General features: G+C 62.1%; 52 protein-coding genes and 1 pseudogene (2 of these 53 only partly in view). 18 read left to right on the forward strand and 35 right to left on the reverse strand.

Features of this window, described 5'->3' with window-relative positions:
• From HYE77_RS19455 to HYE77_RS19510, 12 genes and pseudogenes are all read right to left on the reverse strand, one after another.
• Positions 1–1871 carry the 5' portion of a hybrid sensor histidine kinase/response regulator gene (locus tag HYE77_RS19455; protein ID WP_177028629.1) on the reverse strand. Its footprint begins 904 nt before the window's first position, so the window shows 1871 of its 2775 coding nt (coding positions 1–1871); its start codon is at positions 1869–1871; its stop codon lies off the left edge, out of view.
• A gap of 102 nt (positions 1872–1973) precedes the next feature.
• A complete protein-coding gene (purD, locus tag HYE77_RS19460; protein ID WP_003217326.1) occupies positions 1974–3266 on the reverse strand; it encodes a phosphoribosylamine--glycine ligase in 1293 nt (430 codons plus the stop codon).
• 138 nt (positions 3267–3404) lie between these two features.
• Positions 3405–5012 (reverse strand): bifunctional phosphoribosylaminoimidazolecarboxamide formyltransferase/IMP cyclohydrolase, encoded by a 1608-nt coding sequence (gene purH, locus HYE77_RS19465; RefSeq protein ID WP_003217323.1) that lies wholly within the window; start codon positions 5010–5012, stop codon positions 3405–3407.
• A gap of 81 nt (positions 5013–5093) precedes the next feature.
• Positions 5094–5414, reverse strand: coding sequence for a DNA-binding transcriptional regulator Fis (fis, locus tag HYE77_RS19470; RefSeq protein ID WP_003186237.1), 321 nt, complete (start codon positions 5412–5414; stop codon positions 5094–5096).
• Complete coding sequence (gene dusB, locus HYE77_RS19475; RefSeq protein ID WP_003217321.1) at positions 5411–6424, reverse strand: tRNA dihydrouridine synthase DusB; 1014 nt, start codon at positions 6422–6424, stop codon at positions 5411–5413. The genes fis and dusB overlap by 4 nt, the downstream gene beginning before the upstream one ends.
• A gap of 185 nt (positions 6425–6609) precedes the next feature.
• The gene (locus tag HYE77_RS19480; protein ID WP_102368012.1) at positions 6610–7872 is read right to left on the reverse strand and encodes a DUF3426 domain-containing protein; all 1263 of its coding nucleotides are present in this window, start codon (positions 7870–7872) and stop codon (positions 6610–6612) included.
• A gap of 30 nt (positions 7873–7902) precedes the next feature.
• Positions 7903–8781: a 50S ribosomal protein L11 methyltransferase gene (gene prmA, locus HYE77_RS19485; protein WP_177069145.1), complete on the reverse strand. Its 879-nt coding sequence runs from the start codon at positions 8779–8781 to the stop codon at positions 7903–7905.
• A gap of 288 nt (positions 8782–9069) precedes the next feature.
• Positions 9070–10431, reverse strand: coding sequence for an acetyl-CoA carboxylase biotin carboxylase subunit (gene accC / locus HYE77_RS19490; RefSeq protein ID WP_003217312.1), 1362 nt, complete (start codon positions 10429–10431; stop codon positions 9070–9072).
• Between the two features lie 17 nt (positions 10432–10448).
• A complete protein-coding gene (gene accB / locus HYE77_RS19495; RefSeq protein WP_003217309.1) occupies positions 10449–10910 on the reverse strand; it encodes an acetyl-CoA carboxylase biotin carboxyl carrier protein in 462 nt (153 codons plus the stop codon).
• A gap of 25 nt (positions 10911–10935) precedes the next feature.
• Positions 10936–11391, reverse strand: a complete 456-nt coding sequence (aroQ, locus tag HYE77_RS19500) for a type II 3-dehydroquinate dehydratase (RefSeq protein WP_003217307.1) — start codon at positions 11389–11391, stop codon at positions 10936–10938.
• A 264-nt stretch (positions 11392–11655) separates the two neighbouring features.
• A pseudogene (locus HYE77_RS32985) lies at positions 11656–12150 on the reverse strand (methyl-accepting chemotaxis protein); the annotation flags it as partial.
• 1519 nt (positions 12151–13669) lie between these two features.
• On the reverse strand, positions 13670–15340 hold the full coding sequence (locus tag HYE77_RS19510) for a PleD family two-component system response regulator (protein WP_008439016.1): 1671 nt from the start codon (positions 15338–15340) through the stop codon (positions 13670–13672).
• A 274-nt stretch (positions 15341–15614) separates the two neighbouring features.
• On the opposite strand from HYE77_RS19510, the gene HYE77_RS19515 reads away from it, so the two are divergent.
• The 5 genes from HYE77_RS19515 to HYE77_RS19535 all read left to right on the forward strand — a co-directional run bounded on the left by HYE77_RS19515 (position 15615) and on the right by HYE77_RS19535 (position 21060).
• Positions 15615–16682 (forward strand): DUF2333 family protein, encoded by a 1068-nt coding sequence (locus HYE77_RS19515; RefSeq protein ID WP_003217301.1) that lies wholly within the window; start codon positions 15615–15617, stop codon positions 16680–16682.
• A 2-nt stretch (positions 16683–16684) separates the two neighbouring features.
• Complete coding sequence (locus HYE77_RS19520) at positions 16685–17221, forward strand: NUDIX hydrolase (protein WP_008439015.1); 537 nt, start codon at positions 16685–16687, stop codon at positions 17219–17221.
• Between the two features lie 297 nt (positions 17222–17518).
• Positions 17519–17890: a translation initiation factor Sui1 gene (locus HYE77_RS19525; RefSeq protein ID WP_003217297.1), complete on the forward strand. Its 372-nt coding sequence runs from the start codon at positions 17519–17521 to the stop codon at positions 17888–17890.
• 212 nt (positions 17891–18102) lie between these two features.
• Entirely contained in the window at positions 18103–20016 is a 1914-nt protein-coding gene (speA, locus tag HYE77_RS19530; protein ID WP_003217295.1) for an arginine decarboxylase, read from the forward strand.
• 180 nt (positions 20017–20196) lie between these two features.
• Positions 20197–21060, forward strand: coding sequence for an alpha/beta hydrolase (locus HYE77_RS19535; RefSeq protein ID WP_134325668.1), 864 nt, complete (start codon positions 20197–20199; stop codon positions 21058–21060).
• Here the strand turns inward: HYE77_RS19535 and HYE77_RS19540 are convergent.
• The 3 genes from HYE77_RS19540 to HYE77_RS19550 all read right to left on the reverse strand — a co-directional run bounded on the left by HYE77_RS19540 (position 21044) and on the right by HYE77_RS19550 (position 23442).
• The gene (locus HYE77_RS19540) at positions 21044–22390 is read right to left on the reverse strand and encodes an MATE family efflux transporter (protein WP_003217292.1); all 1347 of its coding nucleotides are present in this window, start codon (positions 22388–22390) and stop codon (positions 21044–21046) included. The two genes, HYE77_RS19535 and HYE77_RS19540, sit on opposite strands and share 17 nt — an antisense overlap.
• A gap of 164 nt (positions 22391–22554) precedes the next feature.
• Positions 22555–22857 carry a DUF6124 family protein gene (locus HYE77_RS19545; RefSeq protein WP_023659366.1) on the reverse strand — a complete coding sequence of 101 codons (303 nt, stop codon included), beginning with the start codon at positions 22855–22857 and terminating at the stop codon, positions 22555–22557.
• A gap of 294 nt (positions 22858–23151) precedes the next feature.
• Positions 23152–23442: a hypothetical protein gene (locus HYE77_RS19550; RefSeq protein WP_003212934.1), complete on the reverse strand. Its 291-nt coding sequence runs from the start codon at positions 23440–23442 to the stop codon at positions 23152–23154.
• 162 nt (positions 23443–23604) lie between these two features.
• Between HYE77_RS19550 and HYE77_RS19555 the strand changes: the two genes are divergently transcribed.
• From HYE77_RS19555 to HYE77_RS19575, 5 genes are all read left to right on the forward strand, one after another.
• Positions 23605–23910 (forward strand): MazG-like family protein, encoded by a 306-nt coding sequence (locus tag HYE77_RS19555; protein WP_017478435.1) that lies wholly within the window; start codon positions 23605–23607, stop codon positions 23908–23910.
• Positions 23907–24656, forward strand: coding sequence for a methyltransferase domain-containing protein (locus HYE77_RS19560; RefSeq protein ID WP_076017967.1), 750 nt, complete (start codon positions 23907–23909; stop codon positions 24654–24656). The genes HYE77_RS19555 and HYE77_RS19560 overlap by 4 nt, the downstream gene beginning before the upstream one ends.
• A 24-nt stretch (positions 24657–24680) precedes the next feature.
• Entirely contained in the window at positions 24681–25286 is a 606-nt protein-coding gene (locus HYE77_RS19565; protein WP_008439011.1) for a DUF4136 domain-containing protein, read from the forward strand.
• Between the two features lie 45 nt (positions 25287–25331).
• Positions 25332–25889, forward strand: a complete 558-nt coding sequence (locus tag HYE77_RS19570; RefSeq protein WP_003212927.1) for a DUF4136 domain-containing protein — start codon at positions 25332–25334, stop codon at positions 25887–25889.
• 129 nt (positions 25890–26018) lie between these two features.
• Positions 26019–28028 (forward strand): pilus assembly protein TadG-related protein, encoded by a 2010-nt coding sequence (locus HYE77_RS19575; protein ID WP_256347371.1) that lies wholly within the window; start codon positions 26019–26021, stop codon positions 28026–28028.
• Here HYE77_RS19575 and HYE77_RS19580 read toward each other — a convergent pair.
• Positions 28025–30775 carry a PAS domain-containing sensor histidine kinase gene (locus tag HYE77_RS19580; protein WP_177069147.1) on the reverse strand — a complete coding sequence of 917 codons (2751 nt, stop codon included), beginning with the start codon at positions 30773–30775 and terminating at the stop codon, positions 28025–28027. The two genes, HYE77_RS19575 and HYE77_RS19580, sit on opposite strands and share 4 nt — an antisense overlap.
• A complete protein-coding gene (locus HYE77_RS19585) occupies positions 30772–31212 on the reverse strand; it encodes a TadE/TadG family type IV pilus assembly protein (protein ID WP_003212919.1) in 441 nt (146 codons plus the stop codon). Before HYE77_RS19585 ends, HYE77_RS19580 begins: the two co-directional genes overlap by 4 nt.
• A gap of 71 nt (positions 31213–31283) precedes the next feature.
• Here HYE77_RS19585 and HYE77_RS19590 point away from each other — a divergent pair, with 71 nt between their 5' ends.
• Both HYE77_RS19590 and HYE77_RS19595 read left to right on the forward strand, forming a co-directional pair.
• Positions 31284–31769, forward strand: coding sequence for a prepilin peptidase (locus HYE77_RS19590; protein ID WP_177069148.1), 486 nt, complete (start codon positions 31284–31286; stop codon positions 31767–31769).
• 114 nt (positions 31770–31883) lie between these two features.
• Complete coding sequence (locus tag HYE77_RS19595; RefSeq protein ID WP_003212915.1) at positions 31884–32672, forward strand: response regulator transcription factor; 789 nt, start codon at positions 31884–31886, stop codon at positions 32670–32672.
• Here the strand turns inward: HYE77_RS19595 and HYE77_RS19600 are convergent.
• Genes HYE77_RS19600 through cpaB form a run of 8 tightly spaced genes read right to left on the reverse strand, consistent with a single transcriptional unit; the run spans position 32669 to position 40114 of the window.
• Positions 32669–32941: a DUF3613 domain-containing protein gene (locus tag HYE77_RS19600; RefSeq protein ID WP_008439006.1), complete on the reverse strand. Its 273-nt coding sequence runs from the start codon at positions 32939–32941 to the stop codon at positions 32669–32671. The genes HYE77_RS19595 and HYE77_RS19600 overlap by 4 nt on opposite strands.
• 22 nt (positions 32942–32963) lie before the next feature.
• Positions 32964–33686: a tetratricopeptide repeat protein gene (locus tag HYE77_RS19605; RefSeq protein ID WP_177069149.1), complete on the reverse strand. Its 723-nt coding sequence runs from the start codon at positions 33684–33686 to the stop codon at positions 32964–32966.
• An 11-nt stretch (positions 33687–33697) separates the two neighbouring features.
• Positions 33698–34582, reverse strand: a complete 885-nt coding sequence (locus HYE77_RS19610; protein WP_003212910.1) for a type II secretion system F family protein — start codon at positions 34580–34582, stop codon at positions 33698–33700.
• A gap of 1 nt (position 34583) precedes the next feature.
• Complete coding sequence (locus HYE77_RS19615; protein ID WP_003212908.1) at positions 34584–35468, reverse strand: type II secretion system F family protein; 885 nt, start codon at positions 35466–35468, stop codon at positions 34584–34586.
• Positions 35469–35479: 11 nt separating this feature from the next.
• Positions 35480–36751 (reverse strand): CpaF family protein, encoded by a 1272-nt coding sequence (locus tag HYE77_RS19620; RefSeq protein ID WP_008438997.1) that lies wholly within the window; start codon positions 36749–36751, stop codon positions 35480–35482.
• Positions 36748–37938, reverse strand: coding sequence for a pilus assembly protein (locus HYE77_RS19625; RefSeq protein ID WP_177008345.1), 1191 nt, complete (start codon positions 37936–37938; stop codon positions 36748–36750). Before HYE77_RS19625 ends, HYE77_RS19620 begins: the two co-directional genes overlap by 4 nt.
• Complete coding sequence (locus HYE77_RS19630) at positions 37935–39158, reverse strand: type II and III secretion system protein family protein (RefSeq protein WP_008438995.1); 1224 nt, start codon at positions 39156–39158, stop codon at positions 37935–37937. Before HYE77_RS19630 ends, HYE77_RS19625 begins: the two co-directional genes overlap by 4 nt.
• A 20-nt stretch (positions 39159–39178) precedes the next feature.
• On the reverse strand, positions 39179–40114 hold the full coding sequence (cpaB, locus tag HYE77_RS19635) for a Flp pilus assembly protein CpaB (protein ID WP_087693096.1): 936 nt from the start codon (positions 40112–40114) through the stop codon (positions 39179–39181).
• Positions 40115–40429: 315 nt separating this feature from the next.
• Between cpaB and HYE77_RS19640 the strand changes: the two genes are divergently transcribed.
• Both HYE77_RS19640 and HYE77_RS19645 read left to right on the forward strand, forming a co-directional pair.
• Complete coding sequence (locus HYE77_RS19640) at positions 40430–40621, forward strand: Flp family type IVb pilin (protein WP_008438993.1); 192 nt, start codon at positions 40430–40432, stop codon at positions 40619–40621.
• 64 nt (positions 40622–40685) lie between these two features.
• Entirely contained in the window at positions 40686–41093 is a 408-nt protein-coding gene (locus tag HYE77_RS19645; RefSeq protein WP_003212897.1) for a response regulator, read from the forward strand.
• 115 nt (positions 41094–41208) lie between these two features.
• Here the strand turns inward: HYE77_RS19645 and HYE77_RS19650 are convergent, their stop codons facing one another.
• The 4 genes from HYE77_RS19650 to HYE77_RS19670 all read right to left on the reverse strand — a co-directional run bounded on the left by HYE77_RS19650 (position 41209) and on the right by HYE77_RS19670 (position 47278).
• Positions 41209–42894, reverse strand: coding sequence for a ShlB/FhaC/HecB family hemolysin secretion/activation protein (locus HYE77_RS19650; protein WP_177069150.1), 1686 nt, complete (start codon positions 42892–42894; stop codon positions 41209–41211).
• Positions 42895–43069: 175 nt separating this feature from the next.
• Positions 43070–44782: a collagen-like triple helix repeat-containing protein gene (locus tag HYE77_RS19655; protein WP_256347372.1), complete on the reverse strand. Its 1713-nt coding sequence runs from the start codon at positions 44780–44782 to the stop codon at positions 43070–43072.
• A 292-nt stretch (positions 44783–45074) separates the two neighbouring features.
• Positions 45075–45923: a MaoC/PaaZ C-terminal domain-containing protein gene (locus tag HYE77_RS19665; protein ID WP_177069152.1), complete on the reverse strand. Its 849-nt coding sequence runs from the start codon at positions 45921–45923 to the stop codon at positions 45075–45077.
• Between the two features lie 2 nt (positions 45924–45925).
• Positions 45926–47278, reverse strand: a complete 1353-nt coding sequence (locus HYE77_RS19670) for a 3-oxoacyl-ACP reductase (RefSeq protein WP_177069153.1) — start codon at positions 47276–47278, stop codon at positions 45926–45928.
• Between the two features lie 114 nt (positions 47279–47392).
• On the opposite strand from HYE77_RS19670, the gene HYE77_RS19675 reads away from it, so the two are divergent.
• The gene (locus HYE77_RS19675) at positions 47393–48670 is read left to right on the forward strand and encodes an acetyl-CoA C-acetyltransferase (protein ID WP_087693751.1); all 1278 of its coding nucleotides are present in this window, start codon (positions 47393–47395) and stop codon (positions 48668–48670) included.
• A 151-nt stretch (positions 48671–48821) separates the two neighbouring features.
• Positions 48822–49721 (forward strand): PA4780 family RIO1-like protein kinase, encoded by a 900-nt coding sequence (locus HYE77_RS19680; protein ID WP_008438985.1) that lies wholly within the window; start codon positions 48822–48824, stop codon positions 49719–49721.
• Between the two features lie 145 nt (positions 49722–49866).
• Here HYE77_RS19680 and cueR read toward each other — a convergent pair whose 3' ends face one another.
• The 3 genes from cueR to HYE77_RS19695 form a co-directional block, all read right to left on the reverse strand.
• On the reverse strand, positions 49867–50268 hold the full coding sequence (cueR, locus tag HYE77_RS19685) for a Cu(I)-responsive transcriptional regulator (RefSeq protein WP_177036399.1): 402 nt from the start codon (positions 50266–50268) through the stop codon (positions 49867–49869).
• Positions 50265–52466 (reverse strand): cation-translocating P-type ATPase, encoded by a 2202-nt coding sequence (locus tag HYE77_RS19690; protein ID WP_102368020.1) that lies wholly within the window; start codon positions 52464–52466, stop codon positions 50265–50267. Before HYE77_RS19690 ends, cueR begins: the two co-directional genes overlap by 4 nt.
• 76 nt (positions 52467–52542) lie before the next feature.
• Positions 52543–52923 carry a hypothetical protein gene (locus tag HYE77_RS19695; RefSeq protein ID WP_177049188.1) on the reverse strand — a complete coding sequence of 127 codons (381 nt, stop codon included), beginning with the start codon at positions 52921–52923 and terminating at the stop codon, positions 52543–52545.
• A gap of 147 nt (positions 52924–53070) precedes the next feature.
• Here HYE77_RS19695 and HYE77_RS19700 point away from each other — a divergent pair, with 147 nt between their 5' ends.
• Entirely contained in the window at positions 53071–53271 is a 201-nt protein-coding gene (locus tag HYE77_RS19700; protein WP_003211150.1) for a heavy-metal-associated domain-containing protein, read from the forward strand.
• Between the two features lie 87 nt (positions 53272–53358).
• Positions 53359–54552, forward strand: coding sequence for a multidrug effflux MFS transporter (locus HYE77_RS19705; RefSeq protein ID WP_003211152.1), 1194 nt, complete (start codon positions 53359–53361; stop codon positions 54550–54552).
• 6 nt (positions 54553–54558) lie between these two features.
• Here the strand turns inward: HYE77_RS19705 and HYE77_RS19710 are convergent, their stop codons facing one another.
• The 3 genes from HYE77_RS19710 to HYE77_RS19720 all read right to left on the reverse strand — a co-directional run.
• Positions 54559–54738 carry a hypothetical protein gene (locus tag HYE77_RS19710; RefSeq protein WP_003211153.1) on the reverse strand — a complete coding sequence of 60 codons (180 nt, stop codon included), beginning with the start codon at positions 54736–54738 and terminating at the stop codon, positions 54559–54561.
• 145 nt (positions 54739–54883) lie between these two features.
• A complete protein-coding gene (locus HYE77_RS19715; RefSeq protein WP_003211156.1) occupies positions 54884–55897 on the reverse strand; it encodes a zinc-binding alcohol dehydrogenase family protein in 1014 nt (337 codons plus the stop codon).
• Between the two features lie 27 nt (positions 55898–55924).
• Positions 55925–56014, reverse strand: the end of a protein-coding gene (locus HYE77_RS19720; protein WP_003211158.1) for a putative quinol monooxygenase. The gene runs 204 nt beyond the window's last position; only the last 90 of its 294 coding nucleotides appear in the window; its start codon lies beyond the right edge, outside the window; the stop codon is at positions 55925–55927.

Raw genomic sequence — 56014 nt, forward strand, 5'->3', positions numbered from 1 at the left:
TCCAGCGGCAAGGTCAGCCACAGGGTGCTGCCTTGCTGGCTGCCACTCTTGATGCCGAATTCGCCGTTCATCAACAGGATCAGCTGGCGGGCAATGACCAGGCCCAGATGGCCGCTCAGGCGGGTGGCAGAGAGGAAGTTCTTGCTGTGCAACTCGCTGTGCAGCAGGGCGTCGCGCTCGGCGGGTTCCATCGGCAGGCCGCTGTCTTGCACGGCAATGCGCAGGCGCGGTTTGCTGCTGCGCTCGTCCAGTGCGACGACGATCAGTACTTCGCCTTCATCGGTTTTTTGCAGGGCATTTTCCAGCAGGCTCAACAGTGCCTGGCGCAGCCGCGTCGGGTCGCCGCTGATCACCCGGGGTACCTGGGGCTGGATAAAGCTGATCAGCTCGACGTTCTGCTGCTCGGCCTTGGCGCGGAAAATACTCAGGCAGTCTTCGATCAGCGCGTTGAGGTCGAACTGCACATCGTCCAATTCGATCTGCCCGGATTCCAGCTTGGAGATGTCGAGAATCTCGTTGATCAGGGTGAGCAGTTCGTTGCCGGCGCTGTGGATGGTTTGCACGTAGTCGCGTTGCTTGACTGAAAGCGGGGTGCCCAGCAGCAGTTCGGTCATGCCCAGCACGCCGTTCATGGGGGTGCGAATTTCGTGGCTGATCTTCGCCAGGAATTCGGCCTTGGCGGCGATTTCGGCGTTGCTGGCCGCCAGGTCGCGGCTGAGGCTGAAGTTGTCTTCGGTGATGGCGCGCTGGCGTTCGCCCAGGGCCAGGCTCATCAACAGGCCACTGAGGCAGATAAAGCCGAGCAGGGTGATGATCAAGCCTTGTGGCGGCACCAGCGTCAGGCCCAGCAAGGCCGGGAGAATAATCAGCGTGCCGATGTTGAAGATCACCATCGCCAGCATGAACAGGCGCGCCGGGCGGTAGCCCTTTTGCCAGTGATAGGCCGAGACGAACAACATGCTCAGGCCGGCCAGCGCCACCAGGGCGTAGGTGATGATGTTCAGGGGCAAGGTGTTGACGAACAGCAGCAACAGGCCGGTCAGGACGATCAGCAGGATGTCGGCCATCAACAGCTTGTTCAGCGGATGCGGGCCCAGTGGCGCAAAGAAGCGGTAGGCAAACATCAGCCCGCACGGCGCGGTCAGCAGCAGGGCGAGGTAGGCACCGGGGGTTTGTACCGCGTGCCAGTTCGGCAACCACGGGCCCAGCACGTTGAGCAGCAGCGCAAGGCTGAGCAGCAACAGCAATTCGCAGGCGGCGAGCCACAGGCTGCTGCGGGAGCGATGGTAGGCGTAGCGGGTGAGGTTGTGCAGGATCAGCATCACCAGGCAACCGAACAGCAGCCCGTAGATCAGCGTCTGGTTCTGGTTGGCCGCAGCCAGCACGGCCGGCTCAAGGGTGATGTAGGGGCGCAGCTCGTGTTCCGAGACCATGCGCAGATACACGTCCAGCGGCTTCTGGCTTTGCGGCATCGGCAGCATGAAGTCGCTGCTGGGCAGCGGGCGCTCGGCCTGGGGCTGGCGGGTGCCGGTAGCTTCCTGCTCCACCAGGGTGTCGCCGTCGAGTACATACAGGTTCAGGTGTGACAGGTCAGGGGCGAATACCCGCAGCACTTGCTCGTGTTTGCCGGGTTGCAGCCTGAAGCGTACCCACAACGCACCGTCCGGTTGCGCGGCGGTAATCCGGTCCAGTTCGATGGGGCTGAATTGATTGATGTAGCGGGGCGAGCGGATATCGCTCAGTTGCAGATCGGCCTGTTCATCAAGCAATACTGCCCAGCCACTGCCTTGTGCGGCGGCCTGGGCCGGGAGCAAGCAGAGCAAGGTCAGCAGACTGACAGTGAAACCTATGGCGATCCTGAGCCAGCGCACGGCGAAATCCCTTCGTAGGTTGATGCATGGGTATAACTATGCGCGGGGCCACAAGCGTAGGGCAAGGGCCAGAGGCCCCTGCCTAACCGAACGGATAGCTGTTTACTGACTTTCGCCACGCTCACGGGCAATGGCGCGGTAGCCAATGTCGGTGCGGTAGAAGCAGCCTTTCCAGTCGATCTTCGCCGCCAGCTTGTAAGCCTGTTGCTGGGCGGCATCTACGCTGCTGCCCATGGCGGTTGCGCACAGTACGCGACCACCGGCGGTGACGACCTTGCCATCCTTGAGCGCGGTGCCCGCGTGGAACACCTTGCCTTCCAGCGTAGCAGCCGCGTCCAGACCTTCAATCACATCGCCCTTGGCGTAGTCGGCCGGGTAGCCGCCGGCGGCCAGCACGATGCCGACGCTCGGGCGCGGGTCCCACTGGGCTTCGACCTTGTCCAGGGCCTGGGCCAGCGCAGCTTCAACCAACAGCACCAGGCTCGATTGCAGGCGCAGCATCACCGGTTGGGTTTCCGGGTCGCCGAAGCGGCAGTTGAACTCGATGACTTTCGGGTTACCGGCCTTGTCGATCATCAAGCCGGCGTACAGGAAACCGGTGTACACATTGCCTTCGTCGGCCATGCCGCGCACGGTTGGCCAGATCACCAGGTCCATCACGCGCTTGTGCACTTCGGCGGTTACCACTGGCGCCGGGGAGTAGGCACCCATGCCGCCGGTGTTCGGGCCGCTGTCGCCGTCGCCCACACGTTTGTGGTCCTGGCTGGTGGCCATCGGCAAGACGTTCTTGCCGTCGACCATCACGATGAAGCTGGCTTCTTCGCCGTCGAGGAACTCTTCGATCACTACGCGCGAACCGGCTTCACCGAAAGCGTTGCCGGCGAGCATGTCGCGCACGGCGTCTTCGGCTTCAGCCAGGGTCATTGCGACGATCACGCCTTTACCGGCGGCCAGGCCGTCGGCCTTGATCACGATCGGTGCACCGACTTCACGCAGGTAGGCCAGGGCCGGCTCGATCTCGGTGAAGTTCTGGTAGTCGGCGGTCGGGATCTTGTGGCGCGCCAGAAAATCCTTGGTGAAGGCTTTCGAGCCTTCCAGCTGGGCAGCGCCGGCGGTTGGGCCGAAGCAGTCCAGGCCACGGCTGCGGAACAGGTCCACAACGCCGGCTACCAAGGGCACTTCCGGGCCGACGATGGTCAGGGAAACGTTTTTCTCGGCAAAGTCCGCCAGTTGCTCAAGGGCCAATACGTCGATGGCGACGTTTTCGCACTTGGCTTCAATGGCGGTACCGGCGTTGCCGGGGGCGACGAAAACTTTCTGGACACGTGGGTCCTGGGCAACTTTCCAGGCCAGGGCGTGTTCACGGCCACCGCTGCCAATGATCAAAACATTCATTTCAAAAACCTCGGATGACGCTGAATTCTGACCGTTCCCACGCTCTGCGTGGGAATGCCTCTTGTGACGCTCTGCGTCACGCTTTGGGACGCGGAGCGTCCCGGGCTGCATTCCCACGCAGAGCGTGGGAACGAGCAATCAGTGACGGAAGTGGCGCATGCCGGTGAAGACCATGGCAATGCCGGCTTCATCAGCCGCTGCAATCACTTCTGCGTCACGCATCGAGCCGCCCGGTTGGATCACGGCGGTAACACCGGCTTTCGCGGCGTTGTCCAGGCCATCACGGAACGGGAAGAATGCGTCGGACGCCATCACCGAACCCTGCACCTGCAAGCCGGCATGTTCTGCCTTGATCGCAGCGATGCGTGCCGAATTCACGCGGCTCATCTGGCCCGCGCCGACACCGATGGTCTGGCGGTTCTTGGCGTAGACGATGGCGTTGGATTTAACGTACTTGGCGACTTTCCAGGCGAAGATCAGGTCGTTGATTTCCTGTTCGGTCGGGGCGCGCTTGGTCACCACTTTCAAATCGGCGCTGCCGATCATGCCGATGTCGCGGCTCTGTACCAGCAAGCCGCCGTTGACGCGCTTGTAGTCCCAGGCAGCGGCACGCTCGGCCGACCACTCGCCGCACGCCAGCAGGCGCACATTGGCCTTGGCGGCAACGATGGCGCGAGCCTCTTCACTGACGGATGGCGCGATGATCACTTCAACGAACTGACGCTCGACGATCGCCTTGGCGGTCTCGGCGTCCAGCTCACGGTTGAAGGCGATGATGCCGCCGAAGGCCGACTCGGTGTCGGTGGCGTAGGCCAGTTCGTAGGCCTGGCGGATACCGCCTTCAGCGTCCGGGCTCACGGCCACGCCGCACGGGTTGGCGTGCTTGACGATCACGCAGGCTGGCTTGACGAAGCTCTTCACACATTCCAGCGCGGCGTCGGTGTCGGCCACGTTGTTGTACGACAGCTCTTTGCCTTGCAGTTGGGTCGCGGTGGCGATGCCGACTTCAGCAGGCTTGGCCTCGACGTAGAACGCCGCGCTCTGGTGCGGGTTCTCGCCGTAGCGCATTTCCTGGGCCTTGATGAACTGGCTGTTGAAGGTGCGCGGGAACTGGCTGCGACCTTCTGTGCTGAGGGTTTCAGCGGCCTGGTTTACGGTGCCCATGTAGTTGGCGATCATGCCGTCGTAGGCAGCGGTGTGTTCGAAGGCCTTGAGCATCAGGTCGAAGCGCTGGGCGTAGGTCAGGCCGCCGGCTTTCAGGCTTTCCAGTACGTTGGCGTAGTCGCTGGCGTTCACCACGATGGCCACGTCCTTGTGGTTCTTGGCTGCCGAGCGAACCATGGTCGGGCCGCCGATATCGATGTTTTCGATGGCGGTCGGCAGGTCGCAGCCTGGCTTGTTGATGGTGGCTTCGAACGGGTACAGGTTAACGGCCACCAGGTCGATCGGCTTGATGCCGTGCTCGCTCATGATGGCGTCGTCGATACCGCGACGACCGAGGATCCCGCCGTGGATTTTCGGGTGCAGGGTCTTGACCCGACCGTCCATCATTTCTGCGAAACCGGTGTAGTCCGCCACTTCCACTGCGGCCACGCCGTTGTCCTGCAGCAGTTTGAAGGTCCCGCCGGTGGAGAGAATCTCCACGCCCAGGGCTTCCAGCTCCCGGGCAAATTCGAGGATCCCGGTCTTGTCGGAGACACTGATCAAGGCACGGCGGATCGGCAGGCGGGTAGTCTGGTCGGTCATTTCAATTTCCATCAAAAGCAAAGGAGTCAGCAAAAAAGGCGTCCGTTTTTACGCGGGCGCCTTTCTGGTTTGATTGAATGCTTACAGCAAATCGTACTGCTTGAGTTTCTTGCGCAGCGTGCCACGGTTCAGACCGAGCAGCTCACTGGCCTTGGTCTGGTTGCCCTTGACGTAGTTCATCACGCTTTCGAGCAACGGCGCTTCGACTTCGGAGAGCACCAGGTTGTACACGTCCGTGACGGCAGCGCCCTCAAGGTGGGCGAAATAATTGTGCAGCGCCTTCTCGACACTCCCGCGAAGGGTCTGGCCTTCTTCGCTCGGCGTGTTGAGGTGCTGTTTCAAATTGACGTTGTCGCTCACGGGTGTTGTTCCACTCACTAAAGTCTCGGTCATCATCGTCATGCGGCCACCCCTTCTCCGTCCCCTGTCACCAGGCTCTTGTAACGCTCGGAGAAGAACTCGCGAACGTTGGCGCACTGTGCTTCCGTATCATCCAAACGATTGAAGTGGGCGCGAAACTCCCTGGCGCCCGGCAAGGTTGCGAGATACCAGCCCACATGCTTGCGAGCAATGCGTACTCCCATCACGTCTCCGTAGAAGGCGTGCAGGGCGGCCAGATGCTCTAGCAGAATACGTTCCACCTCGATCAGCTCCGGTGCCGGCAAGGTTTCGCCGGTACGCAGAAAATGCTCGATCTCACGAAAAATCCACGGCCGCCCCTGGGCAGCCCGGCCAATCAACAGGCCATCGGCGCCGGTCGCGTGCAGCACGCGCCGGGCTTTCTCGGCTGAGTCGATGTCGCCGTTGGCAAAGACGGGAATCGACACCGCCTGCTTGATCGCGGCAATGGTGTCGTACTCGGCTTCACCGGTGTAAAGGTCGGCGCGGGTGCGGCCATGCACCGCCAGCGCTGTAATGCCCGCCTGCTCGGCGATCTTCGCCACCGTCAGGCCATTCTTGTTGTCCCGGTCCCAACCGGTGCGGATCTTCAGGGTGACCGGCACATCCACTGCAGCGACAACGGCATGCAGGATCTCGCTCACCAACTGCTCATCCTTCAACAGGGCAGAACCTGCGGCCTTGTTGCAGACCTTCTTGGCCGGGCAACCCATGTTGATATCAATAATCTGCGCCCCCAACTCCACGTTGGCCCGGGCCGCATCCGCCAGCATCTGCGCATCACCGCCGGCGATCTGTACCGAGCGGGGCTCGGGATCACCTTCGTGGATCATGCGCATCCGCGATTTGCGGGTGTTCCACAGGCTCATGTCGCTGGTGACCATTTCCGAGACTACAAGCCCTGCGCCCAAACGCTTGCAAAGCTGACGAAAGGGCTGGTCGGTGACGCCCGCCATCGGGGCGAGGATCAAGCCGTTGTGCAATGTGTATGGGCCGATGCGTACCGCCGACATAGGACTTCCCTGTTGTGGGGCCGGATCATTAGAGTTCGAAAAAGGGTTGGCATGATACCCGCTCTCGATGACTGGATAAAGGCTGAATTGGATAAAATCTGAGCAGTTATTTTCTTATCGCCGCAGGTTTGGTCAAAGGCGATGCAGTCAATAATCTGCCGTCAAGCACCGGCCAGGCAGCCGTTTCACTCGGGGGAGTGGAAGCTCAGGCTGTAATTCACCGCTTTGTTGCCCGGGTCGAGGATGTCCAGGGCAATGTGGATCGGCGTCTGGGAGGGCATCTCGGTCACGCCTGCCAACTCGCCGCTGAGGTATTCGGCGGGTTTGAAGCGACGGCTGGCGATCATATTCCCGTTCATGTCGGCAAAGCGTAGCTCCAGCAGCGGGAACGGTTGGGAGAATGTCGCGCGGTTATAGATGATCGCGTCTACCACCAGGGCACCGGCAAACTCCGGGTGGCTGCGCACCACCAGGTTGCTGCTCTTGATGTGGGCGATATCGACCCGGGATGGCACGGTGCAGCCCAATTTCGGGCACAGTTCCTGGAACCATGGGCGGTAGGCGTCCTGGCGTGCCAGGTCGTCGAATTGGTAGGCGACGTATTGTCCCGCCAGGCCGGCGGCGGCCAGCAGCACCAGCAAGCCCCAGAACAAACGGCGGCCCCAGCCGGAGGAGCGCTTCCGGGAATACAGGTGCAGCGGGTCGTCTTCCAGGTCCGAAAGCAGGTCGTCGTGGGCGCCAGCCTCGGGGCGAGGGCGCTTGCGTTTGGGCTGCGGGCGTTCCGGTTGTTCGGGTTCCGGCTCGTCTGCTACGGCGGTTACCGGTGGGTCGAGTTCGTCATCGGTGGTGCTTGTGTGCAGCGGTGGTTCGTCGTCCGGCTCGACCGCTTCAAACGACATCGACGGTTCGGTGCGCTTGGGTTTGCCTGGGCTTGCCTTGGCCGGTTGCGGTTCCTCGTCGACCGTTTGCGGGGCTTGGGCCCGTTCATCCCGGGGTTCGCTGAACAGGCTGGAGGCCCATTGCTCTTCCTCGGCCTTGGCCGTATCACGGCTGGCGCTGAGGGCATCTTCCTTTTGCCGACGATCGGCGCCGGGCTGGCGACGGTCGGCACCCACGGGTTGGGTGTGCTGGATCTCGCGGCGTTCCAGCTTGGCCAGTTCTACGTCGAGGTCCAGGTTATCCAGGTCCAGCTCTTCGGCGGTCCATTGCTTCTGGCTGATGGCTCGCGGCGCTTGGGGTGGCGGTTCTACGGCTGCCGGCGGCTCTGCCGCAGGTGGTGCCTGGGGCGCGGGCGCATTGGCGCGCTGCTCCAGCAGTTGGCGAGCGGCATTGAACACTTGCAGGCACGACCCACAGCGCACCACGCCACGGGCCACGCTCAATTGAGCGTGGTTGACGCGAAAGCGTGCTTGGCAGTGTGGGCACTGGGTGACGAAACTGTCGGTCATGCGGCCATCCGATTCATGCAGGCGCTCATTCTAGCGCCGACGACCACTGATGCGTACCCAGCCATCGCGGTTGGCGATCGGATCCAGCTCAAAATCCTGGGCGTAGGCGGCGGCAACATCTTCGCCCTGTTCGGCGAGGATGCCCGACAGCGCCAGGCGGCCGCCCGGCTTGACCAGGCTCGACAGCTGCGGCGCCAGGGAAACCAGTGGCCCGGCGAGGATATTGGCCACCAGCACGTCGGCCTGCACCTGGGGCAATTGCTCCGGCAGGTACAGCGGGAATTTCTCTTCAGCGATGTTATTGCGCCCGGCGTTATCGCGGGAGGCTTCCAGGGCTTGCACGTCGATATCGGTGCCGACCGCTTCCTTGGCGCCCAGCAGCAGGGCGGCGATCGCCAGGATCCCCGAACCGCAGCCGAAGTCCAGCACGTTGCAGTCTTTCAGGTCCTGGCCATCGAGCCATTCCAGGCACAGCGCGGTGGTGGGGTGGGTGCCGGTGCCGAACGCCAGGCCCGGGTCCAGCAGCAGGTTCACGGCGTCAGGCTCGGGGGCGGCATGCCAGCTCGGCACGATCCACAGGCGCTGGCCAAAACGCATTGGCTGGAAGTTGTCCATCCAGCTGCGTTCCCAGTCCTGGTCTTCGATGATTTCGCTGTGGTGTTCCGGCAGCGGGCCGCCGGTGAGTAGTTCCATGTGGGCCAGGACGCTGGCGGAATCGGTGCCGTCTTCGAACAGGGCCAGCAGATGGGTGTGGGACCACAGCGGGGTGGTGTTGAGCTCGGGTTCGAAGATCGGCTGGTCTTCGGCGTCCATGAAGGTCACCGACACGGCGCCCACTTCGAGGAACGCGTCTTCGTAGGTTTCGGCTTGTTCTGGGCTGATGGCGAGACGGACTTGCAGCCAAGGCATGGCGGGCACCTTTGAAAAAATGAGTGTGCAGCGGGGTAGGGCTGCGAAAGACGCGCAAGTTTACGCGAGCGAACAGCAGAAGACGACTGTACTGCTGGTGTACACAGAACAAAATGTGGGAGCGGGCTTGCTCGCGAATGCGGTGTGTCAGTAATGGATGTGTTGACTGGCACACCGCATTCGCGAGCAAGCCCGCTCCCACAAGGGGAATGTATCCATCCAGAAAAATCGGGTGGGCAGAAACAACAAAACCGCCCGAAGGCGGCTTTGTTGGGTGGAGCACTTCGCTTACTGATTAGCCAGCTTGTGTTCCAGGTAGTGAATGTTCACACCACCTTCGCAGAAGCCTTCATCGCGGACCAGGTCCCGATGCAGCGGGATGTTGGTCTTGATGCCGTCTACCACGATTTCGTCCAGGGCGTTGCGCATACGGGCCATGGCCTCGTCGCGGGTGGCGCCCCAGGTGATCAGCTTGCCGATCAGCGAGTCGTAGTTGGACGGAACCTTGTAGCCGCTGTACAGGTGCGAATCCACACGTACGCCGTTGCCGCCGGGCGCGTGGAAATGCTTGACCAGGCCAGGGCTTGGGATAAAGGTTTTCGGGTCTTCGGCGTTGATCCGGCACTCCAGGGAGTGGCCGTGGATCTTCACATCATCCTGGGTAAACGACAGCTTGTTGCCAGCGGCGATGCTCAGCATCTCCTTGACGATGTCGATACCGGTGACCATCTCCGAAACCGGATGCTCTACCTGCACACGAGTGTTCATCTCGATGAAGTAGAAACGGCCGTTCTCGTACAGGAACTCGAAAGTGCCCGCGCCACGGTAGTTGATGTCGATGCACGCCTTGACGCAGCGAGCCAGTACTTCCTGGCGAGCTGTTTCGTCCAGGCCCGGTGCCGGCGCCTCTTCCAGTACCTTCTGGTGACGGCGTTGCAGCGAGCAATCGCGGTCGCCCAGGTGGATGGCGTGGCCCTGGCCGTCGGACAGTACCTGCACTTCCACGTGACGTGGGTTGGTCAGGTACTTTTCCAGGTAGACCATCGGGTTGCCGAACCAGGCGGCAGCTTCCGAGCGAGTCTGCTTGGCGGCTTCGATCAGTTCTTCTTCCTTGTGCACCACGCGCATGCCGCGACCACCACCGCCACCGGCGGCCTTGATGATCACCGGGTAACCGACTTCGCGACCAATGCGCAGGGCGGTTGCCTCGTCTTCAGGCAGCGGGCCGTCGGAACCTGGAACGGTAGGTACGCCGGCCGCGATCATGGCGTCCTTGGCCGATACCTTGTCGCCCATCAGGCGAATGGTTTCGGCTTTCGGGCCGATGAAGGCAAACCCGGATTTCTCCACCTGTTCGGCGAAATCGGCGTTTTCCGCGAGGAAGCCGTAGCCGGGGTGGATGCCATCAGCGCCGGTCACTTCAGCGGCGGCGATGATGTTCGAGACTTTCAGGTACGAGTTCGTGGCCAGTGGCGGGCCGATGCAGATGCTTTCGTCCGCCAGTTTCACGTGCATCAATTCGGTATCGGCCGTCGAGTAAACAGCGACGGTCTTGATGCCCTCTTCCTTACAGGCGCGCAGGATACGCAGCGCGATCTCGCCGCGGTTGGCGATCAGGACTTTTTGCAGTTTCTTCGCAGGTTTCAACATCGAAGGCGCTCCGCGGTTCAAACGATGGTGAACAGCGGCTGGTCGTACTCAACCGGCTGACCGTTTTCTACCAGGATGGATTCGATGACGCCGGCTTTTTCCGCCGTGATGTGGTTCATCATCTTCATCGCTTCAACGATGCAGATGGTGTCGCCCACTTTCACGGTTGCGCCGACTTCAACGAAGGCTGGCGAGGTCGGTGCCGGGGTGCGGTAGAAGGTACCGACCATTGGCGACTTGACCACGAAACCGTTCAGTTTTGGAGCCGCCGGGGCTTCGGCAGCAGCCGCGACCGGAGCAGCCGCCACGGGTGCAGCGGCCGGAGCCGGCGCTTGCATCTGTGGTGCGTAGAACTGTTGGGCCGGGGTCTTGCTGTGACGGCTGATCCGTACGGACTCCTCGCCTTCCTTGATCTCCAGCTCGTCGATACCGGATTCTTCCAGCAGTTCGATCAGTTTCTTAACTTTACGGATATCCATGAATCATCAACTCCCAAAGGGTCGGTCAGGGGCGCTTGGCCGTGTCTTCAAGCTGTTCCAGGGCGGCCTCCAGGGCCAGTCGGTAACCGCTGGCGCCAAGGCCGCAGATCACTCCTACCGCAACGTCGGAGAAGTAAGAGTGATGGCGGAAAGGTTCGCGTTTGTGCACGTTCGATAAATGCACTTCGATGAATGGGATGCTCACCGCCAGCAGCGCGTCACGTAATGCAACGCTTGTGTGCGTAAAAGCGGCGGGATTGATCAGGATAAAGTCCACGCCTTCGCTGCGCGCGGCATGGATGCGATCAATCAGTTCGTACTCGGCATTGCTTTGCAGGTAGAGCAAATGGTGGCCCGCATCACGTGCCCGTCGTTCCAGATCGAGGTTGATCTGTTCGAGGGTCACTGCCCCGTAGACGCCCGGTTCGCGGGTGCCGAGCAGGTTCAGGTTGGGTCCGTGAAGAACCAGTAAGGTCGCCATCGGCTGTTCCTTGTTATTGATGTGGGCACGGTAGAACCCGGCGACTATGCCGCAAAGGCTTTGTGACTGTCCAGTTCTATGCAGTAGGCAGCACGATTAGCGAGGATTGCGCAAAATATGTGACCGCAAGGCTGAATCCGGTCAGTGTGGGAGCTGGCTTGCCTGCGATGGCGGTGGTTCAGCCGCCACATGCGTTGACGGGTGCGCCGCCTTCGCGAGCAAGCCCGCTCCCACATTTTGATCTTCATAAGACGGGAGAGCCGGTCAGACGCGGAATGCCTGCACGGCGGTGTTGAGTTGCCCGCCTAGTACCAATAAGTGCTCGCCCTGGCGGCGTCCCTGGCCAATTCGCAGCAAGTTGTCCTCGCCCAGCTGGTGAATCCGCTCGCTGTTATCGCGGATTTCACTCACGGCGCCACTTTGCTGGGCCGTCACATCGGCGATCCGCACGGCGGTGTCGGAAATGGTCTGGATCGCCCCGACGATTTCATCCAGCGCGCCGTCAGCCGCCTGGGCTTGTTCGGCAGTGGCCTCGGCGTGTTCGACCTGGGCACGCATGCCTTCCACCGATTGCCGGGCGGCGGTTTGCAGGCCGACGATCAGGTGCTGGATTTCGGCGGTGGCGCCAGCGGTGCGCTGGGCCAGGGTGCGCACCTCATCGGCCACCACGGCGAACCCGCGCCCGGCTTCACCGGCCCGGGCGGCTTCGATGGCGGCGTTCAGCGCCAGCAGGTTGGTCTGGTCGGCAATCGAGCGAATCACCGTGAGTACGCCGCCGATGGTTGCGGATTCCTCGGCGAGTTTCTCGATCATCTGCGCATTGATCTGCACTTCGCCGACCAAGGCGTGCAATCCGGTCAGGCTCAGGCCGATCACCCGTTGGCCCTGTTCCACGGCTTGGCCTGCACTGCGGCTGGCCTGGGCGGCCTGGCTGGCGTCGCCGGCAACCTGCTGGATCGTGGCTTCCAGTTCGCCCAGGGAATCGCGAATCTGCGCGGTGTCACCGGCCTGGCGCTCGGCCCCGTCGTGCATGCCGCTGCTCAATTCCGCCAGGGCGCTGCTGCTGCCGGCCACTTGCTCGGCGTTGCCGCGGATGGTGCCCACCAGGTCCACCAGATAAGCACGCAGGCGATTCAGGGACTCCTCGATATCGTGCAGTTCGCGGTTGGTCTTGCCCAAGGCAATGTGCTGGCTGAAGTCGCCTTCGGCCCAGGTGGACAAGGCGGGCGCCAGGTTGGTCAGCACCCGCGCCAGGCGCCGTTGCAAGGTGTCGATCAACAGCGCGATCAACAAAATCAGGCCGATCATGACGCCTTGCATCAGCCGCACTTCGCCCTGGATCTGCGCGTGCTGGGCGCGCACCACAGGCTCCAGCCCGGCGATGGCTTGCTGCACGGCGTTGATTTTCAGGTGGGTGGCGGTGGCCAGTTCGGTGCGTTGCTGGATTTGCTCGCGGGTGCGTTTCAGCTCGGCGGGGTAGCGGGTCAGCAGGCTGTTGAGTTCGCGCTTGAGGTCGACGCCGGTGTCCTGGGCCACGGTTTTTTCAGTGTTTTCCAGGCCCATCATGGCCGAGAAATCGTCGGTACTGGACTCGCTGCTGGCGGTCACCCCCAGTAATGGCAGCTGCCCCAGCACGTCAGCCTGGCTGCGGATATTACTGACTTCGCGCTCCACATCGTCAGCCAGTTCGCTGCGCCCGCTGCTCACCAGCTTTTCCCGGGCCAGGGAGAGTTTCGCCAGGTGCTGGGACGCAGCGAGCAACGGCGGCAGATAGCGCGCCGCCTCGGGCGTACTGACGCCGCTGGCGTACTGGTTCAGTTGCTCCAGGTTGGCACCGAGTTCGCGTTCGGCTTGCAGCAACAGGGCTTGCGGGTCGCCGGCCAGCTTACCGGCGGCCAGCAGGTCGGTCTTGCCGAAGGTGTCCAGGTCGGCAAGGCTGGGACGCAGGTTTTGCGCCAGCTCTGCGGGTAACTCATCCAGCTGCTGCAACAGGTTTTCCAGGCTCTGGCTGGCGCCGCTCAGGCGCAGGGCGTCGCCGCTGGCGAGGTAATCGTCGATATTGCGCGCGGCCTGGTTCTGGAACGTCTGCGACAGGCCAAGGTAGCGCTCCATCAGCAGGTAAGGCCGTTCCAGGGCACGTTGCGACCACCAGAGCGTAGCGCCCAGGGCCAGGCAAACGGCGACCAGAAGGAGGGTGTTCAGATTCGTCAGCAGCTTCAGGCGCATGCGTGGTTTCAACCGACAGCAGAAGTAAGTGCCTGAAGTTATTGCGTTTCCATTACAGAGTTATGACGGATTCGGTGGATTCCGGTGAAAAGGTGGCACTTTGCTTTGATGCACGCGCCGACATCACCCGGTTACGCCCGGCATCCTTGGCGCGGTACAGCGCCTCGTCGGCCTGGGCCGCCATCATCAGGCTGTCGGAGCCATCACACAGCTCCACCACGCCGGCACTGAACGTGCACCACAAATCCTGGGGCTGGGCGGGATAGTGAATCTCGGCGAAGCGCCCGCGAATCTCGTCAAGTACTTGGCAAGCCCTGTCGAGGTCGGTGTCGGGCATCACGATGGCAAATTCTTCGCCGCCGTAACGGCCTATATAGTCGGTCTTGCGCAGGCGCTGCTTGAGAAACAGCGCGAGGCTCTTGATCACCCGGTCGCCCATGGGGTGGCCGTGGCTGTCGTTGACCCGCTTGAAGTGGTCGATGTCGAGCATCGCAAAACTCAGTGGCTTGCTCTCGCGGCGCGCGCGGAAGCTGCAGTCTTCGAGCAGTTGCAGGATGTGGGTGTGGTTGTACAGCCCGGTGAGGCTGTCGCGCACCATCCGCGCCTTGAGGTTGCGTGCCCGCGCGGCGCGGTTGCGTACGGTGGTGATCAGGTGCCGCGGCTTGATCGGCTTGGTGAGGAAGTCGTCGCCGCCTTCGCTCATGGCGTCCAGTTGCTTGTCCAGGTCGTCTTCGGCCGAGAGGTAGATGATCGGCACGCTGACGTAGCGGTCATTGTGACGGATCACCTTGGCCAGCTCGGTACCGGTGCAGGCCGGCATATACATGTCGAGGATGATCAGGTCGGGCTGGAAGTCCGCCAGCTCGGCCATGGCCTGGATCGGTTCGATCAGGGTGCGGGTGACGATGCCGGCGCTGTTGAGCAGGCGCTCGGTGTGCATCGCCTGGGCCCGCGAGTCGTCGATGATCAGCACTTTATAAGGTTCGTACTGGGCGACGCAGGTCAGTACTTCGATTTTTTCCAGCAGGCTCGACGCCTCCAGGGTTCCAGTGAGGAACTCCTGGCCGCCGGCGCGCACGGCGGCCAGGCGGGTGGGGGTGTCGGTTTCGTGCAGGCTGAAAAACAGCAGTGGCAGCTTCTGCTCCAGGCCTTCCTGGGCTTCGGCGGCGAGCTTCAGGCCGAGGCCGGCGCCGCAGAAATCCACATCCATCACAATGGCCGCCGGCAAGCGCTCGGCCATGGATGAGCGAAACGCCGCCACGCTGTCGAGGGACTGGGCGCTCAAGCCGAAAAATTCCAGCTGCTTGGCCAGGCGGTCGGCGCGGTCGTGATCGGCCAACATCACGTAGATCGGCTTGCGCATCGGCGGCAGCAGGGTTTGTTCCAGCTGGTCGCCCTGGCGCAGCCCGGTGCGCGACAGGCGCTGCATCAAACGGTTGAGTTCGGTGATCAGGTGGCTGCTCAGGCGGCCGCGGTTGTCGTCCACCGCCTTGAGTGAAGCGCCGATCTGGTGCGCCAGCTGGCCGTGTTCCGGCTGCTCGAAGCGCTCGGCAAAACGCAGCAGGCGCAGGTTGGCCTCACTGAGCTCGGACAAGTCAGTGGTCGACCATTCGCTGCGTTGCAGGCGCTGCCAGATCTCAAGAATTTGACGTGCCTGATGAATTACCCGCTGGGCAAAATGGTGCTTGAGACGCTCACGGCTGGGGTCTTCTGGCTCGGTCATATCCTGACTACTAGTTAGGCTGCATGCTGAGGTCGAACTGATGGCTCTATGCTAGCACCTCTTTTCCGTTGCACGAGTGTCATACGTCAATTAACTGCAAGGTCGCAGAGATTCATTTATCGACCATGCAGTCGCGCGGGCGTAAACAGCGTGCATCCTTTATAGTCGAACCGCGTACTCGCGCCACCCTGGCTAAAAGCGCCGCACTGCTCGGCACGATGGGGCAGGGTTGTGGTCGTAGCTATTGAACTCAAGTGATTGAAAGGATATCGCCATGCTGGACTGGAAAAACCGCGCAGGCAGTGCAAAGGGCCCGGCCCCTGAAACCAAGTCGGCCCCCCGCAGCTATTTCCGTAACCTGCTGATGAGCCGCGCGTTGCTCTCGCTGGTTGCGTTGTACCTGTTGGTCACCGGTGCCCTGGGTTGGTACTGGAGCGAAGAGCCTGCGTTGTTCCCGGTCCAGCAGAATGCGCAAATTGCCGCCGAGAAGGATGGCAAGCAGATGGTGGTGGGCTTTACCACCGTCGAAACCCTCAAGACGGTGGTGGGCACCCTGCTGAACAAGCCGGGTGGCTACATTTCCAACGACCGTTTCCCGCCGGGCCTGTGGATGGACAACATGCCGAGCTGGGAGTACGGCGTACTGGTGCAGGTGCGTGACCTGACCCGTGCCCTGCGCAAGGACTTCGCCCGCTCCCAGTCGCAGTCGGCGGAAGACGCAGACCTGGCCAAGGCCGAACCGCGCTTCAACTTCGACAACAAGAGCTGGGTGCTGCCGTCCAGCGAGTCGGAATACCAGGAAGGCATCAATTCCCTGAGCCGCTACGAAGCGCGCTTGTCCGACCCGAATCAAAAAGGCGCGCTGTTCTATGCACGTGCCGACAACCTCAACAACTGGCTGGGTGATGTGGCGACTCGCCTGGGTTCGCTGTCGCAACGGCTGTCGGCCAGTGTGGGCCGGGTCAAGCTCAACACCGCGCTGAAAACCGAAGCGCTGGCGCCGGGTGAAGTGCCGCAGGTCGACGAAGAAGTGGTGGAAACCCCGTGGATGCAGATCGACAACGTGTTCTACGAAGCCCGCGGCCAGGCCTGGGCCCTGTCGCACCTGCTGCGCGCCATTGAAGTCGACTTCGCCGATGTGCTGGCCAAGAAGAACGCCACCGTCAGCGTGCGCCAGATCATTCGTGAGCTGGAAGCTTCGCAAGAGCCGGTATGGAGCCCGATGATTCTCAACGGCAGTGGCTTTGGCATCCTGGCCAACCATTCGCTGGTCATGGCCAACTATATTTCCCGGGCCAACGCTGCAGTGATCGACCTGCGTCAGCTCCTGAACCAGGGTTGATGATGGACGCTTCCACCAGGGAGGCAGCGCACCGCGCCGCCTCCGACGCCGAACTGATTGCCTGGGTCGACGAGCAGGACAACCTGCTCGGCAGCCTCGTACGTTCCGATCTGCGCCGGCGCGGGCTGATCGGGCGCTGCACCTTTATTTTCCTGTTCAACTCGGCCGGTGAGCTGTGTGTGCACCGGCGCACCCTGAGCAAAGCCATGTACCCGGGTTTCTGGGACACGGCGGCGGGCGGAATGGTGGCGGCCCACGAGTCCTATGCCGAGTCGGCGGCCCGTGAGCTGGAAGAGGAGCTGGGTGTCAGCGGCGTCGAACTGACCGCCCACGATCACTTCTACTTCGAAGACGGCGACAGCCGGCTCTGGTGCACCTCGTTCTCGGCCGTGTGGGACGGGCCGCTGCGAATCCAGCCGGAAGAAGTCATGGAGGCGCGCTTTCTGCCCCTGGCGACGGTGCTTCAGGAGGCCGAGCAAAAGCCCTATTGCCCGGATGCCCAGGAAGGGTTGCGTCGTTATTTGGCCCTGCGTCGCTAAAGTTGCATAAATTGGCGCGATTTGGCTCTTAGCAAGGGGCGTTTTTGCCGTTACACTGCGCGACTTTTCAGGCTGAACCGCTGTTGTTCCACCCTGTAGGAGCGAGCTTGCTCGCGAAAAACGTAAGCACGACGCGTGCTGTCTGAAGGCCCGCGTTATCGTTGACGACCTTCGCGAGCAAGCTCGCTCCTACAGTGGTTTGAACATCGGCGGCTCAGTAGCGCTGCCCCTGCCTGAGTGGGGCTTCGCGGTCGATGACCCCATCGATCAGTCTTTGTCCTCCCAAGAGGATTGCCGGTGGCCAAAAAAGCCGCATCCTTCGCCGCCCTTGGTGGCCTGGTATTTTCCACCGACGCAGGTCGACACTGCCCGGACTGTCGCCAGCCCGTGGACGCTTGTACCTGCAAAACAACCCTGATTCCCGAAGGCGATGGTATTGCCCGCGTTCGTCGCGAGAGCAAGGGCCGTGGCGGCAAGACAGTGACCACCATCACTGGTGTGCCCCTGGCCGAAGAAGCCTTGAAGGAACTGGCCACCACGCTGAAAAAGCGCTGTGGCACCGGTGGCGCCCTGAAAGACGGCGTGATCGAGATCCAGGGCGACCACGTCGAGTTGCTGTTGGCCGAGCTGATCAAGCTGGGTTACAAGGCGAAGAAATCCGGCGGCTAGCAGCCTCTGTGAAAACCACCCCGATAGCCCGCTGGCTGAACGCGAACTGTCGTCCCCATGGTTTTCACAGAGCCTGTTCCTGACCGGTGTCTAAACTCTGTCCTGCAAGTGGGGTCTACCCCTCTCACAGGCAAATCGTCATTTTCATTCTTTAGACTGCGCCAGCCTCTGATCAGGCCGGTGCACTTCGACTTCATTTATAGGGGACTTCGATGTCCGTACGACGCACACGCAAAGACGATGGCAGCCAATGGACAGTTGCGGACAGCCGCAGTGTTTACGGGATTCGCCATTGGGGGGCCGGGTATTTCGCGATCAATGATGCCGGTCGCGTTGAAGTCCGTCCGAACGGCCCGAACAGCACGCCTGTGGACCTGTACGAGCAAGTCGACGAGCTGCGCAAAAGCGGCCTGTCCCTGCCGTTGCTGGTGCGCTTCCCCGACATCCTGCAAGACCGCGTGCGCCAGCTGACCGGCGCGTTCGACTCCAATATCGAGCGCCTGGAATACCAGAGCAAATACACCGCGCTGTACCCGATCAAGGTGAACCAGCAGGAAGCGGTGATCGAGAACATCATCGCCACCCAGGACGTGTCCATTGGCCTGGAAGCCGGCTCCAAGCCCGAGCTGCTGGCCGTGCTGGCCCTGGCCCCGAAAGGCGGCACCATCGTCTGCAACGGTTACAAGGACCGTGAGTTCATCCGCCTCGCGCTGATGGGCCAGAAGCTGGGCCACAACGTGTTCATCGTGATCGAGAAAGAATCCGAAGTCGGCCTGGTGATCGAAGAAGCCGCCAACCTCAAGGTCAAGCCACAGGTGGGCCTGCGGGTGCGCCTGTCGTCCCTGGCGTCGAGCAAGTGGGCAGACACCGGTGGCGAGAAATCCAAATTCGGTCTGTCGGCGGCGCAATTGTTGTCGGTGGTCGAGCGCTTCCGCGCGGCGGGCCTGGACCAGGGCATCCGCCTGCTGCACTTCCACATGGGTTCGCAGATCGCCAACCTGGCCGACTACCAGCACGGGTTCAAGGAAGCCATTCGTTACTACGGCGAACTGCGCAACCTCGGCCTGCCGGTAGACCACATCGACGTGGGCGGCGGCCTGGGCGTGGACTACGACGGTACCCACTCGCGTAACGCCAGCTCGATCAACTACGACATGGACGACTACGCCGGCGTGGTCGTGGGCATGCTCAAGGAATTCTGCGACGCGCAGAGCCTGCCGCACCCGAACATCTTCTCCGAGAGCGGCCGTTCCCTGACCGCCCACCACGCCATGCTGGTGGTGCAAGTCACCGACGTCGAGAAGCACAACGACGACGTGCCGCTGATCGAAAACAAGGAAAGCCTGCCGGAAACCGTGCAATGGCTGGTGGACCTGCTGGGCCCGACCGACATTGAAATGGTCACCGAAACCTACTGGCGCGCCACTCACTACATGAGCGACGTGGCAACCCAGTACGCCGACGGCAAGATCACCCTGGCCGAGAAGGCCCTGGCTGAACAATGCTACTTCGCCGTCTGCCGCCGCCTGCACGACTCGCTGAAAGCCCGCCAGCGTTCCCACCGCCAGGTGCTGGACGAACTCAACGACAAGCTGGCCGACAAATACATCTGCAACTTCTCGGTCTTCCAGAGCCTGCCGGACACCTGGGCGATCGGCCAGGTGCTGCCGATATTGCCGCTGCATCGCCTCGACGAAGAGCCGCTGCGCCGTGCGGTGCTGCAGGATTTGACCTGCGACTCCGACGGCAAGATCAAGCAATACGTCGACGAGCAGAGCATCGAGACCAGCTTGCCGGTGCACGCTGTGAAAGAAGGCGAGGACTACCTGCTGGGGATCTTCCTGGTGGGTGCCTACCAGGAAATTCTCGGCGACATGCACAACCTGTTCGGTGACACCGACTCGGTGAACATCTACCAGCGTGACGACGGTTCGGTGTACAGCGCCGGGATCGAGACCCACGACACCATCGAAGACATGCTGCGCTACGTGCACTTGTCGCCGGAGGAGTTGATGACTCATTACCGTGACAAGTGCGCCAGCGCGAAGATCACGGCGGCGGAGCGGACTCAGTTCCTGGATGCGTTGCGTCTTGGTTTGACGCGTTCGTCGTACCTGTCCTCTTAAGCACACCGCTTCCAGGCTGACAAAGATCTCAATGTGACAGAGATCCAGTGTGGGAGCGGGCTTGCTCGCGAAGGCGGTGTGTCAGTCGATACATGTGCAGACTGATACACCGCCTTCGCGAGCAAGCCCGCTCCCACACTGGATCGCCGCAAGTCCTGCAGTTTTTATAGGGCCTGAATAATGTCGAAAAAGCTCCTGCAAGTGTTCACCCTGGCCATCGCGACGCTGCTCGCAGCCTGCTCCCCGATCAAAGTGCTCAACGCACTCACCCCCACCAGCACCTTCACCAAAACCTCCTCCCTCGCCTACGGCGATGACCCCCGCCAGAAACTCGATATCTACCGCCCCGTCACCGCCTTGCCCGACGCGCCCGTCGTGGTGTTTTTCTATGGCGGCAGCTGGAACAGCGGCTCCAAGGATGACTACGGTTTCGTCGGCGAAGCCCTGGCCTCGCGCGGCATCGTGGTGGTGATCGCCGACTACCGGCTTTACCCGCAAGTGCGCTACCCACTGTTTTTGCAGGACGGCGCCCAAGCAGTCGCGTGGGCGTATCAGCACAGTGCCGAATACGGCGGCGATCCCCGCAAGCTGTATGTGATGGGCCACAGTTCCGGTGCGTACAACGCCGCAATGCTGGCGCTGGACCCGCAGTGGCTGGCCGGGGTTGGCCTGTCGCCGTCAGTCTTCAAGGGATGGATCGGCCTCGCCGGGCCGTATGACTTTCTGCCGATTGAAAACCGCGATGTGCGCCCGGTGTTCTTCTACCCGGACTCGCCGCCCGATTCCCAACCCATCAACCACGTGAGCCAAAGCGCACCCCCCAGCCTGTTGATTGCTTCGGTGGACGACAACCTGGTCAACCCCAAGCGCAACACCGGCGGGTTGGCGAAAAAGCTGCGAGCGGCGGGTGTGCCGGTGGAGGAGTTCTACTTCACCAAGACCAGCCACGCCACATTGGTGGCGTCGATGTCCCGGCCGCTGCGCTGGCTGGCGCCCGTGCTGGACCGGGTCACGGCGTTTATCACGTTCACGCCGGGCCAGTAAGCCAGCGGTCCTGCTTGTTCAGGCGCCAGGCAATTGCCCACAGCGTCAGGCTGCGCAGGGCCATGAACAGCAGGAAGGTTATCCACAATCCGTGGTTGCCAAGGCCCTGCAAGGCCCAGGCGAAGGGCAGCACAATCACCACCGTCAGCAGCATGCCGTTGCGCATTTCCCGGGCGCGGGTGGCGCCGATGAACAGGCCGTCCAGCAGGTAGCTCCACACGGCGATCAACGGCAGTACGGCGAGGTAGGGCAGGTAGATGTCGGCGGTTTCGCGCACGCTCGGGATGTCGGTTTGCATGGCGATAAACAGGTGGCCGAACACGGCGAACAGGATCGCGAAGCCGATACTCGCCAGCAACGACCAACCACAGGCCACCACCAGCGAGCGGCGCAAGGCCTGGCGGTCGTGGGCGCCGATGGCGTGGCCGCACAAGGCTTCCACGGCGTGGGCCAGTCCGTCCAGGGCGTGGGCCGTCAGCAACAGACCATTGAGCAGCAGCGCATTCGCCGCCACCGTGGCATCCCCCAAGCGAGCGCCTTGTACGGTGATCATGAAAAACACCGATTGCAGGGCCAGGCTGCGGATGAAGATATCGCGGTTCACCGCCAGCAGTGGGCGCCAGCTTTGCCACAGCTTGAGCGCGGCCCAGGCGATATGGCCAGGGTAGGCGCGCAGGGCTTTTTGGGTGAGGGCCAGGCCGAGGAGGGCGCCGGTCCATTCGGCGATCACCGAGGCGCGGGCCGAGCCGACCACACCCCAATCCAGACCCAGCACGAACCACAGGTTGAGCGCGATGTTCACGAGGTTGGTGGTCAGCAGAATCGCCAGCGGCGCGCGGGCGTTCTGGGTGCCAAGGAACCAGCCCACCAGCGCATAGCTGGCCAGCGCTGCGGGCAGGCCGAAGAGCCGGGTGTGGAAGAATTCGCGGGTCAGCTGGTTCAGTTCGGGCGAGGGCTGCATCCAGTCCAGCACCAGGCCGCTTAACGGAATGCCGATGCTGCCGAGCACTATGGCCAGGCCCAGCGCCAGCAACAGCCCCTGCAACAGAATCTGCCGCAGCGCGGCCCCGTCACCGCGCCCGGCGGCCTGGGCGGCAAAGCCGGTGGAGCCCATGCGCAGGAAACCCATGGCCCAGGCGAGGAAGGTGTACAGGCTGGCGCCAACGGCCACGGCGCCGAGTTGGTGGGCGTGGGGCAGGTGGCCGATGACCATGCTGTCCACCAGCGCTACCAGTGGTACGGAGATGTTCGACAGGATCATCGGCGCGGCGAGGGCCCACACGCGGCGGTGGGTGGGGCGGTCGCGCCAGTCGGTTAGCAGGGAAGTCATGCGGGCTCCTTTGGGGAGCGGTAGTGTAACTGTCCATTAGCTGCGCCGCAGGGCCAATGTGGGAGCGGGCTTGCTCGCGAAAGCGGTGTGTCAGTCGCCGGATGTATTGGCTGATCCACCGCTTTCGCGAGCAAGCCCGCTCCCACATTTTTGAACGCGTAGTGTCAGGTTTTGCGCGGGTGCAGGCATTCGATGGAGCGGTCGACGGTGGTCTTGGCAATTTCCAGCAAGTGCCAAACCGCCAGGATCTTCGCGCGCTGCGGGCTTTCCAGCAGCTCGCCGCAATCAAGCGCAGTCGCCGAGGCGCTGCTGAGCAGGCTGGCGGTGTAGAGCAGGGAATCTTCGAAGCTCAGGTCTTCGTTGATGGTGTGGAAGCCTTGGGATGGCAGGTAATGTTCGAGGGCGCGATTGAAGGCGGCGCGGTCGTTGAGGAGGTCGCTGGGTGGATCGGGGACGAGCTTATGCATGGTGTAACTCCACTAGAAGGTAAGGAGCTGACACCCGCGCGACTAAACGAGGGTGGCGGCTGTACGCAGGTTAGTCGACCGGCTAGTGGAACCCGGCGCACCCGAAGGTGCCCTGCGCACAGCCGCCATGAAGCATGGCGACAACTTGCGCTCACTAATTCCGGGCGACTAAACCCGATCACTGATATGCAGTGAAGGGCCGAAGACTAGCCACCCATCCCAACAGGCACAAGGCCGAAAGATTGTCTCGGAAACGTCCCTCAAATTAAAGGGATTTACCCTGCTGGCCCTTTATTAATGCACCACCCAACTGAGCACCCACAGCCCGAGCATCAACCAGATAATCCCCATGATGATCGAAGCCCGCATAAACGCGCGCACCGCCGAGTACAACAGCATCAAGCCGATAATCAGCATGAGGATGCTGATGATCGAGGTGTCCATCCCCAAGGATCTGGACAGCCCGTCGACAAAGTCGCCGCCCGCGTGGGACAGGGTATTGAACAGCCCGCTGAACAACTCGACGATAAAGTGGATGATCTGGCCGATCTTGAGACCCAGCCATCCGAAAAAGTCTGTTTGCATGTGTGTGTCCTGATAAGACGGTGGGCGTAGCTGCCGAACCTGAGCCTTTGTTCGTTATTGGCCCAAGCTAGTTCCCTTCTAGCATAGAGGTTTACGGGCCGCAGGGATTCACTTGCCTTCGCGCGGCTTGCGCCCGAAGCTATACACCTTCAGGAGCCCCCCATGAACCTCGATCACCTCACCGAACGCCTGCACCGCATCCGCGATACCAACGACTGGAAGCAGTTCCACAGCCCCAAGAACCTGGCGATGGCTGCCAGCGTTGAAATGGCCGAGCTGGTGGAGATATTCCAGTGGTTGAGCGAAGACCAGTCGCGCCAGTTGCCCGCCGACAAACTCGCCCATGCCGGCCAGGAAGTCGGTGACATCGTGCTGTACCTGCTGCTGTTGTGCAGTGAATTGGGGTTGGACATGGATCAGGTGGTACAGGCCAAGCTGGCCGACAGCGAACGGCGGTTTGCCAAATGAGCGACCGTCATTTCGACCAGTTGGCCACCCGCTTTGCCGAGAAGATCTACGGCGGTGCCAAGGGCGCGATTCGCCTGGCGGTGCTGCAAGCCGATTTGATCGAAGCGCTGCCGGACCGCCCGTTGCGGGTACTGGATATCGGCGCGGGGCTGGGCCATATGTCGCTGTGGCTGGCCGAGCGCGGCCATGATGTAACCCTGGCCGAACCCGCCGAGCCGATGCTTGAGGGCGCTCGCCAGCGTTTCGCCGAAGCCGGGCAGACCGCCACCTTCATTCAGGCACCCTGGCAGGACCTGCTGGGCCAGCTCACCGAACCCTATGACCTGGTGCTGTGCCACGCCGTGCTGGAATGGCTGGCCGAACCCCATGCGATCCTGCCGGTGCTGCACCAGTTGACCGCGCCCGGTGGCTGGCTGTCGCTGGCTTTCTATAACCGCGACGCCTTGATTTACCGCAACCTGCTCAAAGGCCACTTCCGCAAAATGCGCAAGAACGACATGGCCGGCGAAAAGCAGAGCCTCACGCCGCAACAACCCCTGGACCCACGGGAGTTGGCGACGCAACTAGAGGGCCTGTGGCAGGTCGAAACCCAAAGTGGCGTGCGGGTGTTCCACGACTATATGCCGGTGGAATTCCAGGCCCGCGCCGAGTTGCAGGATTTGTTGGAGATGGAGCTCGCACACCGTCGTCACCCAAGCTTTGCCGGACTTGGGCGTTATTTGCACTGGATCTGCCGTCCGGTTTAAGCGGCCCAGTCTGCGGAGGTCGAAATGAAGCGCTGTCTTGGACTGATCCTGCTGGGCCTGGGCCTGGCGGGTTGCCAAAGCCCCAACCCGTATGTGGCGGCGTCTGCCCCGATGCCGCCGGCGCCTGCCCAGGCGGCCAACACCTTTGATGCCAGCGCCTACCCGGCGCCGGTGCGCGACTACGGCGCCTACCGCAGTTGGGCCTGGCTCAACAACCAGCTGCCGGCAGGCTCGGCCTGGGCGGATTCGGCGCAGATTGCCGAGGCGGTCAGCGGCGCCCTCGACCAGCGCGGCCTGCGCCCCTTGCATGACAACCGCGCCCCCGACCTGCTGGTAAGCGCCGACGTGCGCCTGGAAAAACGCCTGCGCCAGGTCCAGGACGACTATGGCTACGGTTACGGCGGCTATAACCGCTACGGCAACGGCTACGGCATGTACAACACGGTGCCGGTGGTACGCACTTATGAAGTGACGGTGGCCGTGGCGCGCATCAGCCTGTTCGACGCGCGCACCCGCCAGCCGGTATGGAGCACCAGCGCCGAAACCACGAGCCAGGGCAGCCTCAGCGAGCGCGCCGACTCGCTGCGTGAGGCGATGCAAAAGGCAATGACTGCCTACCCACCCAGTTAGCAGCTATTCTCATCTCAGGCCCGGATTGTCTTTTGGAGAAAAACCATGCTTCGTCGTATTGCTGCACTTGCTGTTGTTGTGTTGCTGGGCGGTTGCCAGACCAGCCAGGTCAACCATGATTTCGACGCCAGCCGGGACTTTGGCGCCTACCGCAGCTGGAGCTGGAAAGAACCCGCGCTGCAATACCGCCCGGATGACCCGCGGATCAAGAGTGACCTCACCGAACAACGCATCCGCCAGGCCGTGGGCGAGCAGCTCGACCAGCGTGGCCTGCGCCCTGCGGCGCCGGGCACCAAAGCTGACCTGAATGTACAGACCTACCTGATCGTCGAAGACCGCCAGCAACAAGTCACCACCAATTACGGCGGCGCCTGGGGCGGCCCGTGGAATGGTTACTGGGGCGCGCCGATGTATAACGAAACCCGCAACATCACCTACAAGGTCGCGACCATCCAGATTGACTTGCTCGACGGCAAGGATGGCAAGCTGGTGTGGCGTGGCAGCGATGAGCAGATCCTCGCCAGCTCGCCTGAACCCCAAGACCGCAGTGCCGCTATTCGTGCCACGGTGACCAAGGTGCTTTCCAACTACCCGCCGCATTGATCGCCTGATCAGCCCTCCGCCAGTCGTCGATCTATGGCGACTGGCCTGCAGCCCCCGCCGCTCTTGACTACACTCCCAAGCAACACAGGAGAGTAAGCGCTCGGCAGTGTGCCGGCAAAGGAGTGCTCGATGTCTCTTCGACTTCGTTCCGGTCGCCAGGGCGGGCCTGCAAGGCAACGCGGTGCGATTGGCCTGATGGCGGCCCTGACCCTGGGGATGGCCTTGCTATTCCTGTTGCTGGTCATCGACAGCAGCCGCCTGTACGTGGAAAAGCGCAAGTTGCAGTCCGTGGCCGATACGGCAGCCCTGGAAGCTGCCAATCGTGGCGGGCAATGCGCATCGAGCACCACGGCCAACGATTACGCCACGCAGAACGCCACGCGCAATGGCTTCACGATAGTCGCCAACACCCGGGCACTGGTGGTCACCTGCGGCACGTTGGTGACCAATGCCAGCAATCAGCGGGTCTTCAGCGCCAACGCCAGCCAAAACGATGCGATCCAGGTGGTGGCCTCCGAGACCGTGGCGACCAGCGTTGCCGGCGGCATATGGAATATGGTCAACGGTACCGCGGTGGCCGCACAGACGACGGTGAGTGCAGTGGCGGTCGCCGCATTGGGGCCACCGCTGGCGTCATTGACCATTCGCAGCACGGCGTTGGTGGTGGATACGAATAACGCGCCCCTGCTTAACGCGCTGACCGGCGGATTGTTGGGCGGCGCCGTGAACCTCTCGGTGGCGGGCTGGAACGGCCTGATCAACACCAACATTTCTTTGCTGAGTTACCTGAACCAACTGAAGCTCGACCTGGGGCTGACGGCCGGTGGTTATACACAGGTACTGGGCAACACCATCGCGGTTGGCCAACTGATTCAGTCGGCAATCAATGTGCTGGACCCCACGCATACATTGTCGGCCACCGCGACCATTGCCAGCCTGCAGGCCCTTAAAGTCGCAGCGGGGGCGACCACGGTGGTGCTGGGCAATGTGCTGTCGGTGGAGAGTGGTGCCAGCGTCGCCGCCCTGGCGGTCAACATGCGGGTGTTCGACCTGATTCAGGGGTTCGTGCAATTGGCCAACAAGCAAAACGGCCTGGTGGCCAGTTTTCCCATCAACTTGCCGGGGGTGGCGCAAATCACCGCCAGCGTCCAGGTGTTGCAGCCGCCACAACTATCGGCCATCGGTAACCCGGCGCTTGCCACGGCGCCCGGGCAGAATCCTATGACCGGCCCAAACCGGATTTACGTCCAGACGGCTCAGTTACGCACGAAGCTGTCGGTTAACCTGCCGATACTCAACACCGTCTCCACGCTGACGAACGCGGTGAACGGGTTGGCGAGCCCGTTGCTGGGCACCCTGGATGCGCTGCTCAGCCTGAACCTGGTCGGGGTGATCAATTCGTTGACCTGCGCGGTCTCGTGTACGTCGCCGGTGTTGCAAGTGCTGCCGCCGCCGGTGGGTATCGATATCGAGCTGGATGCGGCGAGTGCCGCCAGTTGGGTCACCGGTTACAGCTGCGCCAGCCCGACCAGTAAAACCCTGACCACGGCCACCAACACATCACTGGTCAATCTGCGGATGGGCCAGATTGCCAGCAGCAGCGTTTTCGGCACTGGCCCTACACCCCCTACGGTGGTGGTGACGCCGCTGAAGATCGTCGATATCGGTACGAAGACCTGCACGTTAATTGTGTTCTGCAATCCGGTGGTCACGGGCGTAGGCGGTGGTTTGGGATTGTCGGCCAATATTCAGGTAGGCGGTGCTTACAACATTCCCTACACCTACCAATCGCCGAATTTGCCGGAGATTTCCCAGCCGCCGTATTACTCCAGCTACAGCACGACCAATATCGTCAGCGGCCTGACCGATCCGGTGAACGGCGTGACGGCCGGGCTTAACCTGAATATGTACGGGCCTACCCCCGGCAACGCGAACGTGCTGGGCAACCTGATCGGTGGGCTAGGATCCGTGTTGAGTGGTGTGACCACGCTGCTGCTCAACGTGCTGAATGCCACGCTGATACCCTTGATCAATTCGTTGGTGAATACCCTGTTGCTGGGGCTGGGAGTCGACCTTAACCAGGTCGGCGTGGGCGCCAACCTCAGTTGCCACTCGGGTAATGCGTACCTGGTGATCTAAACCTCGCTCACCACCGGCAACTCCACACAAAACTTCGCCCCATGTTCACTGTTGGCGACGCTCAAGCGGCCGCCCATGTTCTCGACAATGCCGTAGCTCACTGATAACCCCAGGCCGGTGCCCACGCCAATTGGCTTGGTGGTGAAGAACGGTTCGAAAATCCGCTCCAGCAGCCGCGGGTCAATCCCGCCGCCGTTGTCCTCGACCCAGATGCGCACGTGACGGCTGTCGTGTTCGATCTGCACCGAGATCCACGGTTGCAGGTCGCGGTCGTGCTCGCGTTTGCTCAGCAGGGCATCGCGGGCGTTGACCATCAGGTTGATCAGCACCTGCTCCAGCTGGTCGACGTAGCCTTTGACCTGCACCGCAATGTCCGTCTGCGTCACCCGCAGTTCTATGCCTTTGCCACGCAGGCCTTCCGTGAGCAGCGACAAGGTGCCTTCCACCGCCTGCGCCGGGTTGAAGGGCTGTTGTTCGACTTCAGAGCGGCGGCCGAACACCCGCATGTGGTCTACCACGCGGGCTGCGCGCTGGACCTGGGAGTCGATACGCTGGAGTTTTTCCGTCAGGTAGTCGATTTGTGCATCACCGTTGCTCAAGCGCTTGAGCACGTTGACGATGGCCATGCGCATCACATTCAACGGCTGGTTGATCTCATGGGCCAGGCCGGTGGCCATTTCGCCGAGGGTGGCCATTTTGGCGCTTTGGGTCAGTTGCTGCTGGGAGCGGCGCACTTCGGTGTTGTCGCGGCCCACGGCCTGCACTTCCTGCAACTGGCCCTGTTCGTCGAACACGCCCCGGTCCGACCACACCCACCAGGCATGTGTGCGCCCCGGCAGTTGCAGGCTGATTTCGGCGGTGCTCACCGGGAATTCCGGGGTGAGCTGGCGGATGCGCAGTACAAACGCCTCGTGTTGTTCGTCCGACAACCATTGGCGGAGGTTCATGCCCGGCAGCTGTCCAGGCAGGCATTCCATGTAGTTGGCCAGGGGCGTGTTGCCGAAGGTCAGGGTCAGGTCCGGAAGGTAGCGGCAGATCATGGCCGGGGAGTCTTCCACGAGGATTCGATAGCGCTCCTCGCTTTCCTTGATCCGTTGCGCCGCCAGGGTCGTCTCGGTCACATCCAGCCACAGGCCCACGGCTTCCACGGGCAACCCGAGGTCGTCGCGCAGCAGCCGGGCTTCATCCAGCAGCCAGTGGTAATTGCCCTGTGTGTCGAGCACCCGGTAGCGACTGCGCACGCTGCCTTCGCGCAGCAGTTGGCGGGTACGGTCGAAGTAGAGGTCGCGGTCTTCGGGGTGGATCCACTGGTTCAGCGTCGCCGGGGTGAAATCGGCCAGGGTGCGGCCAAGCAGCGGCAGCAAACTGTCGCTGAAGAACACCGGTTGCAGCGTGCCCTCGACGTAGCGCTGCACATAGATCACAGCCGGGGAACTGGCGATCAGGTTATCCAGGCGTGCGTGGGCGGCGGCGGCCTGTTGCTCCTGGTTTTTTATGTCGCTGATGTCGAGCATGAAGCCCACCAGGCGGCGATGCTCACCCGAGCCCAACGCTTGCCCCTGCACGCGATACCAGATGGGGTTAAGCGCCGCGTCGGCACGTTGCAGGCGCACACTGGTGGACAGCGGTTTGCCCAGGGTCTTCAGGTCTTGCAGGCGGCTGGCGAGTTCTTCCCGGTCGGCAGGGTGAATCAGCTTGAGCCACATGGGTAGCGACAGCTGTGTGATCGCCTCGCCTTGGCTCAGGGTGTGCAGCAGCGGTGGGGCGAGTTCGAGGTCTTCAGTGTGTGGGGACAGCTCCCACCAGCCGGTGCCGAGCAATCCTTGCAGCGCGTCGAGGCGTTCCAGTTGCTGTTGATGGCGCAGTTCGCGCAGGCGGCCGAGCAGCGGTGCCGCGAGGGCGGCGGTCAGTTGCAACCAGTCACGGTCGCTGGTGTGTTCCTGGCGGTGATACACCCCGCACAGCAGCCATGCGCCCACGCCCAGTCCGTCGCGGTAGGGCACCAGAAAACCATCGGTATTGCCAAACAGGCCTTGCAGGCGTGGGTGTTCGCTGTGGCCACGGTTTACCTCCAGGCTCACTGGCGCCGTGCCGCCCAGGCTGTCGAGGCTGGAGCCCAGGGCTTGGCCGTTGCTCCAGAGTACCGGCGCATCGTGGGCGGTGTAACAGCCCTCGATGCACCACGCCTGGCCCTGCTCATCCAGCAAGGCGATGGCGACGCAGGGGATGTGCCAGTGCTGGGAAATAGCCTGCAGAGTGTCTTGCAGTACTTCGGGCAGGCGCACCAGGCTGCAGACCCGCAGTTGCTCGCTGATCTGGTCGCTCACCCGTTGATTGTGTTCGCGCACCTGGGTGAGTTGGCGATGGGCAATCAGGTCGCCAATGTCCAGCAATTGCAGGAGCCAGCCCTTGCCTTCGGGTTGAACCCAGCCACGGGTATGCAGGGTTTGCCCGGCGAGCCCCTTGAGCTCCAGGTCCAGGCTTTGCCCCTGCCAGTCGCTGGGCGTGCCCTCGATCACCAGGCGGCTCGCCGCAGTGAGGTAGTCGAGCAGCGAGGGTGCCTGTTGCTGTTGCGCAGCGGGGTGTTCGAGTCGATGGCGAAGCGGGCCATGGACATCCATTACGCGGCCCTGGGCGTCCAGGTAGAACAACAACGCGGCGGTTGCCGGGATCGCTGCCGGTGCGTCAGCAGGCAGCTGGTTGCCGCGTCCGAGCAGGCGGCCGAAGAGTCTATCGCCTGAGGTCAAAACTGCATGCTCGACTGGGCGGACAGCATGGGAGGCAGGGCGGGGACGGTACCGATGCCTGGCAGTACCAGGAACGGCAGCACACTTTGGAGGCTGGACGTCGGGTAGTTGATGTACACCGTCAACACGCCTGACGAGTTGTAGACGGCCGTCACGTACCCGGGAAGGAATTTGAACTGGGAGGGGATCCACGCCAGTTGTGCCTGCGCCGCACTGACGGCCTGCAGCGGCAGTGCCGTGACGTAGCCAGGCGTGGCGGGGTCCAGCGCGACGCTACGTCTTACGCCTTCGGCGGCGGCCTGGGTAAAGGACTGCATCAGCAATAACGGCAAGCTGTAGCTGACCAGGCCATAAAAAATGGCAAAAAAAATCATGAAGACCATCGCGAACTCCAGCGCGGCGGCACCTTTTTGCTTTTTAGCGAGGCCTTTTTTCATGACTCGTCTACCCTGACTACTACTACCTGATATCAGCATAGAATCATTCAGCAAAAAGGGATTTTTTTTACGTGATTCAAAGCCTCGTCCTGGTCGTTTGGCTCGCGCTGTGCGCTGTGCAAGATATCCGTCTACGTCAGGTCTCCAACCGTTTGACCCTCGGCGCAGCCTTGCTGGCGTTGGGTTACCTGTTCTGGAGCGGTACGACCTGGCTCGGTGCACCGGCTGTCGAGGGCGGTGTGGCCTTTGTCCTGGCGTTGTTGTTCACCCTGCCGGGGTACGCGCTGGGCCGCCTGGGCGCCGGTGACGTGAAGCTGATCGCGGCATTGGGGCTGGCAACCGACTACCTCTACGTACTGGGCACTTTTATCGGCGCCGGCCTCGCGAGCGCAGCCTGGCTGTTGCTGGCGCCCAGGGTGTGGCCGCTGATGAATCAAGGGCTTAGGAATACCTTGCAGTACCTTGATCCGGCAGATTCGGCCAGGCAGCCGTTCGTGCCTTTTTTACTGATTGGTTTTTGCCTGTCCTGGTTTTGGATCCCATTAGTCGCCACGTAGGGTAACGCTATGTACATAGTAGGAAAGTACGTCTACGTTTATGGGTAAGTTGTATGGGAAAAATGGTCGGAATGGATACATCGGTCCTTTTGCTTGCCAGGCATGGAGTAGCGCGTGAACAAGCTTACCTCTCAAGTGAAAGTGCTCGTGGTGGACGATCAGCCTTTGATCGTGGAAGAGCTTTGCGAATTTCTTGAAAGCAACGGTTACCGTTGCGTCCCTTGCGCATCCAGCCAGGAAGCCATCGAGCGTTTTCGCGACGATGCCGAGATCGGCCTGGTGCTGTGCGATCTGCATATGCCCGAGATGGATGGCATCGAACTGGTCCAGGCCCTGCAACACCTGGCCGGCAAGCAACGGGTCTTTGAGGCCATCATGCTGACCGGGCGTGCAGACAAGCAGGACGTGATCAAGGCCTTGCGCGCCGGGATTGCCGATTACTACCAGAAGCCGATCAATTTGGGCGAGCTGCTCGAAGGGTTGCAACGCCAGGTGGTCGCGCTGCAGGACCGACAGAAAGATCTCGACCTGGGGCACCTGAACCAGAAGCTGCAGTTTCTCTCGGCGTCCATCGATGACCTTTATCATGACCTCGACAAGGTGCGCAGCAGTCCGCAATCCGGCCTGTCGACTGAAGCCGAGGGTGAAGTCAGCGACACTGACCGGGTTGAAATACCGGCGATCTTCAATCAGTTGTCGCCCCGCCAACTGGATGTCGCAAGGCTGGTAGGCAAGGGCCAGACCAACTACCAGATTGCCTGTGAGCTGGGCATCACTGAAAACACCGTGAAACTCTACGTGTCCCAAGTGCTGCGCCTGACCCATATGCACAACCGAACCCAGTTGGCGCTGGCGTTATCGCCGAACAATTCTGCGGCGCGCCAGCGCGTCACTGCGCATTAGTTGTTGCTGCCTGGGGTGTTGCCGCCCAGTTTCTGGTCGTAGTACTCAGGAATAGGGTGTTTGTAACTGTCCAGCAGGCGTTGCATGGCCTGGTCGCGTTCAGCGGGCGTGGCCTTCTGCCGGATGGGAGATGCGCGTTCGCCACTGACCTGCAGTTGCAGCCAGCCTTCGGTCTGTTTTTGCTGTGGCGAAGAAGGCCCCGGCTCAATAGCCAGCACCGTCAGCGGCAGGCTGGCGAACAGCAGCGTGGCGAGCAGTGTGAATTTCATCGTGTGTACTCCCTTCAGAGACCTATTTGACCGGCGCTTGCAGCACGTCGCCTACGGTTGCGACCTGATCTTTTTGCGCTGTCGTCGTTGAGACGGGCGCCTTGAGTTGCTGCGCCCGGGCCTGGGCTTGCGTCACTTGTTCCGGGCTCAGGCCCATGCGGCTGGCCACTTGTGCGGCTTGTTCCCAGTTGTCCTGGTAGATCATCAGCGTCACCAGATTGATCGCCGCCAGTTGATCGCTCTGCTTGAGCTCCATGGCCGTCAGGAATTCGAAGCGTGCATCTTCCACGCGCCGTTGATTGAGGTACACCACGCCCAGGTCGTTGCGTATTTTCTCATCGGTGGGCGACATCCTGGCCGCGCGTTGCAAGTGCGCCATGGCCTGGCCGTTGTCTCCCCTGGCCGCTGCCAGCTGGCCGAGCCCGTGCTCGCCTTCGGCAGCCATGCAGGTACCGAGCAGGCTGCGGTACAACGGTTCGGCTTCGCTGCGGCCCAGCAGGCGGTACACCTTGGCCTGGCGCTGGCGCACCTGGGGCAGGTTGTCCGGCAGGTTTTGCAGGTTGGCCAGGCTGGCGTGCAGCTTGCCCTCGTTGGCCATGTCGTCGGCCAGGTTCAGCGATAACTCCTGATTGGAGTTGGGCTTGGCACAACTGCCCTGCGCGCTGAAACCCGCCCACGGCAGTTGCCCGTTACTGGCGCAACCACTTAACAACAACAGGCTGCAGGCGACCATCAATGTCTTCATTGCATGTCCTCTCAAGGCACGAAGGCTTTGGCGATGGCGATAAAGCCAGGGCCGGCCAATACGATCAGTAATGCGGGAAACAGGAACAGCATCATCACCACGGACATTTTGGCGGACATCTTGGAAATGTATTCCTGCAGGCGGGTCAGGCGCCGGTCATCCAGCAACTGCTTGAGCGATTGCAGCGACTTCATCGCCCCGCCGCCCTGATGCAGAAGCTGCTGGAGGATCAGGCACGTGTCGCTGAGTTCATCGACGTCCAGCATCTGGCTGGCCTTGTTCAATTCCTCCCCCAACTCCAGCCCGGAATCGACGCGTGCCAGCACCAGGCGCAGTTCGGCGGTCAGTACCGGCAGCAACTTTTGCGCGTCGTAGGCCATGACCCGCAGCGCCTGCTCCACGGCCATGCCTGACTCAAACAGAATGCGCACCAGGGGGATGAAGGTCGCTACTTCCCGGGAGATTTTCCCCTGGCGCCTTTTGGCGAGTGCCACCAGTATTCGCTTGGGCAGCAGGTAGCCGATGATCAGGCCCAGCAGGGAGATCACAAACTCATGCTCGGTGCCGGGAAAGAACAGCTCCAGTGTCATCGCGGTCAGCCCCAGCAAAACTATCGGTGAACCGATCTGGCAAGCGGCGAACATCGAGCGTTGGCTGGTTTTTCTCCAGCCCATGCGGTTGAGCAGGATTTGGGTTTCGTTATCGAGGCTGATGGTGCGCTGGCCGATCCGGGTGCTGCCCAACTGGTGCAACCACTCACTCATTTTGTCATTGCGGCCTGGCTCGCCCTGCAGCCGCTGGGCGACCACGCGTTGTTGACGACGACTGCTCAGGATATTCGCCAGCAGCAGTGATAATGCGGCAAGAAACAATACGGCACTGATCAGTATCGCCATCTCAGATACTCCGCAACATGCGCCACAGCGCCACGCATCCGATGACTTGCAAGGCGAACGCACCGAGCATCAGGCGTTGGCCGCTGTGGTCATCCCACATGGCCATCAGGTACGTCGGATTAACGAGCAGGAAGTAGCCCGCGACACTCACCGGCAGTACCGCCAGCACCAGCGCGGTCACCCGGGTTTCACCGGTCATGGCGCGTAATTGCCGTGCGCCCTGGTCGCGCTCGCGGATCATCTTGATCAGGTTTTCCAGCAGCTCACTGGCGTTGCCGCCGTAGCGGTGGTTGACCTTGAGGCCCAGGGCAAACAGGCGCAATTCATCCTGTTCATAAAACTCGGCATAGTCATGAGCGGCCTCCGGCAGGCTGACACCCAATTGCACATTGCGCTTGATACGGCCCATGGACTTTTTCAACGGGTCGTCACTGGCATCGATTCCGCTCAGGATGGCGTCCGCCAGGGTGCGTCCGGATTTCAGGCTGCGTACGGCGTGATCGAGCAATTGCGGGAGTTGTTCGATCATCCGGCGCAGCCGCCGCTGGTAGCGTACGGCGATGTACAGGCGCAGTGCCAAGGGCGGTGCCGCCACCATCACAAACAAGCCTATCCACTGGCCCACGAGCCCCCCCAGCAGGGCGCCAAAGGCCCATAGGGTCAGCCACAGGCCGAGGCGCTCGGTTGGCCGGCCGAGGCCTGCACGGATAAACGTGCGTTCCAGGCTGGTGGTCACCGCGTTGTCTTTCATGGCCTGGGGTTGCCCTTCGGCCAGGCGTTCCAATACCCGGTCGGTCTGGGCCTTGCGCAAACCGTTGCGCATCAGGCCTATCCCCAGCACCAGAAGGGCCACGGCGAGTAGGGCGAGCAGAATCGGACCGATCATCGGGTTGCCTCCTACACCGGCAGGTGACCTTCGTGACGCAACTTGTCACCGGCCGGGTTGACCGCTTCGCGCAGGAAGCCAAAGCCGGTGCGCTTGTCGTGGCGAAACAGGGTGTTGGTGACGTACACGTCCTCGCGGATGCCCACCACTTCCACCACTTCGCTGACACAGCGGCGGCCATCGGGCAGGCGCGTCAGCTGGATCACCACATCCAGCGCTGCGCAGATCATTTGCCGCAGGGTTTTTTCCGCGACGACCCGGCCGGTCAGGCCCACCAGGGTTTCCAGGCGCAGCAAGGCGTCCTGGGCGTTGTTGGCGTGCACGGTACTCATCGAGCCGTCGTGGCCGGTGTTCATGGCGGTCAACACATCGATGACCTCCACGCCCCGGATCTCGCCGAGGATGATCCGGTCGGGGCGCATCCGCAGGGCGTTGCGGATCAAGTCACTGGCCTTCACTTCCCCATGCCCCTCGGCATTGGGCGGGCGGGTTTCCAGGCGCACAACGTGGGGATGGCCCAGTTGCAACTCGGCCACGTCTTCGATGGTGACCAGGCGCTCGCGGGGGTTGATCAACTGGCTGAGAATGTTCAGCAGTGTGGTTTTACCGGTGCCGGTACCGCCGCTGATCAGGATGTTGCAGCGCTTGCCGACGGCTTCCTTGAAAAAATCGAAAATGGCCTGGTCGATGGTTTGCATGGCCACCAGGTCGCTGCTTTTAAGCATGTCCTTGCGAAACTTTCGAATCGACAGGCACGGCCCGTCCAGGGCAATCGGCGGAATGATCGCATTGACCCGGCTGCCATCGGGCAGGCGCGCATCGACCATCGGCGACGACTCATCCAGCCGGCGTCCCAGGGGGGCGAGGATGCGCTGCATGACCCGCTCGACATGGTGGTCGTCAATGAAGCGCAAGTCACTTTGTTGCAGCAGGCCATCGCGTTCGACGAATACCCGGTGCGGGCCGTTGACCAGGATCTCGGTGACGGTCGGGTCGCGCAGCAGCACTTCCAGCGGGCCGAAACCGGTCAGCTCATCGACGATCTCTTCGGCCAGGCGCTCCATCTCATAGCGGGAAATCGCCAGGTGCATACGTGTGATGTATTCGGCCACCTTGTCGATCACAAACTGCGCCAGGGACTGGCGTGTGCCTTCCAGCAGGTTTTTTCCCGAATCCTCGATGGCATCGATGATGTAGCGATGCAGCACCAGCTTCAGGCCGTCGTGATCAGTGTTGCCGACGTTGCCGCGCGGGGCGACGCCAAACAGCTTCTCGCCGTTCATTTGGTCCTCAGAAGGCGGTTGAGCCAATTGGTGGAGGGTTTTTCCAGGCCCTCGGAGCGTTTTGCCAGGCGCTCACCCAAGCCGCGCAACGTCTGTGTCAGGGCTTCCCGTGGGGCCAGGGCGAACAGGGTCTGGGCCTGGTTCTTGGCACTCAGGCGCACTTCCGGGCTCCAGGGCAGGACGGCGATTACTTCCAGCCCGAAGCTCTTGCCCAGTGCCTCCGAGTCCGGGGCGGCCCCCTTTAGGTAGCGGTCTACCAGCAGGCGGGCATGGTCGAGTTTCATGCCTTTTTCCCGCCACAGGTTGAGTACGGCCAGGTTGCGGCGGCAGTCGGGCACGCTTTGGTCGGTGCACCACAGCAGTTTGTCGCAATGGCTGACAAAGGTGCGCAAGGCTTCGCTGTCGGGTTGGCCGGTCAGGTTCACCACGATGTGCTGGAAGTGCTGGCGCAGGGCGCTGAGCAACATGTACAGCTCGGCCGCGCTGGTACGCTCCAGGGGCTCGTCGTTGTTGTGGTAGGCGAGGATGCGCAGACCGGCTTCGGCCGTGGTGAAGGCACTGTTGATCAGGGTTGAGTCCAGGCGCCGCAAGTGACGCAGCGCGTCGCCGAAATGAAAAGAACTCTCCAGCCCCAGCAGTGCGAGGCTGTCAGCGAGTGGCAGGCCCAGGTCGAGCAACAGCGTTTGCTGCCCGCTTTTTTGCACCACCAGCGCCAGGTGGCTGGCGATCAGCGCGCCGTCGGCATTGCCTTGGGTGCCGTAGAGCACGGTCAGCCCGCCTAGATGGGTATTCGGGGTGACCGCCGGCAAGCGTTTGCTCAGGCGCCGAACCAGGCCGGCAACCTCACTGGAGCGCGAGCCGTAGGCCACGAAATCCCGTGCGCCGGCGCGCATCGCGTTCAGTACAAGCTGGTTGTCCATGCCATCGCCCAAGGCCACGATGGCAAGCATCGGCTTGGCTTCCAGGGCACCTTCGATCAGGGCGCACTGGGTGGTGACGTGTTCCCGGTCCAGGCCGATGAACACCAGGTTGGCGAACGTCACGTCTACCAGTGCCAACAGTTCGTCGAGGCTGCCGGCACCGGCGCTGACCACTTGCCCCAGGGGCGCGAGTGCGCCCTGAAGCCATTCCAGATCCGTGGTGTTGCGGGTAATTGCCAAAAAGGTCTGGCTCAGGCTCTCACTCATTCGGACAGTCCACTGCGGCGGTCGAAATTGCCGTTTTCGAGGAAATACAGGCGGTACCAGTTAGGGTCGTAATTGCGCAGCTTTTCCCCTGGCAACGAAGGCAGTTGGGCGTTGGCCGCCAAGGGCTGCACGAGGTGCGGGGTGACGATCATCAGCAGCTCTTTTTCCTGGCGATTGATGCTGGAGTCGCGAAAGAATGCACCGAGGATCGGGATGTCACCCAGGCCCGGGAATTTGCTGACGCTGGAGGTGTTGTTGGTGCTGATCAGGCCGCTGATCACGAAGCTTTCGCCGTCGGCCAGGGAGATGCTGGTGTCGGTGCGCCGGATGGTCAGCGCCGGCACGGAGATGCCCTGGATGTTGACCGCGTTGGTGTAGTCCAGCTCACTGACCTCTGGCGCGACCTTCAGGGAAATCCGCCCATGGTCGATGACGGTCGGGGTCAGGGTCAGGCGAATACCGAACTCTTTGTATTCGATGGAGATGGTGTTGCTGCCGCTGCTGGGCACCGGGATCGGTACTTCACCACCGGCGAGGAAGGTCGCACTTTGGCCACTGAGCGCCACCAGGCTCGGCCGGGCCAGGGTGTAGGCAAAGCCGCTGCTTTCCAGGGCGTTGATCATGGCCGAGACACGGCCGCCGCCAAAGCCGATGTTGAAGGTGTCGTTGTTCACCGGGAGCCCACGGAATCCTGTGGCCGCCGCATTGGCAACATTGTTCGGGGCGCCGAACAGAAAGTTGCCGCCCCGGCCAAAGATCGAGGTACTGGCCTCCTTGAGTTTGGTGCGGCTCACTTCCACAAAGCGGATGTCGGTTTGCACCTGGCTGGGCAGGGTCGGGTCATCGGACGGCGACAGGGCCAGGCTGGTCAGGGCCGACGTGGCCTTGCCCTTGACGAACACCATGCTTTGGCGCGGGCTGCTGGAGCAGGCCGTCCAGACCATCAGGCTGGTGGTGCCCGAGGCGATGCCGGTGAGCAGGAACGCCTGGTTGCCGTTGACCTGCACATCGGCCACTTTCGGATCGCCAATCGCCAGCCGCGTAATCGGCACCGGCGACTGGATAGCCTGTTGAGCGCCTTCACCCACCTCCAGCACTGCCGGCAGCTGGCCCAGGCCCGTGCAGTTGCCGGGTGCTGCCAGTGCAACGCCGACAGGCAGGCTCAGGGTGAGAAGTGCCCAGAAAATTCGCGAAAAAGACCACACGAAACGACTGCTCATTCAAGGCATCCTTAGCTCTTTCAGGGCGTTTGTTGGGTAACCTGATTGCCACGTATTACTTCGACGCCTGAACGCCTTGGCGCACCATTGCCGGCGGGACTCAGGCCGTTGACCGGCGCTGTACTGAAGGCCAGCTGGTTGAACTGGTAGAGCTCGCGCCGGGTGTTTTCCAGGTGGGTCGCGGACTCCGTTTCACCGGCCCAGTATTGGCTCAGCAGTTGTTCGTCGGCACTGCGTACAGCCAGGCGCAGTACGCCGGACTGGGCTGCGAGCATCAGCCGGCTCAGGAGCTCCTCCGGTACGGCGAGGAGTACCGTGCGCGCGCTGGCGCGACTCTGCTGCGCCTTGAGTTTTTCGTCGGGGGTGGTCGGTGGCACGGAGCCGGGCGTGCCGTCGTTGGTCAGCCCCAGTTGATCGCCGACGCCCAGCAGGCGCAAGGCGGGCACCACGATTTGTGCGGACTGCTGCGGGTTGCTGGCTTCCTGGCGCAGGAAGAGCAGGACGTCCACATAGTCCCCCGGGGAGAGTTGCCCGCTGGCGCCGATCACTTCATCCACGGCGACGGCAAGCGCGCGTTCGTTAGGGCGGATCATTCGCGCCACGGTGCCGCCGGAGTTGAAGCTCTCCTCGGTCAGCCAGGTCCCGGCCGACAGCGGCCGCCACGGGATCTTGCCCACGGCCTGGTCGAGGCTGGTGAGGCTGCCGGCGGGAACCGTGCGCAGTTTTTCCAGGGTCAGGTCGGCGGCGGTGAGCGCAACAAAAGGTGCAACGTCATGGGCCAGCACCACCACGGGTTGGCGTGTCTGGTCTTCGGCTACGGGTTGCACGACTTCAGGCGTTTGGGGCACGGGCGGTGCGACAGGGGCAGGGCGGCTGAGTACCAGGCCCCAGTAGCCTGCAATCAGTGCACCTACCAACAGCAGCCCGGCGAGGATCAAGCTAATCCGACTGTTCATGAAGGCTCTCCCTTTCCTGCTGCATCCACTGCTGTTCCCACTAATGCTTGCGTATCCGGATCGCTTCAAGCTTCTAACTATTTCGCTATTTGAAGGTAGTTCAGCTAAGACAAAACGCCATTACCGGGCGAAAAATATCTCCAGAAACCTCTGCGAAAGTGGGATTTTTGGCGTCAGCCGGCCGACTAATACTTTGTGATTAATCAGTTCTTACAGTTGTTGGTCTGGGGTTTGTTGACAATGCTCTAGTGGCACACCGAAATCATTTTTGTGATGCCGCGATACCAGCGCCGTGGGCGCAAAGGAGAAGTCATTATGTTCCTTGATCTTATTCGCATGGGTTTCATCAAAGTCCAGATTTTTTTCTATTCCAAAGAGGGCGCATCGGGTATCGAATACGCACTGGTTGCGGCGATGGTCGCTGTGGCGCTGGCTGCTTTTATTACACCTATCCGGACGGCCATAACCGGCGTCTTCAACTCGATACAGGCCGGCATTCATACCTGACCCCGGTACTCGCCTAAACGTGCAGGTTCCGCTGAATGATCTATTGCGTATCAGGCATTTCCACATGAACTCCTCTTCGGCTCCCCGGCAACAAATCCTTTTGGTGGATGACGAAGAGGACGCCCTTATTGAACTGGCCGAGTCGCTGGAGAATGAAGGCTTTGTCTGTTTTACCGCGACCTCGGTCACCTTTGCCTTGCAGGAGCTGACCCTGCACCCCGATATCGCACTGGTGATTACCGACCTGCGCATGCCCGAGGAAAGCGGTATTTCCTTGATCAAGCGTCTGCGCGAACACACCGCTCGCCAGCACTTGCCGGTGATCGTCATGTCCGGCCACGCCGAGATGGATGATGTCAGTGACATGCTGCGCCTGCAGGTGCTGGACCTGTTCCGCAAGCCGATCTACCTGGTGCGCTTGATCGATACCCTCAACAACCTCTTCCCCATCCCCAAGATCAGATTGATGTAGGAGCGAGCTTGTGTGGGAGCGGGCTTGCTCGCGAAAAACGTCAACGATAACGCGGGCAGTCTGGTTCCCCGCGTTGTCTGGACGTTTTTCGCGAGCAAGCTCGCTCCCACAGGGTTCAGAGTTGGTAGCTGAAACTCAGCGTATACCGCGGCCGCCGATTGAAGCTGTCCAGGGCGATATCCGACATTGGCTTGGCCGCTTCCAGCGCGATGTTGTAGTACTTGTTATCGCCGAAGCGCAGGCCCACCGCTGCCGATGACATGTTGTTGCCCTTGGCCGGCAGTTCGTTGAACCAGGTCTTGGCCTTGTCGAGCACCACGTACGGCTGCAGGATTTTTACCCACTCACCGCTGCGGTTGAAGCTGTAGTTGACCTCATACGCCACGCCCCAGCCCTTGTCGCCCGAGCCCTGGTCATCCGGGTAGCCACGCCCGAAATTCTGCCCGCCGAACGTCGCGCGTTCGCTGTCGGGCAGGGTGTCGTTGCTCCAGTAGAAGGCACCCGATGCCACGCCTTGCCAGTTGTCGAAGAACTTGTCGCTCTGTACGCCCGAGACGCGCAGGCGGAAGAAGTCGATGTCGGGTTTTATACCCTCGAAGTCACTCCGGGTGCTGGCGCCCAGGCCGTCGATGCCCTGGTACAGGCCGGCGCTGAGAATGCGCAGTTGGCGCGTGTCGGATTTGCGCCAGTCACCTTCGAACGCCAGGGCGCGCAGGTTGGTTTCCAGGTCGAAACGTTGCGGGAAACCCACCAGTTGATAACGGGTGGTCTGGTCCACGGCATAGAGTCGCGCGCCCAGGGTCAATGACTCGGTAGGGGAGGCAATCAGCGGATGGCTGAGGCCGACGGAGTAGCGGTCAACCTCCTGGTGTGGCTTGAGTTCAAAACCGCCGTCCAGCTGCACGTTGCTGCGCGGGTCGGCGCGGTAGCGCTCGGCGTTGACCACCAGTTGAGTGCCCTCGGCATTCACGAACTGGCTGTAGCCCAGGCGGTAGTAGTGCTCCTTGTCCTCGCCGGGCGGGAACAGGCCGCTGACGCTCAGTTGTTCGCCCATGGATGTCTGGGAATTGCTGGTGCCGGTGATCAGGGCTTGCAGGCCGCCACGGCTGTCGTCCGTCATGCTCATGCTGCTGGTGAAGGGTTTGCGCGAGGCCTGGATCTGCATGCGCGTGCCGCCATCGGTGGTGCCCGGCGGCGGTACTTGCGCCTGCAGCGTTACACCTGGAATGCGGCCCATCAAGGTGGTGTAGCGTTCGAAGGTCTTGCGGGTCAGCGGGCGCTCGGCCAGCAGCTTGGCCGCCAGTTTGTCGACGTAGGCCGAGACCGAGCCAATGTCGCCCTGCACGTTGTAATCCTTGATATAGCCCTCCACCAGCACCACGCGCACCAGGCCGTTTTCGAAGCGCTGGTCGGGCAGGTACGCGTAGGACAACAGATAGCCGTCCTGCTGGTAGCGGCGGGTGATGCCGCGGGTGGCTTCGATCAGTTGTGCCAGGTTGGTTTCATGGCCAATCAGCGGTTCGAAAACCTTGGCCACATCCTGGAGCGGGTAGATCGTCCCACCGTCGATTTGCAGCTTGCGGATGGTCACTTTGGTGTCCATCAACAATGGCTGGCCCTGGGTTGCCGCCGGCTCGGGCAGTTGGGTCTGTGGGGTGACCGGGCGATAGGCATCGGCGGGGAGGTTGGGTACCGGCAGGTTGCGAATGGTGTCGTTGCTGTTGAGGTAGCTGGGCAGGGTCTCGGCATGGACGCTGGCAGCAATGAGGGTGAGCAGAAACAAAGGCGTCAAGGCGCGCATAGGACACTCCATGGTCAAAACTGCTGCAGCGTTTTCGCTAGGCCCGCCGGGTTCTGGGACACGGTTCGCAAAGCCATTCATTGGCCAATAAAAAAGACGAGAGACTCGTTGGAATCTCTCGTCTCAACCAAGCGTAGGCGCTGTAGGGGAGGCCGTCTAATGGCCAGGTGCAATTCTATTTTTTGCCGGTCAGCCCACCGAGCAGACCTCCCAGGCCGCCGCCTGTGTTTGCATTTGCATTGGCAGTGCCCGTAGCGGAGGCACCGGCACCCACGTTCAAGCCACCGAGCAGACCGCCACCGTTACTGCTGGTGCCGCCGGTTACCAGGCCACCCACCGAGCCGACGGTATTGCCGACGGCATTCAGGGTACCGCCCACAGCGTTAGTCACCGGATTGGCATTCGCCGCCGTCAGGTTGGTGCCCAGGCTGCTGACTGCGCCGCCGACCTGGGTAACCAGACCATTCACCGGTGCGCCGATCCCGGTGCTGGTGCCGATGTTTTGCGTCAGGTTGGCAACACCCGAGGTCACTGGGTTGAGTGCGGTGCCGACATTGGTCGCCAGGCCTGCAACAGGAGCCGTGGCTGCAGTGTTGGCCACGCCATTGCCACCGATCAGGGTGCCGAGCGACGCGACGGTGTTACCCACTTGGCCACCGGTTACACCGGCTGCACTGACAGTGCCGTTGGTGTTGCCGGCATTCAGGCCGTTGCCGACGTTGGCGACAAGACCGCCGACGAGTTCAGGCAGGCCCGATTGAGGGGTCGTGGTGGCCGGGTTGACGTAACCGCTCGACTTATCAAGGGTGGTGCCAACGCCAGTCAACACGCCACCGACGAGTGTCCCGACAGGGTTGCCTGCGCCGCCGGCGCTGGCCACCTGGCCGCCAAGGCCGGTGACAGTGGAGCCGACTTTATCCAGTACGCCGCCGACCGGGTTGCCCAGGCCTGTTTTATTGCCCAGGTTGCCGGTGGTGTTTTCCACCAGGGAGACCACCGGTACCAATACGCTTTTACCCACCGTATTGGTCACGCTGCCCAATGGCCCGGTGGTGCTGGCAGTGCTCAAGGTATCGCCGAGCATGGTGACGGCCTGGCCGACCTGATCAACCACGCCACCTGCCGCACCGCCAACGCCACCGGTCAAGCCGCCGACGACGGGAATGCCGCCAAGGGTGGTGCCCAGGGATTTGCCGGTGTTGGAAACGCCGGTGCCCAGGTCGGCAACGCCATCGGCCACACCGGCAACGGTTGTGCCCACGGAGTTGCTATTGGTACCCAGCGTGCCCAGGCCGTTGCTCAAGCCGCCGCCGATACTGTTGACGGCGGTGCCTGTCGCAGTGACCAGCCCGCCGGCAGTGGTGCCGACAATGGGAACCGTGGTCAGGGTTGTGCCCAGGTTACCTACCGTGGTGCCGACATTACCGACGACACCGCCCACAGCGCCTACTACCTGGCCGGTGACCAGGGGAGTGGTCGAGCCGGTGCCGCCGCCAGTACCACCGCCAGTGCCGCCACCGGTACCTCCACCAGTGCCGCCGCCGGTGCCACCACCGGTACCGCCGCCGGTACCTCCACCAGTACCTCCACCAGTACCTCCGCCGGTGCCTCCACCAGTGCCGCCGCCGGTGCCACCACCGGTACCTCCACCAGTGCCGCCGCCGGTGCCACCACCGGTACCTCCATCAGTGCCGCCGCCAGTGCCACCACCGGTACCGCCGCCGGTGCCTCCACCTGTTCCACCGCCAGTACCGCCGCCAGCATCCGGAGAGGAGGCTGCGACGCTACTGTGATGACCACCACCACCGCTGCTGCAGCCTCCGAGGCTTACTGCCAGAATCAGGGCCAGCGCGGTACTTGCTTTCCACAACACGACTTGAGTTTTCATGATTGAGTTCCTTGCACCTGGTACAGCCTTTGTTGTTTTCGAAGTTCGCTGTTTCTAGGGACAGCGATACATTCGTCCGTTATGGCTATAACAGTCCCGGGTGCGCGCTCTCGCAACGCTCAACTTGGTATTAACGATTTATATACACGAAGAGTTAGTTTGCTTAACGACTAATACCAAGGGTGTAGAAGGCAGCGGTGTTTAAGTTGTAAGTTTATTAAAATCAATGAGTTGATAAGAGTAGCGAGCTATCGATAGCTCGCTATAACTTAAGATGTATATATACAATTTATCAGGCGATGGGCCGCCAGCGGCCGACCATGTGTTCAATGTCCCCGGCGCCTTTAAGTTGCAGCTCACCGCTGGAGCCGGGGGCGCTCGTGAACAACGTTACCTCACTGGGCAAACGCACCGGCTTTTTAAACTCGACATCTATCTCGAGATTGGCGGCTGGCAAATGCTCACTCAGTGCCGCCAGTGTGCGGGCCTTGTTCCACAGCCCATGGGCGATGGCCTGGGGAAAGCCGAATAACCTGGCAGTGAGGGCGCTCAAGTGAATCGGATTGTAGTCGCCGGACACCCGGGCGTAGCGGCGGCCAACATCGGCGGGGGCTTTCCAACGGGTCAGCTCGCTTACGTTAGTGGAGGCTTGCGGGGTGTTGTCCGCCGCAGCGCCATCGAGTTTCACCCCACGACAGAGCATTCGGCTTTCGGCTTCCCACAGCAGCCCCAGTGAATCTTCGACCGTGGTCACAATATCGAATGTCGCGCCCTTGGCATGGGGCTGCAAATTCTGCGCGTAAACGCCGACCGTCAAGTCACTCACACCGCCCAACGGGCGCAGGGTGCGGATCCGGTTGCTCAGGTGGATCAATCCCAGCAGCGGGAAAGGAAACGCCTTGTCAGTGAGCAATTGCATCTGCAGGCCGAATGCCAGGATATGCGGATAGGTGGCCGGCAAGACCGGGCTGTCGGCAAACCCGCAGACCTTGCGATAGGCCGCGACTTCCCTGGGGTTCACACTGACCCGGCAGCGCAACCCTTGCTCGGGCAGCGTGGTGCCGGTGATCTTGCGCTTGAGTGCCGCGCGCCAATACAGCGGCGGCAGGAACGGGGTGCTGCCTAATGTGTGCCACTCCATGCTTACGCTCCCAATAGACTTTGCCCGCACACCCGAAGTGCCTGCCCGCTGACCGCGCCCGAGCCCGGCTGGCCGAGCCAGGCCACCGCCTCGGCGACGTCCTGGGGCAAGCCGCCCTGGCCCAGCGAACTCATACGGCGCCCGGCCTCACGCAGGGCGAAGGGAATGTGTGCGGTCATCTGGGTTTCGATAAAACCGGGGGCCACGGCATTGATGCTGATCCCGCGCTCACCGAGCAACGGCGCCCAGGCCTGGGCCAGGCCAATCAGCCCGGCCTTGCTCGCGGCGTAGTTGGTTTGCCCGCGGTTGCCGGCGATGCCGCTGATGGATGCCAGCAGCACCACGCGACCGTTGTCGTGCAGGGTGCCGCTGTCCAGCAGCGCCTTGGTCAGCACTTGCGGCGCGTTGAGATTGACCGCCAAGACTGCGTCCCAATATTCCGGCGTCATGTTGGCCAGGGTTTTATCGCGGGTGATGCCGGCGTTGTGCACCACGATGTCGATGCCGTCCGGCAGGTGTTCGATCAGTTGGGTGGCGGCGTCTTCGGCGCAGATATCCAGGGCGATGCTGCGGGCGCCCAGGCGCGCGGCCAGGGCATCGAGGTCGGCCTTGGCTTGTGGCACGTCCAGCAGGATCACCTCGGCACCGTCGCGGGCCAGGGTTTCGGCGATCGAGGCACCGATGCCGCGGGCGGCGCCGGTCACCAGGGCCTTGTGCCCGGCGAGCGGGCGCGTCCAGTCCGCGACCTGGGTCGGGCAAGGGTTCAGGCGAATGACCTGGCCGGAGATATAGGCACTTTTCGGCGAGAGGAAGAACCGCAACGCACCCTCCAATTGATCCTCGGCCCCGTCGCCTACGTACAGCAATTGCAGGACGCCGCCGCTGCGCAGCTCTTTGGCCAGCGACCGGCTGAAGCCTTCAAGGGCCTGTTGGGCACTGGCGGCAAACGGGTCGCCGAGGCTTTCCGGGGCGCGGCCAAGGATCACCAGGTGCGCGCTGTGGTCGAGGTTCTTCATCAACGGCTGAAAGAATTCCCGCAACTGCTTGAGTTGATCGGTGTGCTGCAACTGGCTGGCGTCAAATACCACGGCCTTGAGCTTGGGCCCGTGGCCGGGAATCCAGGTGGTTGCCGTCGACGGTTCGGTGCCGTAGCTATAGATAGCGTCGGTCAGCTTGTTGGCGAACGGCAGGATTTTTGTCGCCAGCGGGCCGCCGCCGATCAGCAGCGCACCCTCCACCGGACGCAGGCGTCCGGCCTGCCAGCGTTCCAGGCGTACCGGTGACGGCAGGCCAATGGCGGCGACCAGGCGATGGCCGAGGCTGGAGTTGGCGAAGTCGATATAACGGTCAGACATGGAACGCTCTCCGAGTGCTGGGGTTCAAACGGTGGACCATCAATAGGTGAAAGTCGTTCGATTGAGCCTAGGCTAGGCTCAGAGATTCACCCCATAACCTCAAGGGAGCTTTCCATGACTCAATTGCGCCGTGTAGCGATCATTGGCGGTAACCGCATCCCCTTCGCCCGCTCCAACGGCCCTTACGCCACGGCGAGCAACCAGGCGATGTTGACCGCCGCCCTCGAAGGCCTGATCGAACGCTACAACCTGCACGGCCTGCGTATTGGCGAGGTGGCCGCCGGGGCGGTGCTGAAGCATTCCCGCGACTTCAACCTGACCCGCGAGTGCGTGCTGGGCTCGCGCCTGTCGCCGCAAACCCCGGCCTACGATATTCAGCAGGCCTGTGGCACGGGGCTGGAAGCCGCGTTGCTGGTGGCGAACAAGATTGCGCTGGGGCAGATCGAAAGCGGGATTGCCGGCGGCGTCGACACCACGTCCGACGCGCCTATCGGGGTGAATGAGGGCCTGCGCAAAATCCTGCTGCAAGCCAATCGCAGCAAATCCATGGCGGATAAACTTAAAGTCTTGTTACAACTTCGTCCCCATCACCTCAAGCCGGAGCTGCCGCGCAACGGCGAACCGCGCACCGGGTTGTCCATGGGCCAGCATTGCGAGTTGATGGCGCAGACCTGGCAGATCCCCCGCGCCGAGCAGGATCAGTTGGCGCTGGAAAGCCATCAGAAAATGGCTGCGTCCTACGCTGAAGGCTGGCAAAACGATTTGCTCACGCCCTTTCTTGGCCTGACCCGCGACAACAACCTGCGCCCCGACCTGACCCTGGAAAAACTCGCCAGCCTCAAGCCCGCCTTCGAGCGCAGTGAAAAGGGCACCCTCACCGCCGGTAACTCGACGCCGCTGACCGATGGCGCCTCGTTGGTGCTGCTGGGCAGTGAAGCCTGGGCCAAGGAGCGCGGCTTGCCGATTCTCGCCTACCTGCGCGATGGCGAAGCGGCGGCGGTGGATTTCGTCAACGGCGCCGAAGGCCTGCTGATGGCGCCGGTGTACGCCGTGCCGCGCCTGCTGGCCCGCAATGGCCTGACCCTGCAGGACTTCGATTACTACGAGATTCACGAAGCCTTTGCTGCCCAAGTGTTGTGCACGCTGAAAGCCTGGGAAGATCCGGAATACTGCAAGACCCGCCTGGGGCTGGATGCACCGCTGGGCTCTATCGACCGCAGCCGCTTGAACGTCAAGGGCAGCTCATTGGCCGCCGGCCATCCGTTTGCTGCCACGGGCGGGCGTATCGTCGCCAACCTGGCCAAGCTGCTGGACGCAGCCGGCAAGGGCCGGGGCCTGATCTCGATCTGCGCCGCCGGGGGCCAGGGCGTCACCGCGATTATTGAGCGCTGATCTCGGCTATGATCGGGCCGCCGGTCAATTTGGCATATTGGATGCATTCTTAAGCGGTCAAAGGTCGGTACCCTCTCCCCGCGGCGAGAGGATTGCCGTATAACGAGTGCCATACGCGTGTTTGGTAATAAAGGACCCACAATAAAAGCTGATGAAGACTCCTAAACGCATTGAACCCCTGATCGAGGACGGTCTGGTCGACGAGGTGCTGCGCCCACTCATGAGTGGTAAAGAAGCAGCTGTTTACGTGGTGCGCTGCGGCAACGAGTTACGTTGCGCCAAGGTCTACAAGGAGGCGAATAAACGAAGTTTTCGTCAGGCGTCCGAATACCAGGAAGGCCGCAAGGTCCGCAACAGCCGTCAGGCCCGGGCCATGGCCAAGGGCTCCAAGTTCGGCAAGAAAGAAACCGAAGACGCCTGGCAGAACGCTGAGGTAGCGGCGCTGTTTCGCCTGGCCGGTGCGGGTGTGCGCGTGCCCAAGCCGTACGACTTCCTCGAAGGCGTGCTGCTGATGGAGCTGGTGGCCGATGAATACGGCGACGCGGCGCCACGTTTGAACGACGTGACGCTGGAGCCGGACCAGGCCCGTGAATACCACGCCTTCCTGATTACCCAGATCGTGCTGATGTTGTGTACCGGCCTGGTGCACGGTGACCTTTCCGAGTTCAACGTGCTGCTGACGCCGACGGGCCCGGTGATCATCGACCTGCCTCAGGCGGTGGATGCCGCGGGCAACAACCACGCGTTCAGCATGCTGGAACGGGATGTGGGCAACATGGCTTCCTACTTCGGGCGCTTTGCCCCGGAATTGAAGAAGACCAAGTACGCCAAGGAGATGTGGGCGCTGTATGAAGCCGGCACTCTGCACCCGGCCAGTGTGTTGACCGGCGAGTTCGACGAACCGGAAGAGCTGGCTGACGTGGGCGGTGTTATCCGCGAGATCGAAGCGGCGCGGCTCGATGAAGAGCGTCGCCAGGCGATTCGCGCGGCAGACGATGCGCCACCGAGCAAAGCGTCGGAAGAACCGCCACCGCCGCCCTGGATGCAGTGATCCAACGGCGAGTGGATATCCAAATGTGGGAGCGGGCTTGCTCGCGAAAGCGCTGGTTCAGTCAACTGATGTATTGACTGACACTCCGCATTCGCGAGCAAGCCCGCTCCCACATTAGGTTCCGTGCATGCCTGGTTAAACTTGCTCAGGTGCAACAACTGCCCGACGCCAACTCCTTGAGAATCGGGCAATCCGGCCGATGATCGCCCTGGCAGTGTTCCACCAGGTCTTGCAACGTATCGCGCAACTGCCCCAACTCGCGGATCTTCTGGTTCAGCTCATCGATATGCTGGCGGGCCAGCGCCTTGACGTCGGCACTCGCGCGTCCCCGGTCCTGCCACAGCGTCAGCAACTTGCCGACCTCTTCCAGGGAAAACCCCAGGTCCCGCGAGCGCTTGATAAACGCCAGGGTGTGCAAGTCATCGGCGCCATAAATGCGGTAGCCGCTGTCGGTGCGATGGGCGGCTTTCAACAAGCCGATGGACTCGTAGTAACGAATCATCTTCGCGCTCAGGCCGCTTTGGCGTGCTGCTTGGCCGATGTTCATGGACGCTCGTCCTCCAGGTCCTTGGGTTTCCAGGTTTTCAACAGCAGTGCGTTGCTCACCACGCTGACACTGGACAGGGCCATGGCCGCGCCAGCCATCACCGGGTTGAGCAGGCCGAACGCCGCCAGCGGAATGCCGATCAAGTTATACACAAAGGCCCAGAACAGATTCTGTCGAATTTTCGCATAGGTCTTGCGGCTGATTTCCAGGGCTGCCGGCACCAGCCGTGGGTCGCCGCGCATCAGGGTAATACCTGCCGCGTGCATCGCCACGTCGGTACCGCCGCCCATGGCGATGCCGATGTCGGCCGCGGCCAGGGCCGGTGCGTCGTTGATGCCGTCGCCGACCATTGCCACCACGCCGGTCTTTTTCAGCTCGGCGACGGTAGCCGCCTTGTCCGCAGGCAACACCTCGGCGTGCACGTCATCGATGCCCAGGGCTTCGGCGACCACGCGGGCGCTGCCACGGTTATCGCCGGTCAGCAGGTGGCTGCTGATATGCCGAGCCTTGAGTGCTTGTATCGCTTGCAGGGCGCCCGGTTTAAGCGTGTCACCGAAGGCAAACAAACCCAGCACGCGGGGCTGCGGGCCTTGCTCGATCAGCCAGGACAAGGTGCGGCCTTCGGCCTCCCACGCACTGGCCGAGTCGGCGAGATCACCGGTGCTCAAGCCGGTTTCTTCCAGCAGGCGACGGTTGCCCAGCGCCAGTTGCCGGCCATCTAGGGTGCCTGCAATGCCACGCCCGGTAAGGGACTGGCTGGCGCTGACATCCGCGACGTTCAAACCTTGTTCGGCACAGGCATCCAGCACCGCCTTGGCCAACGGGTGTTCACTGCCGCGCTGCAGCGCGCCGGCCTGTTGCAGGAGCGCCCCTTGATTGCCGTCAATGGCGGCCAGGTGCGCAATTTTTGGTGCGCCGGAGGTCAGGGTGCCGGTCTTGTCGAACACCACGGCGCTGACTTCATGGGCGCGCTCCAGGGCTTCGGCGTCCTTGATCAGGATGCCGTGGCGGGCGGCAACGCCGGTACCGGCCATGATGGCGGTAGGTGTGGCCAGGCCAAGGGCGCAAGGACAGGCGATCACCAATACGGTCACGGCATTGATCAGCGCGACTTCCAGCGGTGCGCCATACAGCCACCAGCCGACCAGCGTGGCCAAGGCCAGCACCAGCACCACCGGCACGAACACCTGGCTGACTTTATCCACCAGTTTCTGGATCGGTGCCTTGGCGGCCTGGGCGTCTTCCACCAGGCGGATGATCCGCGCCAGCACGCTTTCCGCGCCGAGGGCCAGGGTGCGCACCAGCAGCCGGCCTTCGCCGTTGATGGCGCCGCCGGTGACTGCGTCGCCAGGCTGCTTCGGCACCGGCAGGCTTTCACCGCTGATCAAGGCTTCGTCGGCGTGACTTTGGCCTTCGACCACTTCGCCGTCCACCGGGAAGCGCTCGCCGGGTTTGACCAGCACCAGGTCATTCAGCTTGAGGGCGGTGATGGCGACGTCCTGCTCGCGGCCGTCGATTACTTGAATCGCCCGCTCGGGGCGCAAGGCTTCCAGGGCACGGATGGCGCTAGCGGTCTGGCGCTTGGCGCGGCTTTCCAGGTATTTACCCAGCAGCACCAGGGCGATCACCACCGCCGAGGCTTCGAAATACAGGTGGGGCATTGTGCCGGCGGACGCCGTGAGCCATTCATAGATACTCAGGCCGTAACCGGCGCTGGTGCCGATGGCGACCAGCAGGTCCATATTGCCCGCTCCGGCGCGCACGGCTTTCCAGGCCGCGATATAGAAGCGCGCACCGAAGATGAATTGCACTGGGGTGGCCAGGGCAAATTGAACCCAGGCCGGGAGCATCCAGTGCAGCCCGAACGGTTGCACCAGCATCGGCAGCACCAACGGCGCGGCAAGCAGGATTGCCAGCAGCAGCGACCAGCGTTCATGGCTCAGGCGTTGTTCCTGGCTGGCCTGGGTGGCGGTTTCGCTTTGGGGCAGGGTGGCGGTGTAGCCGGCCTTGTCGACGGCGGCGATCAGGACGCCGGGGTCCATCTGGCCGAGCACTTCAATGTGGGCGCGTTCGTTGGCCAGGTTGACGCTGACACTTTGCACCCCGGGCACTTTGCCCAGTGCCCGTTCAACCCGCCCGGCGCAGCTGGCGCAGGTCATGCCGCTGATCGGCAGGTCGAAGGTGGTGGATCCGTTCATGGGCAGTACTCCAGGAGAGATTGCCCCTAGGATCAACCTTGACCTGTGGGGAAGGTCAAGGCGTTAGATCAATGTTTCAGTATTCCAGTGCGGCCGGTTTCAGGTACATGCCGTCCGGCCCTTGCGCGATACGCAACTTGCGCACGTCACCCGCCTTCAACGTAATGTTTTGCGCCGGTGGTGCGAGCATGCCCGGCAAGCAACCCTGGGATTGCCCCGGCAACAACTTCAGGCGCAACGACACATTCCCGGCCGGCAAGTTGAATGACGTGGCCTGCTCCTGGAACAGCCGCCCGGCCAACTGGTCCTGGATGTACAAGCCAATCTCGCAGTTGGTCGGCACTTCCAGGCGCTCCCGGGAAATGATCAGCACCGCATAATCTTCATCTGCGCTGGCCGGTGGCACAGTAGCAAACAAGCCCATCAGGCTGACAAGGCCAAAAAATGACCAGCGCATGGCGAATTCTCCGAGGTTCACATCGTGGATAAGTGCAGCTTGGCCGAGGGCGCGAATGAATGCCAGCCCGGCCGATGTTTTCAGAACTTGACCTTGCCATCATGGCAAGGTCAACACTGCGGGCAACCTCATTAAAGGAGTCATGTCATGCAAGTATTCAGCGTTGAAGGAATGACCTGCGGCCACTGTGTCCGCTCGGTAACCCAGGCGGTGCAGGATAAGGACCCGGCGGCCAGCGTGCGCGTCGACCTCGCGACAAAGGAAGTCGGCGTGGAAAGCAGCCTGCTGTCGCCGGCAGAGGTGATCAACCTGATCAGTGAAGAAGGCTACAGCGCCAAGCTCGCCTGACTTTTTGAATAGTTAGCGAGCTAACTTAATGTTCAAGGCACCCGAGCCCGGCTAGACTGTTGGGCTGCCGACTCACCTGGGTGCCTGATGAACCTTCGTATAATCCTGATCTTGGGGGCCTTGAGCGCGTTCGCGCCGCTGGCCATCGACTTCTACCTGCCGGGGTTCCCGGCCATGGCCGTGGCATTCGGCACCGACGAAAAACATATTCAGCTGACCTTGGCCGTGTACTTCACGGGCCTGGCGATCGGCCAGTTGATCTATGGACCGCTGGCAGACCGTTTTGGCCGGCGCGGGCCGCTGCTCAGCGGCGTCACCCTGTTTACCCTGGCCTCCTTCGCCTGTGCGTACGCGCCGTCCCTGGAATGGCTGATCGGCGCGCGTTTCGTCCAGGCCTTGGGCGGCTGCGCGGGCATGGTGATCTCTCGGGCGGTGGTCAGCGATAAATGCGACGCGGTGGGCTCGGCCAAGGTGTTTTCCCAACTGATGCTGGTCACCGGGCTGGCGCCGATCCTCGCGCCGCTGGCGGGCGGGGTGATGGTTGGGGTGTGGGGCTGGCAGTCGATCTTTCTGGCGCTGACGGCGTTCAGTGTGATGGCGGCCATTGCGGTAGCAGTCGGGCTGCCGGAAAGCTTCCCGGCCCATCAACCGCGCCAGCCGCTGTCAGGCGCACTGCGCCAGTACGGCCGGTTGCTGTCGGACCGGGTGTACCTGGGCTATGCCTTGACCGGCGGCATCTCGATTGCCGGTATGTTTGCCTACATCGCGGGCTCGCCCTTCGTCTTTATCAAGCTCTATGGCGTGCCCGCCGAACACTATGGCTGGGTATTCGGCTCGAATGCCGCGGGCTTTATCCTGGTGGCACAGGTCAATGCGCGTTTGCTCGCGTCGCGTGGCCCGGCATTTTTGCTGTCGCGCACGGTGTGGGTTTACCTGGCGGCGGGTCTGTCGTTGCTGGCAATTACTGCGCTGCGCACGGACGCTTTGTGGCCACTGCTGGTACCGCTGTTTATCTGCATCGCCAGCCTGGGCTGCATTTTGCCCAATACCTCGGCCTGCGCCATGAGCGGGCAGGGCGCTCGGGCGGGCAGCGCGTCGGCGTTGCTCGGTTGCATTCAGTTTGGTGTGGCCGCAGGCGCAGCGTCGTTGGTCGGCGTGCTGCACGACGGCACGGCGATGCCGATGGCAATGGTCATCAGCTTGTGTGGCGTATTGGCCGTAACGTTCGCGATGCTGACCCGGCGCCTGCAGCGCCAACGGGCACTGCAAGCGGCGGACTGATCAGGATCAGCCAGCAGAGCGCTGCTGGCTTTCGGGGAATCGGTGAGGCGCCTGGATACGGGTTTGCAGGGTGTCGGCAAACGCGCGGGCCTCGGCCTCACTGCGGAAGGTAAAGGCGTTCTGGTCGAGACGGACCTGCCATTTGTTGCCTTCGGATCTTGCTAGCGCTTTTATCAGGATCTTCATTGCTGACTTCCTCACGTAAATTGCGTGGCAAAGGCGGCCAATATAAACCCGAATACGCTCACAAATATGACAAGGATCAAGTCTCTGACTAGCGGTGTCGTCCATTACTCACATGAATAACAGACGACACTGACAGAACCTTTCGTTAGAACCCTTCCAGCACGATCTTACCCTTGGCCTTGCCGCTTTCCAGCAGTTCGTGGGCGCGGCGCAGGTTGGCCGCGTTGATCACGCCAAAGTGCTCGCCCACGGTGGTTTTCAGAGTACCGGCGTCGATCAGTTCGGCGACGCGATTGAGCAGGTTGTGCTGCTCGATCATGTCGCTGGTCTCGAACATCGAACGGGTGTACATGAACTCCCAATGCAGCGACAGGCTCTTGCGCTTGAGCTTGCTTACGTCCAATGCCTTGGGATCGTCGATCAGCGCCAGTTTGCCCTGGGGAATCAGCGCTTCCACCAGTTGGTCCAGGTGCTGGTCGGTCTGGGTCAGGCTGGCGACGTAGTTCACCTGCGGATGGCCGGCGTTTTTCAGCTCTTCGCTCAACGGTTTGCTGTGGTCGATCACCAGGTCGGCGCCCAGGTCCTTGGCCCATGCCTGGGTTTCAGGACGGGAGGCGGTGCCGATGACTTTCAGGCCGGTGAGCTGTTTCGCCAGCTGGGTCAGGATCGATCCCACACCACCCGAAGCACCGACAATCAGCAGGCTCTGGCCTTCATCGGCCTTGCCTTCACGCACTTGCAGGCGTTCGAAGAGCAATTCCCAGGCCGTGATGGCGGTCAGCGGCAGTGCAGCAGCGTCGGCAAAACCCAGGGTTTTCGGCATATGGCCGACGATGCGCTCATCGACAGTGTGCAGTTCGCTGTTGCCGCCGGGGCGTACCAGGGAGCCGGCGTAGAACACCTTGTCGCCGACCTTGAACAGGCTGACTTCGCTGCCCACGGCCTTGACCACACCGGCCACGTCCCAGCCCAGCACTTTGGCCGCGCCGTTTTCCGGGGCGACGTTCTGGCGCACCTTGGTGTCCACCGGGTTCACCGAGATGGCTTTGACTTCCACCAGCAGGTCGCGGGGGCCGGCGACCGGTTCGGGCAGTTCGATGTCTTGCAGGGATTTTGGATCGTTGATCGGCAGTGCGGCGTAGTAGGCGATGGCTTTCATGATGGTTTCCAAAAAGGGGGCGGTTGATCAGGCAATAAACTTCAGGCGCTTGAGTTCGAAATGCTCAAGCACGTCGGCAGCCTTGGTGCGGAAATTCTGGATATGCGCGCTCTGGTC

The sequence above is a fragment of the Pseudomonas sp. IPO3774 genome (assembly GCF_013386835.1).
In the GTDB taxonomy this organism is placed as follows: domain Bacteria; phylum Pseudomonadota; class Gammaproteobacteria; order Pseudomonadales; family Pseudomonadaceae; genus Aquipseudomonas.

What these genes read in the sequence shown, in the direction of transcription:
- HYE77_RS19565 (WP_008439011.1), top strand. Translation starts at nt 24,681, where the DNA reads ATGAAGCGCTGTCTTGGACTGATCCTGCTGGGCCTGGGCCTGGCGGGT.
- HYE77_RS19560 (WP_076017967.1), top strand. Translation starts at nt 23,907, where the DNA reads ATGAGCGACCGTCATTTCGACCAGTTGGCCACCCGCTTTGCCGAGAAG.
- prmA (WP_177069145.1), bottom strand. Translation starts at nt 8,781, where the DNA reads ATGCCTTGGCTGCAAGTCCGTCTCGCCATCAGCCCAGAACAAGCCGAA.
- fis (WP_003186237.1), bottom strand. Translation starts at nt 5,414, where the DNA reads ATGACGATGATGACCGAGACTTTAGTGAGTGGAACAACACCCGTGAGC.
- dusB (WP_003217321.1), bottom strand. Translation starts at nt 6,424, where the DNA reads ATGTCGGCGGTACGCATCGGCCCATACACATTGCACAACGGCTTGATC.
- HYE77_RS19715 (WP_003211156.1), bottom strand. Translation starts at nt 55,897, where the DNA reads ATGAAAGCCATCGCCTACTACGCCGCACTGCCGATCAACGATCCAAAA.
- HYE77_RS19510 (WP_008439016.1), bottom strand. Translation starts at nt 15,340, where the DNA reads ATGACCGAGCCAGAAGACCCCAGCCGTGAGCGTCTCAAGCACCATTTT.
- HYE77_RS19520 (WP_008439015.1), top strand. Translation starts at nt 16,685, where the DNA reads ATGGACGCTTCCACCAGGGAGGCAGCGCACCGCGCCGCCTCCGACGCC.
- purD (WP_003217326.1), bottom strand. Translation starts at nt 3,266, where the DNA reads ATGAATGTTTTGATCATTGGCAGCGGTGGCCGTGAACACGCCCTGGCC.
- HYE77_RS19695 (WP_177049188.1), bottom strand. Translation starts at nt 52,923, where the DNA reads ATGCGCTGGTCATTTTTTGGCCTTGTCAGCCTGATGGGCTTGTTTGCT.
- HYE77_RS19690 (WP_102368020.1), bottom strand. Translation starts at nt 52,466, where the DNA reads ATGAACGGATCCACCACCTTCGACCTGCCGATCAGCGGCATGACCTGC.
- HYE77_RS19610 (WP_003212910.1), bottom strand. Translation starts at nt 34,582, where the DNA reads ATGGCGATACTGATCAGTGCCGTATTGTTTCTTGCCGCATTATCACTG.
- HYE77_RS19570 (WP_003212927.1), top strand. Translation starts at nt 25,332, where the DNA reads ATGCTTCGTCGTATTGCTGCACTTGCTGTTGTTGTGTTGCTGGGCGGT.
- HYE77_RS19545 (WP_023659366.1), bottom strand. Translation starts at nt 22,857, where the DNA reads ATGCATAAGCTCGTCCCCGATCCACCCAGCGACCTCCTCAACGACCGC.
- HYE77_RS19625 (WP_177008345.1), bottom strand. Translation starts at nt 37,938, where the DNA reads ATGAGTGAGAGCCTGAGCCAGACCTTTTTGGCAATTACCCGCAACACC.
- HYE77_RS19630 (WP_008438995.1), bottom strand. Translation starts at nt 39,158, where the DNA reads ATGAGCAGTCGTTTCGTGTGGTCTTTTTCGCGAATTTTCTGGGCACTT.
- speA (WP_003217295.1), top strand. Translation starts at nt 18,103, where the DNA reads ATGTCCGTACGACGCACACGCAAAGACGATGGCAGCCAATGGACAGTT.
- HYE77_RS19555 (WP_017478435.1), top strand. Translation starts at nt 23,605, where the DNA reads ATGAACCTCGATCACCTCACCGAACGCCTGCACCGCATCCGCGATACC.
- aroQ (WP_003217307.1), bottom strand. Translation starts at nt 11,391, where the DNA reads ATGGCGACCTTACTGGTTCTTCACGGACCCAACCTGAACCTGCTCGGC.
- HYE77_RS19540 (WP_003217292.1), bottom strand. Translation starts at nt 22,390, where the DNA reads ATGACTTCCCTGCTAACCGACTGGCGCGACCGCCCCACCCACCGCCGC.
- cueR (WP_177036399.1), bottom strand. Translation starts at nt 50,268, where the DNA reads ATGAACATCGGCCAAGCAGCACGCCAAAGCGGCCTGAGCGCGAAGATG.
- HYE77_RS19705 (WP_003211152.1), top strand. Translation starts at nt 53,359, where the DNA reads ATGAACCTTCGTATAATCCTGATCTTGGGGGCCTTGAGCGCGTTCGCG.
- HYE77_RS19535 (WP_134325668.1), top strand. Translation starts at nt 20,197, where the DNA reads ATGTCGAAAAAGCTCCTGCAAGTGTTCACCCTGGCCATCGCGACGCTG.
- accC (WP_003217312.1), bottom strand. Translation starts at nt 10,431, where the DNA reads ATGTTGAAACCTGCGAAGAAACTGCAAAAAGTCCTGATCGCCAACCGC.
- HYE77_RS19585 (WP_003212919.1), bottom strand. Translation starts at nt 31,212, where the DNA reads ATGAAAAAAGGCCTCGCTAAAAAGCAAAAAGGTGCCGCCGCGCTGGAG.
- HYE77_RS19680 (WP_008438985.1), top strand. Translation starts at nt 48,822, where the DNA reads ATGAAGACTCCTAAACGCATTGAACCCCTGATCGAGGACGGTCTGGTC.
- HYE77_RS19640 (WP_008438993.1), top strand. Translation starts at nt 40,430, where the DNA reads ATGTTCCTTGATCTTATTCGCATGGGTTTCATCAAAGTCCAGATTTTT.
- HYE77_RS19480 (WP_102368012.1), bottom strand. Translation starts at nt 7,872, where the DNA reads ATGACCGACAGTTTCGTCACCCAGTGCCCACACTGCCAAGCACGCTTT.
- purH (WP_003217323.1), bottom strand. Translation starts at nt 5,012, where the DNA reads ATGACCGACCAGACTACCCGCCTGCCGATCCGCCGTGCCTTGATCAGT.
- HYE77_RS19605 (WP_177069149.1), bottom strand. Translation starts at nt 33,686, where the DNA reads ATGAAGACATTGATGGTCGCCTGCAGCCTGTTGTTGTTAAGTGGTTGC.
- HYE77_RS19675 (WP_087693751.1), top strand. Translation starts at nt 47,393, where the DNA reads ATGACTCAATTGCGCCGTGTAGCGATCATTGGCGGTAACCGCATCCCC.
- HYE77_RS19700 (WP_003211150.1), top strand. Translation starts at nt 53,071, where the DNA reads ATGCAAGTATTCAGCGTTGAAGGAATGACCTGCGGCCACTGTGTCCGC.
- HYE77_RS19670 (WP_177069153.1), bottom strand. Translation starts at nt 47,278, where the DNA reads ATGTCTGACCGTTATATCGACTTCGCCAACTCCAGCCTCGGCCATCGC.
- HYE77_RS19550 (WP_003212934.1), bottom strand. Translation starts at nt 23,442, where the DNA reads ATGCAAACAGACTTTTTCGGATGGCTGGGTCTCAAGATCGGCCAGATC.
- accB (WP_003217309.1), bottom strand. Translation starts at nt 10,910, where the DNA reads ATGGATATCCGTAAAGTTAAGAAACTGATCGAACTGCTGGAAGAATCC.
- HYE77_RS19650 (WP_177069150.1), bottom strand. Translation starts at nt 42,894, where the DNA reads ATGCGCGCCTTGACGCCTTTGTTTCTGCTCACCCTCATTGCTGCCAGC.
- HYE77_RS19615 (WP_003212908.1), bottom strand. Translation starts at nt 35,468, where the DNA reads ATGATCGGTCCGATTCTGCTCGCCCTACTCGCCGTGGCCCTTCTGGTG.
- HYE77_RS19620 (WP_008438997.1), bottom strand. Translation starts at nt 36,751, where the DNA reads ATGAACGGCGAGAAGCTGTTTGGCGTCGCCCCGCGCGGCAACGTCGGC.
- HYE77_RS19710 (WP_003211153.1), bottom strand. Translation starts at nt 54,738, where the DNA reads ATGAAGATCCTGATAAAAGCGCTAGCAAGATCCGAAGGCAACAAATGG.
- HYE77_RS19600 (WP_008439006.1), bottom strand. Translation starts at nt 32,941, where the DNA reads ATGAAATTCACACTGCTCGCCACGCTGCTGTTCGCCAGCCTGCCGCTG.
- HYE77_RS19645 (WP_003212897.1), top strand. Translation starts at nt 40,686, where the DNA reads ATGAACTCCTCTTCGGCTCCCCGGCAACAAATCCTTTTGGTGGATGAC.
- HYE77_RS19575 (WP_256347371.1), top strand. Translation starts at nt 26,019, where the DNA reads ATGTCTCTTCGACTTCGTTCCGGTCGCCAGGGCGGGCCTGCAAGGCAA.
- HYE77_RS19655 (WP_256347372.1), bottom strand. Translation starts at nt 44,782, where the DNA reads ATGAAAACTCAAGTCGTGTTGTGGAAAGCAAGTACCGCGCTGGCCCTG.
- HYE77_RS19515 (WP_003217301.1), top strand. Translation starts at nt 15,615, where the DNA reads ATGCTGGACTGGAAAAACCGCGCAGGCAGTGCAAAGGGCCCGGCCCCT.
- cpaB (WP_087693096.1), bottom strand. Translation starts at nt 40,114, where the DNA reads ATGAACAGTCGGATTAGCTTGATCCTCGCCGGGCTGCTGTTGGTAGGT.
- HYE77_RS19665 (WP_177069152.1), bottom strand. Translation starts at nt 45,923, where the DNA reads ATGGAGTGGCACACATTAGGCAGCACCCCGTTCCTGCCGCCGCTGTAT.